Source organism: Pseudonocardia sp. Cha107L01 (genome assembly GCF_052566575.1).
Window position 1 is genome coordinate 2,720,776 of record NZ_CP199579.1, and the last position, 57,671, is coordinate 2,778,446.

General features: G+C 72.5%; 48 protein-coding genes (2 of these 48 only partly in view). 33 read left to right on the forward strand and 15 right to left on the reverse strand.

The window, feature by feature from the left end; genetic code table 11:
* Positions 1-585, forward strand: partial view of a response regulator gene (locus ACTXG6_RS12985; RefSeq protein ID WP_445188033.1) — the 3' portion only. It extends 117 nt beyond the left edge of the window; 585 of the gene's 702 nt are visible here — the last part of the coding sequence; its start codon lies beyond the left edge, outside the window; its stop codon occupies positions 583-585.
* Positions 586-1,253: 668 nt separating this feature from the next.
* Here the strand turns inward: ACTXG6_RS12985 and ACTXG6_RS12990 are convergent.
* The 5 genes from ACTXG6_RS12990 to ACTXG6_RS13010 all read right to left on the reverse strand — a co-directional run bounded on the left by ACTXG6_RS12990 (position 1,254) and on the right by ACTXG6_RS13010 (position 6,341).
* Positions 1,254-2,978 carry a serine/threonine-protein kinase gene (locus ACTXG6_RS12990; protein WP_445188034.1) on the reverse strand — a complete coding sequence of 575 codons (1,725 nt, stop codon included), beginning with the start codon at positions 2,976-2,978 and terminating at the stop codon, positions 1,254-1,256.
* Positions 2,979-3,011: 33 nt separating this feature from the next.
* On the reverse strand, positions 3,012-4,679 hold the full coding sequence (locus ACTXG6_RS12995) for a hypothetical protein (protein WP_445188035.1): 1,668 nt from the start codon (positions 4,677-4,679) through the stop codon (positions 3,012-3,014).
* Between the two features lie 149 nt (positions 4,680-4,828).
* Positions 4,829-5,566 carry a PIG-L deacetylase family protein gene (locus tag ACTXG6_RS13000; RefSeq protein WP_445188036.1) on the reverse strand — a complete coding sequence of 246 codons (738 nt, stop codon included), beginning with the start codon at positions 5,564-5,566 and terminating at the stop codon, positions 4,829-4,831.
* Between the two features lie 79 nt (positions 5,567-5,645).
* Complete coding sequence (locus tag ACTXG6_RS13005; RefSeq protein ID WP_445188037.1) at positions 5,646-5,963, reverse strand: hypothetical protein; 318 nt, start codon at positions 5,961-5,963, stop codon at positions 5,646-5,648.
* A gap of 51 nt (positions 5,964-6,014) precedes the next feature.
* Positions 6,015-6,341 carry a chorismate mutase gene (locus ACTXG6_RS13010; RefSeq protein WP_445188038.1) on the reverse strand — a complete coding sequence of 109 codons (327 nt, stop codon included), beginning with the start codon at positions 6,339-6,341 and terminating at the stop codon, positions 6,015-6,017.
* 255 nt (positions 6,342-6,596) lie between these two features.
* Between ACTXG6_RS13010 and pcrA the strand changes: the two genes are divergently transcribed.
* From pcrA to ACTXG6_RS13030, 4 genes are all read left to right on the forward strand, one after another.
* A complete protein-coding gene (pcrA, locus tag ACTXG6_RS13015; RefSeq protein WP_445188039.1) occupies positions 6,597-9,047 on the forward strand; it encodes a DNA helicase PcrA in 2,451 nt (816 codons plus the stop codon).
* A 206-nt stretch (positions 9,048-9,253) separates the two neighbouring features.
* Positions 9,254-9,922, forward strand: coding sequence for an oxidoreductase (locus ACTXG6_RS13020; RefSeq protein ID WP_445188040.1), 669 nt, complete (start codon positions 9,254-9,256; stop codon positions 9,920-9,922).
* Positions 9,923-9,930: 8 nt separating this feature from the next.
* Entirely contained in the window at positions 9,931-10,065 is a 135-nt protein-coding gene (locus tag ACTXG6_RS13025; protein WP_445188041.1) for a hypothetical protein, read from the forward strand.
* Between the two features lie 30 nt (positions 10,066-10,095).
* Positions 10,096-11,085: an AraC family transcriptional regulator ligand-binding domain-containing protein gene (locus ACTXG6_RS13030; RefSeq protein WP_445188042.1), complete on the forward strand. Its 990-nt coding sequence runs from the start codon at positions 10,096-10,098 to the stop codon at positions 11,083-11,085.
* A gap of 12 nt (positions 11,086-11,097) precedes the next feature.
* Here the strand turns inward: ACTXG6_RS13030 and ACTXG6_RS13035 are convergent, their stop codons facing one another.
* Both ACTXG6_RS13035 and ACTXG6_RS13040 read right to left on the reverse strand, forming a co-directional pair.
* Positions 11,098-11,817, reverse strand: a complete 720-nt coding sequence (locus ACTXG6_RS13035) for a M23 family metallopeptidase (protein ID WP_445188043.1) — start codon at positions 11,815-11,817, stop codon at positions 11,098-11,100.
* Between the two features lie 427 nt (positions 11,818-12,244).
* Entirely contained in the window at positions 12,245-13,291 is a 1,047-nt protein-coding gene (locus ACTXG6_RS13040; protein WP_445188044.1) for an esterase/lipase family protein, read from the reverse strand.
* A 293-nt stretch (positions 13,292-13,584) separates the two neighbouring features.
* On the opposite strand from ACTXG6_RS13040, the gene ACTXG6_RS13045 reads away from it, so the two are divergent.
* The 15 genes from ACTXG6_RS13045 to ACTXG6_RS13115 all read left to right on the forward strand — a co-directional run bounded on the left by ACTXG6_RS13045 (position 13,585) and on the right by ACTXG6_RS13115 (position 33,298).
* Positions 13,585-15,462 (forward strand): hypothetical protein, encoded by a 1,878-nt coding sequence (locus tag ACTXG6_RS13045; protein ID WP_445188045.1) that lies wholly within the window; start codon positions 13,585-13,587, stop codon positions 15,460-15,462.
* The gene (locus ACTXG6_RS13050; protein WP_445188046.1) at positions 15,459-15,872 is read left to right on the forward strand and encodes a cobalamin B12-binding domain-containing protein; all 414 of its coding nucleotides are present in this window, start codon (positions 15,459-15,461) and stop codon (positions 15,870-15,872) included. Before ACTXG6_RS13045 ends, ACTXG6_RS13050 begins: the two co-directional genes overlap by 4 nt.
* Before the next feature lie 168 nt (positions 15,873-16,040).
* The gene (locus tag ACTXG6_RS13055) at positions 16,041-16,829 is read left to right on the forward strand and encodes an SCO6745 family protein (protein ID WP_445188047.1); all 789 of its coding nucleotides are present in this window, start codon (positions 16,041-16,043) and stop codon (positions 16,827-16,829) included.
* A 140-nt stretch (positions 16,830-16,969) separates the two neighbouring features.
* The gene (gene sucC, locus ACTXG6_RS13060) at positions 16,970-18,139 is read left to right on the forward strand and encodes an ADP-forming succinate--CoA ligase subunit beta (protein ID WP_445188048.1); all 1,170 of its coding nucleotides are present in this window, start codon (positions 16,970-16,972) and stop codon (positions 18,137-18,139) included.
* Positions 18,140-18,141: 2 nt separating this feature from the next.
* Complete coding sequence (gene sucD, locus ACTXG6_RS13065) at positions 18,142-19,023, forward strand: succinate--CoA ligase subunit alpha (RefSeq protein WP_445188049.1); 882 nt, start codon at positions 18,142-18,144, stop codon at positions 19,021-19,023.
* Positions 19,024-19,247: 224 nt separating this feature from the next.
* Entirely contained in the window at positions 19,248-20,786 is a 1,539-nt protein-coding gene (locus ACTXG6_RS13070; protein WP_445188050.1) for a DUF5336 domain-containing protein, read from the forward strand.
* Between the two features lie 12 nt (positions 20,787-20,798).
* Positions 20,799-22,967 carry a cell division protein PerM gene (locus tag ACTXG6_RS13075; protein WP_445188051.1) on the forward strand — a complete coding sequence of 723 codons (2,169 nt, stop codon included), beginning with the start codon at positions 20,799-20,801 and terminating at the stop codon, positions 22,965-22,967.
* Between the two features lie 161 nt (positions 22,968-23,128).
* Complete coding sequence (gene purN / locus ACTXG6_RS13080; RefSeq protein ID WP_445189993.1) at positions 23,129-23,746, forward strand: phosphoribosylglycinamide formyltransferase; 618 nt, start codon at positions 23,129-23,131, stop codon at positions 23,744-23,746.
* The gene (gene purH, locus ACTXG6_RS13085; protein ID WP_445188052.1) at positions 23,743-25,359 is read left to right on the forward strand and encodes a bifunctional phosphoribosylaminoimidazolecarboxamide formyltransferase/IMP cyclohydrolase; all 1,617 of its coding nucleotides are present in this window, start codon (positions 23,743-23,745) and stop codon (positions 25,357-25,359) included. Before purN ends, purH begins: the two co-directional genes overlap by 4 nt.
* A 19-nt stretch (positions 25,360-25,378) precedes the next feature.
* Entirely contained in the window at positions 25,379-25,594 is a 216-nt protein-coding gene (locus ACTXG6_RS13090; protein WP_445188053.1) for a hypothetical protein, read from the forward strand.
* Positions 25,595-25,812: 218 nt separating this feature from the next.
* A complete protein-coding gene (locus ACTXG6_RS13095; RefSeq protein ID WP_445188054.1) occupies positions 25,813-26,601 on the forward strand; it encodes a hypothetical protein in 789 nt (262 codons plus the stop codon).
* A 28-nt stretch (positions 26,602-26,629) separates the two neighbouring features.
* Entirely contained in the window at positions 26,630-28,381 is a 1,752-nt protein-coding gene (locus ACTXG6_RS13100; RefSeq protein ID WP_445188055.1) for a Y-family DNA polymerase, read from the forward strand.
* 278 nt (positions 28,382-28,659) lie between these two features.
* A complete protein-coding gene (locus tag ACTXG6_RS13105; RefSeq protein ID WP_445188056.1) occupies positions 28,660-32,022 on the forward strand; it encodes an error-prone DNA polymerase in 3,363 nt (1,120 codons plus the stop codon).
* Positions 32,023-32,239: 217 nt separating this feature from the next.
* On the forward strand, positions 32,240-32,872 hold the full coding sequence (locus ACTXG6_RS13110) for a pentapeptide repeat-containing protein (RefSeq protein ID WP_445188057.1): 633 nt from the start codon (positions 32,240-32,242) through the stop codon (positions 32,870-32,872).
* Between the two features lie 123 nt (positions 32,873-32,995).
* Positions 32,996-33,298 carry a DUF3017 domain-containing protein gene (locus tag ACTXG6_RS13115; RefSeq protein WP_445188058.1) on the forward strand — a complete coding sequence of 101 codons (303 nt, stop codon included), beginning with the start codon at positions 32,996-32,998 and terminating at the stop codon, positions 33,296-33,298.
* A 70-nt stretch (positions 33,299-33,368) separates the two neighbouring features.
* On the opposite strand, the gene ACTXG6_RS13120 is transcribed toward ACTXG6_RS13115, so the two are convergent.
* Both ACTXG6_RS13120 and ACTXG6_RS13125 read right to left on the reverse strand, forming a co-directional pair.
* On the reverse strand, positions 33,369-34,472 hold the full coding sequence (locus ACTXG6_RS13120) for a DUF3500 domain-containing protein (protein ID WP_445188059.1): 1,104 nt from the start codon (positions 34,470-34,472) through the stop codon (positions 33,369-33,371).
* Between the two features lie 255 nt (positions 34,473-34,727).
* On the reverse strand, positions 34,728-36,944 hold the full coding sequence (locus tag ACTXG6_RS13125) for an NADP-dependent isocitrate dehydrogenase (RefSeq protein WP_445188060.1): 2,217 nt from the start codon (positions 36,942-36,944) through the stop codon (positions 34,728-34,730).
* 186 nt (positions 36,945-37,130) lie between these two features.
* Here ACTXG6_RS13125 and ACTXG6_RS13130 point away from each other — a divergent pair, with 186 nt between their 5' ends.
* Together ACTXG6_RS13130 and ACTXG6_RS13135 are read left to right on the forward strand one after the other, a co-directional pair.
* On the forward strand, positions 37,131-37,472 hold the full coding sequence (locus ACTXG6_RS13130) for an SH3 domain-containing protein (protein ID WP_445188061.1): 342 nt from the start codon (positions 37,131-37,133) through the stop codon (positions 37,470-37,472).
* Entirely contained in the window at positions 37,469-38,296 is an 828-nt protein-coding gene (locus tag ACTXG6_RS13135; RefSeq protein WP_445188062.1) for an exodeoxyribonuclease III, read from the forward strand. The genes ACTXG6_RS13130 and ACTXG6_RS13135 overlap by 4 nt, the downstream gene beginning before the upstream one ends.
* Positions 38,297-38,352: 56 nt before the next feature.
* Here ACTXG6_RS13135 and ACTXG6_RS13140 read toward each other — a convergent pair whose 3' ends face one another.
* A complete protein-coding gene (locus tag ACTXG6_RS13140) occupies positions 38,353-39,618 on the reverse strand; it encodes an NADH:flavin oxidoreductase/NADH oxidase family protein (protein ID WP_445188063.1) in 1,266 nt (421 codons plus the stop codon).
* 86 nt (positions 39,619-39,704) lie between these two features.
* On the opposite strand from ACTXG6_RS13140, the gene ACTXG6_RS13145 reads away from it, so the two are divergent.
* The 3 genes from ACTXG6_RS13145 (at position 39,705) to ACTXG6_RS13155 (ending at position 43,511) form a co-directional block, all read left to right on the forward strand.
* Entirely contained in the window at positions 39,705-40,388 is a 684-nt protein-coding gene (locus ACTXG6_RS13145) for a TetR/AcrR family transcriptional regulator C-terminal domain-containing protein (RefSeq protein WP_445188064.1), read from the forward strand.
* Positions 40,389-40,487: 99 nt separating this feature from the next.
* Complete coding sequence (locus tag ACTXG6_RS13150; RefSeq protein ID WP_445189994.1) at positions 40,488-43,124, forward strand: bifunctional FO biosynthesis protein CofGH; 2,637 nt, start codon at positions 40,488-40,490, stop codon at positions 43,122-43,124.
* Positions 43,125-43,322: 198 nt separating this feature from the next.
* Entirely contained in the window at positions 43,323-43,511 is a 189-nt protein-coding gene (locus tag ACTXG6_RS13155) for a hypothetical protein (protein WP_445188065.1), read from the forward strand.
* Between the two features lie 114 nt (positions 43,512-43,625).
* Here ACTXG6_RS13155 and ACTXG6_RS13160 read toward each other — a convergent pair whose 3' ends face one another.
* A complete protein-coding gene (locus ACTXG6_RS13160; protein ID WP_445188066.1) occupies positions 43,626-44,573 on the reverse strand; it encodes an amidohydrolase family protein in 948 nt (315 codons plus the stop codon).
* A 14-nt stretch (positions 44,574-44,587) separates the two neighbouring features.
* Positions 44,588-45,118, reverse strand: a complete 531-nt coding sequence (locus ACTXG6_RS13165; protein ID WP_445188067.1) for an Lrp/AsnC family transcriptional regulator — start codon at positions 45,116-45,118, stop codon at positions 44,588-44,590.
* Between the two features lie 132 nt (positions 45,119-45,250).
* Here ACTXG6_RS13165 and trpS point away from each other — a divergent pair, with 132 nt between their 5' ends.
* On the forward strand, positions 45,251-46,273 hold the full coding sequence (trpS, locus tag ACTXG6_RS13170) for a tryptophan--tRNA ligase (protein ID WP_445188068.1): 1,023 nt from the start codon (positions 45,251-45,253) through the stop codon (positions 46,271-46,273).
* Positions 46,274-46,318: 45 nt separating this feature from the next.
* Positions 46,319-47,350 carry an inner membrane protein YhjD gene (gene yhjD, locus ACTXG6_RS13175; RefSeq protein ID WP_445188069.1) on the forward strand — a complete coding sequence of 344 codons (1,032 nt, stop codon included), beginning with the start codon at positions 46,319-46,321 and terminating at the stop codon, positions 47,348-47,350.
* Positions 47,351-47,530: 180 nt separating this feature from the next.
* Here yhjD and ACTXG6_RS13180 read toward each other — a convergent pair whose 3' ends face one another.
* Together ACTXG6_RS13180 and ACTXG6_RS13185 are read right to left on the reverse strand one after the other, a co-directional pair.
* Positions 47,531-49,006 (reverse strand): D-alanyl-D-alanine carboxypeptidase family protein, encoded by a 1,476-nt coding sequence (locus ACTXG6_RS13180; protein WP_445188070.1) that lies wholly within the window; start codon positions 49,004-49,006, stop codon positions 47,531-47,533.
* 168 nt (positions 49,007-49,174) lie between these two features.
* Positions 49,175-49,636, reverse strand: coding sequence for an SRPBCC family protein (locus tag ACTXG6_RS13185; RefSeq protein WP_445188071.1), 462 nt, complete (start codon positions 49,634-49,636; stop codon positions 49,175-49,177).
* Between the two features lie 136 nt (positions 49,637-49,772).
* On the opposite strand from ACTXG6_RS13185, the gene ACTXG6_RS13190 reads away from it, so the two are divergent.
* From ACTXG6_RS13190 to ACTXG6_RS13215, 6 genes are all read left to right on the forward strand, one after another.
* Entirely contained in the window at positions 49,773-50,918 is a 1,146-nt protein-coding gene (locus tag ACTXG6_RS13190; RefSeq protein ID WP_445188072.1) for a BMP family lipoprotein, read from the forward strand.
* Positions 50,919-50,940: 22 nt separating this feature from the next.
* Complete coding sequence (locus ACTXG6_RS13195; protein WP_445188073.1) at positions 50,941-52,461, forward strand: ABC transporter ATP-binding protein; 1,521 nt, start codon at positions 50,941-50,943, stop codon at positions 52,459-52,461.
* The gene (locus tag ACTXG6_RS13200) at positions 52,458-53,651 is read left to right on the forward strand and encodes an ABC transporter permease (protein ID WP_445188074.1); all 1,194 of its coding nucleotides are present in this window, start codon (positions 52,458-52,460) and stop codon (positions 53,649-53,651) included. The genes ACTXG6_RS13195 and ACTXG6_RS13200 overlap by 4 nt, the downstream gene beginning before the upstream one ends.
* Positions 53,648-54,916, forward strand: coding sequence for an ABC transporter permease (locus ACTXG6_RS13205; RefSeq protein WP_445188075.1), 1,269 nt, complete (start codon positions 53,648-53,650; stop codon positions 54,914-54,916). Before ACTXG6_RS13200 ends, ACTXG6_RS13205 begins: the two co-directional genes overlap by 4 nt.
* Before the next feature lie 84 nt (positions 54,917-55,000).
* Positions 55,001-55,405: a cytidine deaminase gene (locus tag ACTXG6_RS13210; RefSeq protein ID WP_445188076.1), complete on the forward strand. Its 405-nt coding sequence runs from the start codon at positions 55,001-55,003 to the stop codon at positions 55,403-55,405.
* Positions 55,406-55,454: 49 nt separating this feature from the next.
* A complete protein-coding gene (locus tag ACTXG6_RS13215) occupies positions 55,455-56,765 on the forward strand; it encodes a thymidine phosphorylase (protein WP_445188077.1) in 1,311 nt (436 codons plus the stop codon).
* A 371-nt stretch (positions 56,766-57,136) separates the two neighbouring features.
* On the opposite strand, the gene ACTXG6_RS13220 is transcribed toward ACTXG6_RS13215, so the two are convergent.
* A protein-coding gene (locus ACTXG6_RS13220; RefSeq protein WP_445188078.1) for a PA containing protein crosses the window boundary here: on the reverse strand, positions 57,137-57,671 show its 3' portion. 524 nt of this gene lie beyond the right edge of the window; only the last 535 of its 1,059 coding nucleotides appear in the window; the start codon falls outside the window, past its right edge — the gene reads right to left on this strand; it ends in the stop codon at positions 57,137-57,139.

A 57,671-nucleotide genomic window follows, 5' to 3' on the forward strand; every position in this document is an offset into this window, starting at 1 on the left:
GACACGGTTGCCGACGACGTCGAGGTGGTCGGCGAGGCCGGCTCGGTCGCCGAGGCGGTGGCCGGCGCGCGGCACTACCGCCCGGACGTGGTGCTGCTGGACGTGCACATGCCGGACGGCGGCGGGGCCGAGGTGCTGCGCCAGGTCCGCAAGGAGCTGCCGGAGATGGTGTTCCTGGCGCTGAGCGTCTCGGATGCCGCGGACGACGTGATCGCGGTGATCCGGGCCGGTGCGCGGGGTTACGTGACCAAGACGATCTCCGGGCGGGAGCTGGCGGACGCGGTGCGCCGGGTGCGCGACGGGGACGCGGTGTTCTCGCCCCGGCTGGCCGGGTTCGTCCTCGACGCGTTCTCCGACCGGCCGGGTGCCGCGCCGCCGGTGGATCCCGAGCTGGATCTGCTGACCCCCCGGGAGCGGGACGTGCTGCGGCTGCTGGCCAGGGGCTACGCCTACAAGGAGATCGCCGCCGAGCTGTTTATCTCGATCAAGACGGTGGAGACGCACGTGTCCTCGGTGCTGCGCAAGACCCAGCTGTCCAACCGGCACGAGCTGTCCCGCTGGGCCTCCGACCGCCGTCTCGTCTGACCTCGGCTGGGCCGGCCAGCCCCGTTACCGAGCTGCACGACAGGCAGGTCGTGGTGCGCTGGAGCCTGCTTGTTGTGTAGTTCGGTGACGACAGGCAGGTTGTGGTGCGCTGGAGCCTGCTTGTTGTGTAGTTCGGTGACGACAGGCAGGTCGTGGAGTGCTGGAGCCTGCCTGTTGTGTAGTTCGGTGACGACAGGCAGGTTGTGGAGTGCTGGAGCCTGCTTGTTGTGTAGTTCGGTGACGACAGGCAGGTTGTGGAGTGCTGGAGCCTGCTTGTTGTGTAGTTCGGTGACGACCGGCAGGTCGTGGAGTGCTGGAGCCTGCTTGTTGTGTAGTTCGGTAACGACAGGCAGGTTGTGGAGTGCTGGAGCCTGCCTGTTGTGTAGTTCGGTAACGACAGGCAGGTCGCGGTGCGCTGGAGCCTGCCTGTTGTGTAGTTCGGTAACGACAGGCAGGTTGTGGTGCGTTGGAGCCTGCTTGTTGTGTAGTTCGGTAACGACAGGCAGGTCGTGGAGTGCTGGAGCCTGCCTGTTGTGTAGTTCGGTAACAACAGGCAGGTCGCGGAGCGCTGGAACCTGCCTCCTGTGTAGTTCGGTAACAACAGGCCGCTGCCGGCGGTCCGTGGGCACGCGCCGGGCCGGGCCGCTGGCCGGGATCGCCGGCCCGGCTCAGCCGCCGAAGTTGTCGATCAGCCAGCCGCCGTCCGGGCCGGGGACCAGCGCGATGCGCTGGGCCACCGTCCGGGACTCGCCGTCGGTGGCCTGCAGCCGCACCTGGGCGCGGACCGTCCGGGTCGGTGGCGACACCGCCGCGCTGATCAGCTGCACCCCGCTGAACCCCTGCCAGTAGCTGGTGAAGGCGGCCTGGCCGCCGAGCTGGTCGTGAGCCCGCTGGCTGAGCCGGTTCCACGCGGCCTTCGGGTCGCCCGGCAGCAGCGCGTAGTAGCTCCGCGCGGCGGCCTGCAGCTCGCCGTCGGAGGCGGGTTCGGCCGGAGAGCTGGCGGAGCTGCCGGTCGGGTCGATGCCGACCTCCGGCCGGTTGCCCAGGGCGATGGTCGCGGACAGGGTGGCGGTGAGGACGGCCGCGATCGCCAGCCCGGCGATGACGATCCGGCGGTGCGCGGCGGGCTGCGCCGTGCGTCGGTGCGGGCCCGGGCCCGGCAGCCGCGGCAGCACACCGGAGACTCGCGCGCCCGGCGTACCGGCGGTGCTGTGCAATGCGGCACGGCCGGTCCCCGCCCGGTGGGCGGCGCGCCCGGTGCCGGCGACCCCGGTGCCGGCGACCCCGGTGCCGGTGGCCGCGACACTCGAGGGCCCGCCATCCGGCAGCCCGGCACCCGGCAGCCCGGCACCCGGCAGCCCGGCACCCGGCAGCCCGGTGCCGGGGAGTCCGGGGCTGGCGAGCCCGGCGAGCGCGCCGCCGACCGGGTCGCTCTCGACCAGGGTGGGGCCCGGTCCTGAGGACGACGGTGTCGAGGTGCCGGACCGGTCGCCGCTGCGCGGCGGTGGCACCTGGCCCGGCTTGCCGGTGTTGTTCGCCGCGTCCAGGAGCAGGGCCCGAGCCTGGCTGGCGTCCGGGCGGCTGGCCGGGTCCGGATCCAGCAGCTGGACCAGCGCGGAGGTGAGCCGCCCGGCCTGCGCCGGCGGCCTGATCTGGCCGGAGGCGACCACGTGCAGTTGGGTGAGCGGGTTGTCGCCGACGCCGAACGGCGGCAGGCCCTCGACGCTGATGTAGAGAGTGGCGCCCAGGGAGAACACGTCGGCCTCCGGCGTGGGCGGTGCGCCCCGGGCCACCTCGGGCGCGAAGTAGTCCGGCGTGCCGGTGAGCACGCCGGTCTGGGTGACGGTGATGTCGCCGGACGCCCTGGCGATGCCGAAGTCGGCGAGCTTCACGGTGCCGTCCGCGGAGAGCAGCACGTTGCCCGGCTTCACGTCGCGGTGCACGATGCCGACCCGGTGCGCCGCGTGCAGCGCGTCGGCCAGCTGCGCGCCGATCCGAGCGGCCGCTCGGTCGGTGAGCAGACCGTCCATGCTGAGCACGGTGGCCAGACTGCGCGCCCGGAGGTACTCCATGACCAGCCAGGGCTCGCCGTCCTGCATGGTCACGTCGTAGATGGCCACCGCGTGCGGGTGCTGCAGCCGGGCCGCGATGCGACCCTCGCGCAGGATCCGCTGCCGAGCCTCCGACGCCTGCCGCAGGTCGAGGCCGGGCTCCAGGACGACCTGTTTGAGCGCGACCTGCCGGCTCAGTCGCAGGTCGGTGGCCAGCCAGACCGCGCCCATGGCGCCGACCCCGACCTGGGTGAGCAATCGGTACCGCTCGGCGACCAGCAGCCCCGGATGAGCTAGCGGAACGGTCGCCGCCGGCCAGCTGGGCCAGTCAACGTCTGCCACTTCTGTGGTCCCCTCGGATGGCGGCGGCCGCCGTCAGTGCCCGCCGAGCAGGCCGCCGAGCAGCCCACCGCCGTGGCTCGAGCCGTGATCCGAGCTGTGGCTCGAGCTGTCGGATTCGGAATCGGAGTCGCGCGAGGACGACTTCCTGTCGCTGGAGCGCGACGAGCTCCCCGAGTTGTTGTCATCGTCGTTCTTGCCGGACCGGTCGGCGGACTTGCTGGAGGACCTGCCGCTGTCCTGGTCCGAGGCGTGCTTGCCCGACCTGCCGGACTCCGACCTGTCAGCCGCCGACCTGTCAGCCGCCGACCTGCCGGACTCCGACCGGCTGGACGACGAGTCGCTCGACGCCCTGCCGGTGCTCGCGGCGTGTTTGCCCGTCCTGGCCGGCCCGCTGGCCTCACTGGGCCCGCCGCCGAGCAGCGAGCCGACAACCCCGGTCACCGAGCTCACCGCGTTGCCGAGCGAGTCGGCGGGCTCGATCGGCTTGGTCAGGCTGCTCAGCGCGTCGCCGGCGGAGGAGTTGCTGTCCTTGGCGCCGGTGGACCTCGCGCCGGTGGACCCGGCGCTCACGGACTTCTCGTTCACGGACTTCTCGCTCGATCGGTGGCTGCCGCCGCTGTGGGCGCCGGTCAGGCCGTCGGTGGCGCCACTCACGCCGCCGAGCAGACCGCCGAGCAGTCCGCCGACGCCGTGGTCGACGGTGCTGCCCAGTGCCTTCGTGGTGCCCGACACGGTGGACCCGAGGCCCTGCACGAGCGGCCCGACGACCGGGACCGGAAGTGCCGCGCCCACCGAGCTCACGGTGTCACCCAGGCCGCCACCGACGCCACTCACCGTGCCGCCGAGCGCCCTGGTGGTTGCCCGGCCGACCGTGCCGACCGCACCCACCGTGTTGTCGACCGCGCCGCCGAGTACCCGGGTGGTGTCGGTGACAACGCCTCCGACGCCGCTCAGCAGCGGGCTGACGACCGGCACGTTTAGCGCGTCGGCCACACCCGAGACGGTGCCAGCCAGGCCGCCGCCGACGCCGCTCACCACGTCGTCGACGACGCCACCCACGGCCCCGCCGGCAGGAGCACTGCTACTGCCGGTCGCGGGGGCCGCCGTGGCGGGCGCGGGTGTCACCGGGCCGACACCGGGCGCGATCGTGGTCGGCGCCGCCGGGGCCAGCGTGCCCTGGCCGGGCGACGGGAGCAGCCGTGTGGGGTTCACCGGCCCGGCCGGCGTGGGGAACGCCAACGGGGTGATGTTGGGGATCGACCCGCCCGCGAGGCCGCCGTTCAGTCCCGCGATGCCACCTCCGAACGGCGAGCCGGGGCCGCCGAAGATGCCGTTCTCCGGGTAGCCGCCGTCCAGCGCGCTCGAGCCGGCCGGGCCGGGCACCGTGTGCCCGAGCAGCGCGGCGGCGCCGGCGAGCGACCCCACCGCGAGCATGGCGCCGGCGGAGGTGGCCAGCTTGCGGCGGGGGGAGGAGGACAGGCCGACGAACGCCCGCTCCAGGCGGGGGTCGAGCGGGCGTTGCCGGCCGTCGGGTCCGGCAACCTCGCGGCGGATCAGTGCGCCGACGGAGACCGCCGTGCGGGCGCCGGGGGAGCGCCCGTCCTGGGTGCCAGCCGATCCGGGTCGTCGGCCGAGAAGATCAGCGACGGTAACGACGGACCGGATGGGCTGACCACCGCGCTGGGGAGCGAAGTCTGCCACGTTGGTGAGTCCTCCTGGGGGATGAAGCGACCCCTGATGTTTACCGGACAGTGACGGGGGCGGCCAAGTGCTACTCAACCGCTCACCGTCACTCACCTGAGTGGCCTAGACACCGCTTGCAGATGATTACCAACCGCTCATCTTGATGTTCAACTGAGGACGACAACCTGGAAGACTTCCGCCGCTCGGCCCAGGGGCAGGTCGTGACGCTCGGCGAGCTGTCGACCCCATCCCCTGATCCGGTCATCAAGATCATCCAGGTGGGCGGTCTGGGATCGGTGCGACCGCAACGCGGCGAGTTTGCTGTCGAGGGTGTCGGTGATGTCCACGATGTGGTTCTGCCGTTCGTCGGGCGCGGCCATCAGCCACAGCTCGGGCACCGTCCAGGCGTCCAGCCCCTCCTCGGCGAGCAGCTCGGGGTGGGCGAACGGGTTGCGCGCGTCCGGGTAGACGGCGGCCAGCGCGGCTTCGCCGACCGCCCGGTGGTCCGGGTGCGAGGCGCCGATCCGACGCCACCAGATCTCCGGTGACGCGGTGAGCACCCGCTGCGGGCGGAACCGGCGGATCTGCCGGGAGATGTCCCTGCGCAGTTCGATGCTGGGGGTGAGCCGGCCGTCCGGGTAGCCGAGAAAGGTCACGTCCCGGACCCCGAGCTCCGCCGCGGCCGCGCGCTGCTCGCGCTCCCGCAGCACGGCCATCTGGTCCCTGGGGGTGTCGTCGAACCCGCCGGCGTCACCGGAGGTGCACACGCAGTAGGCGACCTCGATACCGGCCTTGGTCCAGGACGCGACGGTGCCGCCGGCGCCGAAGTCCACATCGTCCGGGTGCGCCGTCACCACCAGGGCGCGTTCGATGTTCGATCGGGGGCGGACCGCATCGCTACTCATGGCGCTCACGAAACCGACATTACGTCGATGTCCGGCCGGTGCCCTGCTCAGCGACAGCGCGGGCGTGACCCCGGACCGGTCAGACGTCACCCCGGAAATGGTGCCGGGTGCTCTCCAACGCACGGTAGCCGGCCACGCCGCTGCCACCGCCGAGCACCAGCCCGATCAGGTCCGGGAACATCCCGCCGGAGGTGCACAGCAGGCCGATCAGGGCGATGACGGCGAGCACGGCGGCCGTGGTCCGTTGGCCGCGCACGTACTCCAGCGCGGCCCCGCCGGAGACCCCGCGCTTGGTCGCGGCCGAGGACAGCATGGCCAGGTAACCCGCGTTGCCGACGGTGACCACCAACCCGAGCAGTGCCACCAGGAAAGCGACGAATCCGAACACGGTACCCATGGGATTCACAGTGCCACAGATCCGGTCGGTGGCGGCGCGACGGGCCGGGGGTCAGGCGCGACCCAGCCGGCCCCGGCCGAGGCGCAGCAGCAGCATCCCCAGCTCGCGGCCTTCCGGGCCGAGGTCGCGGAACCGGGCCAGCACGGCCTGCTCCCGGCTGAGCACGATGCGCGGGCCGCCCTCGGCCCGGCGGATGGCGCCGATCTGCTGGGAGACCTCGCTGCGCCGCAGGATCATCCGGAGGATCTCGGCGTCCAGCCGGTCGATCTCCTCGCGCAGCTCGGTGATGTTGTCCGAAGGCGGCAGCGCCTCGGCCGAGGCGGTCGAGGCGGCCGACTCACGGCTGGCCGGTGTACCTGTGCTGGTGGGGCTGGTCACGGTTCCTCCTGTGGGGCGACTTGACGGCCCGGTGGGCTCGGACTCGTGACGTGCCATGTCCCGGCTGGCAGTGCTCTGGCAATGCGCACCGTGACAAAACGCCGCCCCGGGTCCGTGGACTCCGGGGCGACGTGGTCGTTGCTGAGTTGCTCAGGCGGCCACGGGCACCGAAGACCGGTACCCGTAGCTAAAGTTGCACACACGCGCTGGCACGTCGTTCATCATGCCACAGCGGCCGGTACCGTGGCGGCCACGATGAGTGCGCTGTTCGAACTGCCACATGCAGCAACACAGTCCGTTGCCCCGCCGGGCGCCGCCGGATCGTTCCACCGCCGGGACCCGGAGGAGCTGCTGCGCGGGCTGAACCCGCAGCAGCGCGAGGCGGTGGTGCACAGCGGCTCGCCGCTGCTCATCGTGGCCGGCGCCGGCTCGGGCAAGACCAGGGTGCTGACCCACCGGGTGGCCTACCTGCTGGCCGCGCGGGACGTGCAGCCCGGTCAGGTCATGGCCATCACCTTCACCAACAAGGCGGCGAAGGAGATGGCCGAGCGGGTGTCCTCGCTGGTCGGCCGCCGCTCCGCCGCGATGTGGGTGTCCACCTTCCACTCGGTGTGCGTGCGGATCCTGCGCCGCGAGGCGAAGACCCTCGACATGGGCTCCAGCTTCTCCATCTACGACGCCGACGACACCCGCCGGTTGATCACCCAGGTGGCCAGGGACCTGGATCTGGACGCCAAGCGGTACCCGGCCCGGGGGCTGGCCGCGCAGATCTCCAACCTGAAGAACGAGCTGCTGGACGCCGCCGACGCCGCCGCCCGCGCCGGCAACGACTACGAGCGCCGGGTGGCCGAGGTGTTCGCGACCTACCAGAACCGGCTGAAGCTGGCCAACGCGCTGGACTTCGACGACCTGATCATGACCACGGTCAGCATGCTGCAGGCGTTCCCCGCGGTGGCCGAGTACTACCGGCGGCGGTTCCGGCACATCCTGGTCGACGAGTACCAGGACACCAACCACGCCCAGTACATGCTGATCCGCGAGCTCGCCGGGCACTCCGACCAGGCCGGCGGCGCTGCTGGCGCTGCTGGTGACGGGGATGCACACGTGCTCGAGCCGGCCGAGCTGTGCGTGGTCGGCGACGCGGACCAGTCGATCTACGCCTTCCGCGGCGCCAACATCCGCAACATCGTGGAGTTCGAGCGGGACTACCCGAACGCGCGGACCATCCTGCTGGAGCAGAACTACCGCTCCACCCAGACCATCCTGTCGGCCGCGAACGCGGTGATCGCGCGCAACACCGACCGCCGCGACAAGCGGCTGTGGTCCGAGGCGGGCGACGGCGAGAAGATCGTCGGCTACGTGGCGGACAACGAGCACGACGAGGCCGCCTTCGTGGCCGCCGAGATCGACCGGCTGTCCGACGCCAAGCACGCGAAGAACAGCGACATCGCGGTGTTCTACCGGACGAACTCGCAGTCCCGGGTCTTCGAGGACGTGTTCCTGCGGGTCGGCCTGCCGTACAAGGTGGTCGGCGGCGTCCGGTTCTACGAGCGGCGCGAGGTGCGCGACGCGCTGGCCTACCTGCGGGTGCTGTCCAACCCGGAGGACACGGTCAGTCTGCGGCGGATCCTGAACGTGCCGCGCCGGGGCATCGGCGACCGTGCCGAGGAGGCCGTCTCGCTGGCCGCGGAGAAGCACCGGATCTCCTTCGCCGCCGCGCTGCGCCGGGCGGCCGCCGGCGAGGTGCCGACGCTGGCCACCCGCTCGCAGCGGGCCATCGCGACCTTCGTCGAGATGATGGACGAGCTGGCGCAGCGGGTGGTGGCCGGCGAGCCGGTGGCCGAGCTGCTGGAGTCGGTGCTGGCGCGCACCGGGTACACCGCCGAGCTCCAGGAGAGCGACGACCCGCAGGACGAGTCCCGGGTGGAGAACCTGGCCGAGCTGGTCACCGTGGCCCGGGAGTTCGCCGGCGACGCCGCCGCCGACCCGGAGGCCATCGAGGCGGCCCGGGAGCAGGGGCTGCCGGTACCCGGCTCGCTCGCGGCATTCCTGGAGCGCGTCGCGCTGGTCGCCGACGCGGACTCCATCCCGGACGGCGGTGACGGGGTGGTCACCCTGATGACGCTGCACACCGCGAAGGGCCTGGAGTTCCCCGTCGTGTTCAGCACCGGCTGGGAGGACGGCGTGTTCCCGCACATGCGGGCACTGGGCGACCCGAAGGAGCTGTCCGAGGAACGGCGGCTGGCCTACGTGGGCATCACCCGGGCTCGGGAGCGGCTGTACCTGTCCCGGGCCATCGTGCGCTCGGTGTTCGGTGCGCCGTCCACCAACCCGCCGTCCCGGTTCCTGGACGAGATCCCGACCGAGCTGCTCGACTGGCGGCGGTCCGCCCCGGAGCGCTCGGCCCCGGTCGGCATGGTCGGCTTCGGCCAACGGGGTCGGTTCGGCGGCGGCACCGGCGGCCCCGGCGGCGCGGGCCTGCGCGGCGGCTCGGACCGGGGTGCCTGGCGGCCCGGCGCGGCCCCGTCCATGGCCCCCACGCTGTCGCTGGCGGTGGGCGACCGGGTGAGCCATGACAAGTACGGGCTGGGCACGGTGGTGGCCACCGAGGGCGTCGGCCCGCGCGCCAACGCCACCATCGACTTCGGCAGCGCCGGCACCGTGCGACTGATGCTGATCGGTGGCGTCCCCCTCCAGAAGCTCTAGCCGCACACCCCGTCGACCGCCGTCCCGCACCCCACCATCCCCGCGAGTCGGGGATTTCAGCAGGGTGAGTCGCGGATTTCAGCACACCGCCGATGTTGGCGCCATCCGCAAGTCATCTGGCGCGTTCCGCTAGTGACGCTCGGCCGGGGTGCTCCTACCGTTCCCGGTGAGGCGATCACTCGGATCGCCGGCAGGGGGGACAGGTCGTGAAGACCGTTCTGGTCACCGGTGCATCGTCCGGTATCGGCAAGGAGACGGCGAAGACGCTGTTGGCCGACGGCTACGCGGTGTACGTCGCCGCTCGGCGGGTCGACAGGATGAGTGAGCTCGAGCAGCCAGGGGCGACCGCGCTCGCGATGGACATCACGAACGACGAGGACATCGTGGCCGCGGTCAAGCGGATCACCGCCGAGCGCGGCGGGATCGACGTGCTGATCAACAACGCCGGGTTCGGCATGTACGGGGCGATGGAGGACACCACCCTCGACGACGCCAGGTACCAGTTCGAGGTGAACCTGTTCGGGCTGGCCCGGCTGACCCAACTGGCGCTGCCGTACATGCGGGACCGGGGCGCCGGGAAGATCGTGAACATCTCCTCGGTCGGCGGCAAGATCTACACCCCGCTCGGAGCCTGGTACCACGCCACCAAGCACGCCCTGGAAGGCTGGTCCGACAGCCTGCGCCTGGAACTCAAGCCGCTCGGCATCGATGTGATCGTGATCGAGCCCGGCATAATCCGGACCGAGTTCGGTGACGTGATGGTCGGGCCGATGCTCGAGCGGTCCGGGCAGGGCCCGTACGCGGATCTTGCCAGCAAGCTCGCCAACGCGACCCGCGCGAGCTACGAGTCAAGGGTGGGTCGCCGGCGTCGCTGATCGCGCGGGTGGTGGCCAGGGCGGTCGGCGCGCGGCGGCCGAGGACGAGGTACGCGGCGGGTCAGTACGCGAAGCCGCTGATCGCCGTGCGCAAGTGGCTCGGCGACCGGGTGTTCGATCGGGTGGTGCTGAGCCGGTTCTGAGCGGGCGGGTCGGCCAGGGAGGAGGGCACGGTGAGCGCCGAGAAGTTCACGCTGGGGCCCACGGTGCGCGTGCTGCTCGCCGATCTGGGTATCGCGCTGCCCAACGTGCTGCGCCGGGCGTCGCTGCCGGAGTCCCTGCTCAGCGGCGGGCCGGTGGCGTTGACCGCGCCCGAGTTCTTCGGGTTCTGGCGGGCGCTTGACGAGGAGGCGGCCGACCCCAACCTGCCGCTGCGCATCGCGCGGGCCATCTCCGCCGAGGTGTTCGACCCGCCGCTGTTCGCCGCGCTGTGCAGTCCCAACCTCACCGTCGCGGCGCAGCGGATCGCCGTGCACAAGCGGCTCATCGGCCCGATGCGCATCTCGGTCACCTCCTCGGCCGCCGGCACCACGGTGGGGTGCCACTGGCCGGACGACCTGGAGCCGCCGGACGCGCTGGTGATCACCGAGCTCGTCTTCTGGGTGGTGCTGGCGCGGGTGGCGACCAGGTCCGAGGTCCACCCCCTGCGGGTTGGCACCCCGACGCCACCCGCCGACACCGAGGCCTACCGGGAGTTCCTCGGCGTGCGCATCGACAGCACCCCGGAGCAGTCGATCACCTTCTCGGCGGTCGACGCGGCCCGGCCGTTCCTGACCGCCAACGAGCAGATGTGGGAGTTCTTCGAGCCCGAGCTGCGCAGGCGGCTGTCTGAGCTGGCGGACGGCGCCTCGATGACCGAGCGGCTGCGCGCGGCCCTGCTCGAGATGCTGCCGGCCGGGACCGCGACGATGAACACGGTGGCCCGGGAGCTGGCCGTGAGCACCCGCACCCTGCAGCGGCGGCTGCGGGACGAGTCGACCTCGTTCCAGGCGGTGCTCAGCGAGACCCGGGAGGCGCTGGCGCGGCACTACCTGTCCAGCGCCGGGTTGACCGCGGCCGAGATCGCGTTCCTGCTCGGCTACGAGGACGCGAACTCCTTCTACCGGGCGTTCCACTCCTGGACGGGGCAGACCCCGGAACGGGTCCGCGCCGGCGCGACCTGAGCGTGATCGGGTTCAGTCGGCGGCAACGCCGGGGTTGCCGGTGACCCGGATGCCCCGGGCGGCGAGCCAGGGCAGCGGGTTGAGCTTCTTGCCGCTGGGGTCCCAGATCTCGAAGTGCAGGTGCGGGCCGGTCGACTGGCCCCGGTTGCCCATCTCGGCGATCTGCTGGCCGGCCTTGACCTTCTGCCCGAGGTGCACCAGCGACCGGTTGATGTGGCCGTACACGCTGATCCAGCCGCCCGGGTGCAGGATGCGGACCCACAGGCCGAAGCCGGACGCCGGGCCGGAGGAGATGATTGTGCCGTCGGTGACCGCGTAGATCGGGGTGCCGATCTTGTTGGCCAGGTCGATGCCGTAGTGCGTGACACCCCAGCGGCCGCCGAAGCCGGAGGTGAACACCCCGGTGGTCGGCTTGACGAACTCCTGCCCGTTGAAGATCGAGGCCTGCGGGGCGCCGCCGGCCAGCGCGGACCGGATGCGCAGCGCGTTCTTGGCGAGCTGCTCGCCCACCTTGACCGCCTTGGTCAGGCTCTCCACGTCCGCGACGTCGGTGTCGTCGTCCATCGCGGACAGCTCCGGCGTCTCGCGGGAGTAGCGGCCCACCACCGCCGAGTGGCCGGGCAGCTCGGGGGCCGAGGTGCTCTGGATCAGTGCGGCGGCGTTGGCCGCGCGGCTGATGTTCTGGTACTCGGCCTCGGGCTGCAGGTTGAGCAGGTTGGGGACGGCCGCCACTGTCGCCCCGGTGGCCACTGCCGCGAGTGCGACACGGCTCTGCCAGGGCGATGCGGGCGCGGGTCGCCGATGGTGACCCCGATGGGAGGGCGGGCTGTACCGCACGTTCTCATCGAGGGCCGGTTCAGCGCCGCGTGGGGAGCGGTCGAGCGCCAAGACCTGCCTTGTCTAGTAATCATGACCGGCGGGCGGCGTGGTCTGGGGAAACCACTCGAGTCAATTCGGGGGCGACTCGAGGCCGGGTAGGACGCCGTCGTGACCGGTCTGTGATACGGAACCTCAGGAACCTAGCGGCCCCGGTCGGGGAGTGCAAACTCGCTGGCGGCGTGTCCCCGGCGGGCTCGGTGCGGGCGTCCCGGGCGGGCCCGGACGGTGCTCGGTCCCGGTCTCGCCTCGGCCTCGGTCCGGCTCGGCCCGGCGCACCTGGTCAGGAAGCCGGCTCCGGCCCGCTGACGGAGTTGGCCGGTGGCCCCGGGTCGGGCCCGGTGTCGGGCCCGGCGGAATGCGGCGCGGTGGCCCACCTGGCCAGGCCGCCGTCTCCCCGGCTAGAGGAGCGCCAACCGGCGGCTCGGGTGCTGCGAGCGGGCGAGTTGTGCGCGGGCGAGTTGTGTCGGGCCAGTCCGACGGGGCGCGCCGGCACGTCGTCCAGCCGGGCCAGCGACGAGGCCACCCAGTGCACCGCGCGCGGGTGGATGGACAGCGACATATGACCCACGTCGCGCAGCTCGAGGGTGTCCACCGCCAGGTCGGGGTGGACCAGCCGGGCGTTGCGCTGCGGCACGATCAGCTGGTCCATCCGGCTCCACACCACCAGGAACCGGGTCCGGCAGTGCGGGGCCGGCTCGGCCAGCTCGGTCAGCAGGTCGGAGCCGGGCATCAGCTGGCGGGTCAGCGGGGTGGGCATCAGGTAAGCGGTCGCCGAGCCGCCGTGCGGGCTGCCCAGGGTGACCAGGGTGTGGACCGCTTCGTCGCCGCCGAGGCGCTGCACGTAGTACCGGGCGATCAGTCCGCCGAGCGAGTGCCCGACCACGTGGACCCGGTCCGAGCCGGTGCGCTCGCGCAGCCGCTCGACGTGGCGGCGCAGCTCGTGCGCGGCGATCCGGACGTCGCCGGTGAGCGCGGTGAGCACGCTGTAGTTCACCGCGTGCACCACGCCGAACCCGCGCCGGCGCAGCGCCCGGCGGAACACCGCGAAGACCGAGCGGTTGTCCATGAACCCGTGCACCAGCAGGATCGGCGTCCCGGCCGCACCCATGTCGGAGACGACCAGGCTGCGCTGTCCCGGGCTGAGCGAGTCGGTGCGGTAGTGCGCGTAGCCGACGTCCGGGGTGACGCTCTCGCGGACCAGGCCCCACGGGTAGCTGGCCAGGTGCGCGGTGCACCAGGCCGCCTCCACCGCCAGCCCGCGCAGGCCGGCAGGGCTCAGGAAGGTGCGCGCGGCGTACTCGGCGGCGCCGGCCACCGTCTGGAACACGGAGCGGGACGCGGTGTCGGTACCGGAGTCGGGTGATTCGGCCGGCCGAGGAGCCCGGGGACCGGGGGTGACGGAAGACCCGCCTGGCGCGCCGTGTCGCGATCGGTCGACTGGGCCGACCGGGTGGCCCACAATGCTGTCGACCACGCCGCCCTCGTCATCGGGGACTGACATGTTCTGACGGTACGTCAAACACGGATTAAAAACATCCGGTGCGCAAATTCGAGTGGCGCACACGCCCCGTTTGGTGACGCTGAACTGCACGTTCGGCGAGATTGGACTAGCTTCCGGCGATGCGATCGAGGTTACCGGTCGGTGCGTTGAGCCCGGTCGCGATCGGTGGGACCGCGCTCGGCGCGGTGCTGGTCGCCGCCGGCCCGAGATACCCGGTTGCCGTCGCCACCGACGGCGCCGCGGTGGGGCCCGCCTACGGGGTGTGGCCGCTGCTCGCGGTCCTCGCGGTGGTGCCGGCCGTGGTCTCGGTGATGCTGCTGCTGGTGCGGCAGCGGGCACCCGGGCTGGCGCTGATCGCCTCGGTCGGCGCGGTGTCGGTCGGCCAGCTGCTGCTGACCGTGCAGCTGCTGCTCGACCCGGTGCGGGCGGCCCGGGCCGAGCTGGTCGCACCGGCCGGTGTCGGCGAGCTACGCCCCGGACCGGGCGGTTGGCTGCTGCTGGCCGGTCAGCTGCTCACCGTGCTCGGCGGGCTGGCGGCGGCCCGGGAGGCCAGCGCGCTGCGCGGCGAGCGGAGCATGGACGAGCCAGCGATCGGGCCGCGCACACCGCCGGGCGCGCTGCTGCTCGGGGTCGGCTGCGCGGTGCTGGCCGATCTCGGCGTGCTGGCCGCGCCGTACGTCTCCACCAACCCGTGGCTGGTGCCGCGCTCGGTACTGGACGCCCCGGTCTGGGCGGCCGCGGGCGGCTTTGCGTTGGCCATCGGGATCGCACTGGCGGTCGTGCTGGCCTGTTCGACGCCGGATCCCCGGGTATCGGTGGGTGGCCTGGTGGGGGCGGCGCTCGGGGTGCTCGGCGTCGTCGCGCCCCGGGTCACGGTCGCGGCGCTGGCCGGGTCCGGCGGGCTGCGGGTCGCGCTGGGGCCGGTGCTGGGCGTCGCCGGCGTGCTCGGGCTCGCGCTGTTGGCCTGCTGGGTGGGTTACCGGGGTCGGCGGGCGGCCGGCCGGACCGCGCTCACCGGCGGGTACGCCCCGGTGGACGGGGTCGGCGGCCCGGGCGCACTGGCCAGGTTGGGCGGCGCGGCGGATCGGCTGGCCGGGGCACCGGCAACCGCGCTGGCGGTGCGCTGCCGGCTGGCCGGCGCCGGGCTGACCGTGCTGGCCGGCGGCTGCGCGGTCGCCGCCGCACTGACCGAGCCGCTGCGGCTGGCCGCCGACCTGCCGCACCCGCAGCTGGTGGCCCGCTGGATGCTGATCGCGGCCGGTGTCCTGCTGGTGCCGCTGGGGGTGCTCACCGCGACCCGGCGACTCGGGCCGACGGTCCGACCCGCGCTGGCCGTCGTGCTGGTGGTGGTGCCGCTGGCGGCCGGCGATCCGTTGGCCGCGCTGCTCGCCGTGCTCGGGCTGCCCGGGGTGAGCGCCGGCGTGGGGCTCGGGCTGATGCTGCTCAGCGTGGCGCTGGCCGGGGCCGCCGGGCTCGCCGTGGTACTCGCCGGCGGCTTCGAGCGGGACGAGGTCGAGGTGACCAGGACCCCGTACGAGGGACCGCTGCCGGCGGCGGCGGTCGCGGCGGCGGTGCTTGCGGTACCGGCGTTCTGGCTGCCGCTGCTGGACGGGGTGGGCTGGGGCACCACGGGGGTGTTGCAGCCGCCGTTCGGGCTGCCGTCGTGGGCGCTGCTGGCGGGGTTCGCGGTGACCGCCGGCGCGGCGCTGATCGGGCCGAGATGCCGGCCGGCGCGGGCCATCGCGCTGTTCGCCGGCGTGGTCGCGGTACTGCTGTTCCGGGTGCTGCGGCTCGCGGTGACGCCGGGTCTGGCGGTGGGCGACAGCGTCGGCGAGGGTGCCTGGGCGAGCGGGTTGTGCCTGGTACTCGTTCTGGTCGCGGGGGCTCTGGTACTGCGTGGGGTAATGCGTGGGGTACTGCGTGGCCGCCCGAAAGCCGTTCCCAGCTCCGCTCCGGCGGCTCTCGCCCTGCCTGAGCGCGAGGAGGTGCCGAGGTGACCGGGCGGATCCGGGTGGTGATCGCCGAGCCCGGCCTGGACGGGCCCGACCGGGGCGCCGAGGTGGTGGCCAGGGCGCTGCGGGATGCCGGCATGGAGGTCATCTACACCGGCCTGCACCAGACGCCGGAACAGATCGTGCAGACCGCGCTGCAGGAGGATGCCGACGCGGTGGGCCTTGCCATCCCGTCCGGGGCGCACCTGACGCTGATCCCGAAGGTGCTGGAGCTGTTCAAGGAGCGCGACGCACAGGACGTGCTGGTGTTCGGCGGCGGGACCGTCCCGGAGACCGACATCGCGGCGCTCACCGAGCTGGGGGTGGCCAAGGTGTTCGCCCCCGGCACGACCAGCCAGGAGATCGTCGACTGGGTCCGGGAGAGCGTGCCCGACTCCGAGGCCGCCGAATCCTGAGCGCACCGGACCGATCGGGTACCGGGTTCATGTCCCCCTAACGGCTCAGCGCCTCTCTCGTGCGGATCATCTCGCGTGTTCGCGGTCGGTGACCGGCTGACTACTGCGTTAGATTCGCGGCGGTTCGGTCGGCGACGGCGCCGCTGGAGACAACGAGGAGTCCAACCCTTGAGCGATACGAGCACGCTGGAGGCCGCGCGCGCGGCCGGTGGTCCGATCGAGGAGATCGGCGCCCTCTACATGCTGCACCCGGAGACGTTCGCCCGGAGCACCGAGAACGGCTACCCGCACCCGTTCGCCGGTTACTTCGCCGGGCGCGGCGGAGTGCTCGGCGACGCCGACGCGAGCACGGTGAACGCCGTGTTCGCGGTGTTCGAGCCGAACGTGGTGAAGATGTTCTGGGAGCAGGGGCTGGCCGTGCACGGCGCGGCCGGTGGCGCCGCCGTCTACAACGACCAGGTCGCGGAGTTCGCGCGCAGGCACCTGAGCGGCGCCGAGGGCCTGGACCGGATCGTCGAGCTGGGCCAGCGGGTCGTCGACAGCGCCCCGGTGCTCGGTATGCCGCTGTTCGCCGGCTGGAAGTCGATGCCGCTGGCCGAGGACGCCCCGGCCCGTGCGCTGCAGGTGATGTTCAAGCTGCGTGAGCTGCGCGGCTCGGTGCACACGGCGGCGCTGGCGATGTCCGGGCTGACCCCGATCGAGGCGCACATGCTGAACCGCGGCGCCGAGTACTGCGCGTTCTTCGGCTGGCCCGAGCCGTTCGCCACCGGCGAGGGCAAGGAGGCCAACCGCCAGGCCGCCGAGGATGCCACCAACCGGCGGATGGCCGAGATCATGGGCACCGCCCTCACCGTCGAGGAGATGCACGAGCTCGGCCGGCTCGCCTCGGCCGCGCTGAGCACCGCGGCGGCCTCCGCCGCTGGTGCGGGAGAGGAATCCGTTAACTCACCCCGGTAGACCCTCCGGGACGTGAGGGGGTTCACCGAGGCGGACCGCCGCGCGGACATCGAGCGCCGATAAGGTCGTCCTCGCAGCTCACAGTGTGGGAGCCCAGAGCCACGAGGCGGCCCACGACATCACGTGTGGCAGGAGAGACAGTGGACCTGTACGAGTACCAGGCGAAGGATCTTTTCGCCGCGCATGGCGTCCCGGTGTTGCCGGGCCGCACCGTGACCACGGCCGAAGAGGCAGCCGAGGTCGCGACCGAGATCGGCGCCGCCGTTGTCGTGAAGGCCCAGGTGAAGACCGGTGGCCGTGGTAAGGCAGGTGGCGTCAAGCTGGCCACCGACGCCGCGCAGGCCCAGGAGAAGGCGCAGGCCATCCTGGGAATGGACATCAAGGGCCACACGGTGCACCAGGTGCTGGTGACCGCGGCCAGCGACATCGCCGAGGAGTACTACTTCTCCTTCCTGCTGGATCGGTCGAACCGCACCTTCCTGGCGATGGCCAGCGCCGAGGGCGGCATGGAGATCGAGCAGCTGGCCGTGGAGCGCCCCGACGCGCTCGCCAAGATTCCGGTCGACTCGATCACCGGGGTGGACAAGGCCAAGGCCGCCGAGATCGTCGCGGCGGGCAAGATCCCGGCCGAGGTGGCCGAGAAGGCCGCCGACGTCATCGTGAAGCTCTGGGAGACCTTCGTGGCCGAGGACGCCACGCTGGTCGAGGTGAACCCGCTGGTCCGTGACCCGCAGGACAACGTCATCGCCCTGGACGGCAAGGTCACCCTCGACGAGAACGCCGACTTCCGCCACCCCGGGCACGCCGCCCTGGTGGACAAGCGCGCCGAGGACCCCCTGGAGGCCAAGGCCAAGGCGAAGAACCTCAACTACGTCAAGCTGGACGGCGAGGTCGGGATCATCGGCAACGGCGCCGGCCTGGTCATGTCCACGCTCGACGTCGTCGCCTACGCGGGCGAGCGGCACAACGGGGTCAAGCCGGCCAACTTCCTGGACATCGGCGGTGGTGCCTCCGCGGCGGTGATGGCGGCCGGGCTGGACGTGATCCTGGGCGACCCGGACGTGCGCAGCGTGTTCGTGAACGTCTTCGGCGGCATCACCGCCTGCGACGCGGTGGCCACCGGCATCGTCGAGGCACTGAAGATCCTCGGCGAGCAGGCGACCAAGCCACTGGTCGTGCGGCTCGACGGCAACAACGTCCTCGAGGGCCGGCGCATCCTGGACGAGGCGAACCACCCGCTCGTCACTCAGGTGGACACGATGGACAACGCGGCCGACAAGGCCGCCGAGCTTGCGGCAGCGGGGGCCTGACCATGTCGATCTTCCTGAACGAGAACAGCAAGGTCATCGTGCAGGGCATCACCGGCGGTGAGGGCACCAAGCACAGCGCCAAGATGCTCGCCGCCGGCACGAACATCGTCGGCGGGGTGAACGCGCGCAAGGCGGGGCAGACCGTCAACATCGGCGGCCAGGACCTCACCGTGTTCGGCACCGTCGAAGAGGCCATGAAGGAGACCGGCGCGGACGTGTCGGTGGTGTTCGTACCGCCGAAGTTCGCTAAGGACGCGGTGATCGAGGCCATCGATGCGGCGATCCCGCTGGCCGTGGTGATCACCGAGGGCATCCCGGTGCACGACTCGGCGTACTTCTGGGCGCACGCCTGCGCCAAGGGCAACCAGACCCGGATCATCGGGCCGAACTGTCCGGGCATCATCAGCCCCGGCAAGTCCAACGCCGGCATCATCCCCGCCGACATCGCCGGCCCGGGACGGATCGGACTGGTCTCCAAGTCCGGCACGCTGACCTACCAGATGATGTACGAACTGCGCGACATCGGCTTCTCCAGCGCCATCGGCATCGGCGGTGACCCGATCATCGGCACCACCCACATCGACGCGCTCGAGGCCTTCCAGGCCGACCCCGACACCGACGCGATCGTGATGATCGGCGAGATCGGCGGCGACGCCGAAGAACGCGCCGCCGACTTCATCAAGGCCAACGTCACCAAACCGGTCGTCGGCTACGTCGCCGGCTTCACCGCCCCCGAGGGCAAGACCATGGGCCACGCCGGCGCCATCGTCTCCGGCTCCGCCGGCACCGCGGCGGCCAAACAGGAAGCCCTCGAAGCCGCCGGGGTCAAGGTCGGCAAAACCCCCAGCGAGACCGCCGCGCTGATGAAGGAGATCATGAAGTAGGTGCACTGCCCGTGCCTCACAGGCAGTGCACCGGCCGGACGCTAGTGTCCTGAGTTCGATGTCCTTCGCCGGAGACGGCGGAGAGCATTTCGGACTCAGGACACTACTGTCGCGGCGGGAGTGGGATCACGTCCCGCCACGACATTGGCGGCCGGCGTGTCGAGGCGTACCTGCCCATGGTGAGCCGATCTGACTAGCCTGGCCGCGTCGAGCAGGAGGTCGCGATGAGCAACCCCACCGGTGAGCCCTCGGGTTCACCGACGTCGGAGCCCGCCGGCGCCGCCGGCCTCACCAGGACGCTGGCCCTGGCCGCCGCCGCGCTGGCCGTGCTCATCTACCTGCTCGGGTTCACCGCCGGAGTGTCCACGCTGGTCAGCGCGCTCCCCGGGGCCATGCTGGTGGGAGGCGGACTGCTCGCCGCCGTGTCCGTGCTGCCCAGCACCCGGTGGCTGCTCGCGCCCGCCGTGGTGGTCAGTGCGGTCGGCGCGCTGCAAGTGATCCAGAAGACCGCGACCACGTCGTCCTCGCTCAGCGCGACCGCGATCGTGGCGCTGGTGCTGTGCGTGCTCCTGCTGCTGGCCGCCATCGGTGCGCTGTTGGTCGACCAGGATCTGGTGAGCACCGGGGCGCGGCGCCCGGCCGGCTTCCGGTTCGGCTCCGGTTCTGGCCGCGGTGGTCGGGGCGACCGGGACGGTCGGGGGGCCGCGGGTCAGGGCGGGCAGTCGGGCCCGGGTCAGCCCGGTGGGCCGGGTCAGCCCGGTGGGCCGGGTCAGGCCGGTGGGTCGTACGGCGGTGGCCAGTACGCGCAGTTCCCCGCGGAGGGCTACCAGGCCAACCCGTACGCCGGTGGTCAGTACCCGGCCGGCCAGTTCGCCGGTGGTCAGTTCGGGGGCCAGCAGCCGGGTGGCCAGTACGGCGGCCAGCAGCCGGGTGCCCAACAGCCGGGTGGCGAGCAGCCGGGTGGCCAGTTCGGCGGCCAGCAGCCCGGGGGCCAGTACGGCGGTGCGCAGTACGGCGGCGGGCAGCCCGGTTACCAGGCGGCGCCCGGTTCACCGGCCAGCTATGCGCAGTCTCCCGGTGGTTACGGCGGGTATCCGCAGCAGCCTGCCGCTTATCAGCAGGGCGCTTATCAGCAGGGCGGTTATCAGCAGGGCGGTTATCAGCAGGGCGGTTATCAGCAGGGCGGTTACCAGCAGGGCGGTTACCCGGCGGGTTCTGGTGCCCCGGCGCAGGCGGGCGGGCCCGGCGGGTTCCCCGGCTACTCGCCGCAGCAACCCGGCGACGCAGGGCCGTACGGACCGCCCGCCCAGCCAGGGCAGGCGCCCCTGCCGTGGCAACCCGACCCGCAGTCCCCGTTGGGACAGCAGACCCCGCCGAGCTACCCCGCCTCGGGCCCGCCGGCCGCCACCCCGACCACACCCGACTCCGCTTCGCCCGCCGCCGCCCCGCTCCCGGCTTCCGGCTCACCCGTCGACGCCCCACCGGAGGGCGCCCAGGCGCCGCCCGGTGGCTCTGGCAACCAGCCGGCCACTGACCGGCCGAGCCCCACCCCGAAGGCGGGGGCCACCGCGGTGCTGCCCGGTTTTGCCGGCCAGCACGCGGCGGTCGCCGGGGTCACCGACGAGACACCCTCGACCGGCTCCGGCGATTCCGGTGCACCCGACCCGGGCCCGACGGGCTCGGAGCAGACGACCCAGTCACCGCCCCGCCCGCAGCCCTATCCGAGCTCGGACAAGGGCGCGGGCAACGGCGCCAACGGCTGATCGCACCGCGCTGTGTCCTCGTCCTCACGCTCCCCGTCCAGGGTCCGTGGCCGCGCCGCGCCCGTGGACCCGGCCGACATCGACCCGTCGGCCGCCGCCCCGGTAGCCGAGCCGCCGGCCGCCCCTGACCGCGCGCCGATCCAGAACTCCGGCGACCGGCTGCGCCTGCTGACCGGCGCCGCGGTGCTCAGCGTGCTGCTCAGCTACCTGGCGATGGCGTTGGTCGCGGCGCTGGCCGGGCTGACGGCGGGTGCCGGACCGGCGATCAGGGCACTGCTCGTGGCCGCCATCCCGCTCTGGCTCGCTGCCCATCAGGTCCCGCTGGTGGTGGCCGGTGCACCCCTGGGCGTGCTGCCGCTGGTGCCGACCGCCGCCGTGCTCGCCCTCGCCGCCGTACTGGCGACCAGGGCGACCCGCCGTCTCGGCGGCCGCCTGCGGGAGGACGCCTCCGCGGTGGTGGCCACGCTGGCCGGCGCGCACGCCTCGGTCGCGGTGCTCGCCACCGCGCTGCCGCAGAGCCCGGTGCAGGCCGCCCCGTGGGCCGCGCTGCTCGGTGGTGGCGTGGTCGCCGCGACGGGCGCCGGGCTGGGCGCGCTGCGGTGTACCGGCCTGCCGGCCTGGTGGTATGCCGCGCCGGGCTGGGCGCGCGGAGGGATTGCGGCGGCTCGGGTCGGCGCCGCGGCACTGGCGACCGAGGGCGCGTTGATGCTGCTCGCCGCCCTGCTCGTCGCCGTCGGCGAGGTGTCCGCACGGTTCCAGTCGACGGCGCCCGGACTCGGCGCCGGATTCGGCATCGCCCTGCTCTCGCTGTGCTACCTGCCGAACGCGCTGATCGCCTCGGTCAGCTGGCTCGCCGGGCCAGGCCTCTCGATCGGAGCGGCGGCCGCGTCGCCGCTGTTCACCGCGCCCGGGCCACTGCCGCCGGTCCCCCTGATGGCCGCGATGCCGGCGCTCGCGCCACCGGGTTGGGCGGTGGTGGTGTTCCTGCTGCCGGTGCTGGCCGGTGTGCTGGTCGGCCGACAGTGCCGCCGGGCGGATCCGGAGCCGGTGCGCCGGCTGTGCGCGGTGGCAGTGGCCGCGGTGACGCTCGCCGTCGGCTTCGGGCTGCTCGCCGCGATCGTCAGCGGCCGACTCGCCGCCGGGCCGTTCGACCCGGTCGACCTGCCCGCGTTGGCACTCGCCGGTTCGCTGCTGGGCTGGATCGCGGTGCCGGCGGTCGCGGTGGCGTTGCTGCCGGAGCGGGCGGGGCGGTCCCGGCTGCCCGGGCTGCGACGTTCGGCTCGACGTGCCGGACCCGGCGCGAGCACCGCCGGGGCGGTGGCCGGCGTTTCGGTGGCCGCCGGCGAGCGCAGGCTCGACGAGCCGGGAGGCGGGGACGCCGAGTACGGCGACGGTTACGACGGTTACGACGACGGTTACGACGAGGCCGGATCCGAAGAGCGTGAGTACGACGAGACCGGATACGACGAGGCTGAGGACGAGCCCGACGACGAGGCTGACTACGACGAGGCTGACTACGACGAGGCCGACTACGACGAGGCTGACTACGACGAGGCCGGGGACGAGGCCGACTACGACGAGCGTGCGCACGCCGACGAACGCGGGTTCGAGGACCAGGAGCTCACTGAGCGCGACGGCGCCGAGCTCGCCGGGTACGACGACACCGAGCTTGCTGAGCGGGACGCCAGCGAGCTCGCCGGGTACGACGACACCGAGCTCGCCGAGCGGGACGCCAGCGAGCTCGCCGAGCGGGACGACCGTCAGCTCGAAAACGCCGACGCCGGTGAACTCGACCACATCCGCCGGCGTGAACCCACACACGCAGGCCGCGATCAACAGGAGGGGTCGGAGACCGCTTACGACAAGTCGGAGTTCGTCGAGCCGGACTTCTTCGACGATGATCTGGATGCCGAGCTGGACAGCTACCTCGACACCGGCGAGGCCGATCTCCGCGAAGCCGGGACGGGCGGATTCGGCACCGGCCCGACGGTGGCCGAGTCCGCTGTGACCGGGCCTGATCAGGGCGGATCGAGCCGGACCGGGCCTGCTGGGCACGATCTGGAGGACACTGACGCGGATGTCGACCGGGACGCCCCGGCCGGCACCCGGGCATCCGCCGGCCGGCGGACACCGCGAGCGGATGGCCGGGCGGCAGGCCGATGGTGGCGCCGCCGGAGGTAGGACGGCCCGATCCGGGGCGGTCAGGAGCAGTGCCGCGTACCGTTTGCCCGTCGCACGAGTGCCGGTCGTCCCTGGGTCACTCCCGCTGGTTACCCTGGAGGCGCCGCCGATCAGGGGAAGTCGAGGAGTCAGAGCTGAGCACGTCGAGCACCCCCTACCGGCTGGAGCTGCCGGTACCCGCCCGAACGGTCGTACTGGTCTCCGGCTCGGGCACCTTGCTGCAGGCCCTACTCGATGCCGGCGCGTCCGGCGACTACCCGGCACAGGTTGTCGCGGTCGGCGCGGACCGTGCCGACATCGCCGGCCTGACCCGTGCCGAAGACGCCGGGCTGCCGTCCTTCAGCGTCGCGCTGCGCGATCACCCGGACCGGGACGCCTGGAACGACGCTCTCGTCAAAGCGGTCGCCGAGCACCAGCCGGACCTGGTGGTGAGCGCCGGCTTCATGAAGGTGCTGTCCCCGGCTTTCCTGGCCGGCGTCGGTGTCCCGGTGCTGAACACCCATCCGGCGCTGCTGCCGGCCTTCCCTGGGGTGCACGCGGTACGCGATGCGCTGGCCCACGGAGTGAAGATCACCGGCTGCACCCTGCACCTGGTCGACGCGGGAGTGGACACCGGACCGGTGCTCGCCCAGCGCGCGGTGCCGGTGCTGCCCGGTGACACCGAAGAGACCCTGCACGAGCGGATCAAGATCGAAGAACGGCGGTTGCTGGTGGTGACGGTGGCCGCGCTGGCCGCCCACGGTGCCACCGTGACCGGACGAGAGGTGAGCATCCCGTGAGTCCCAACCCGCAGAGCGACCGCCGGCCCGTCCGGCGCGCACTGATCAGCGTCTACGACAAGGCCGGCCTGCTGGACCTGGCCACCGGACTGCACGCGGCCGGCGTGGAGATCGTCTCCACCGGGTCGACCGCGCAGCGGATCGCCGACGCCGGAGTGCCGGTGACCAGGGTCGAGGAGGTCACCTCGTTCCCGGAGTGCCTGGACGGACGGGTCAAGACGCTGCACCCCCGGATCCACGCCGGTCTGCTCGCGGACACCCGCAAGCCCGAGCACCTCGCGCAGCTCGCCCAGCTCGAGGTCGCCCCGTTCGATCTGTTGGTCAGCAACCTCTACCCGTTCACCGACACCGTCGCGTCCGGCGCCGGCCCGGAGGACTGTGTCGAGCAGATCGACATCGGCGGCCCCGCCATGGTGCGGGCGGCGGCCAAGAACCACGCCAGCGTTGCGGTGCTGGTCGATCCGGCGCACTACCAGTGGGCGTTGGAACAGATCGGCGGCGGCGGGTTCAGCCTGGCCGACCGGCAGCGACTGGCCGCCGAGGCCTACCGGCACACCGCCGCGTACGACGTGGCGGTGGCGTCCTGGATGGGTGAGGTGCTCGCCCCGGAGAGCGAGCTGGACGGCGCCTCCCCGCTCCCGTCCTGGATGGGCGGTACCTGGACCCGGCGCGCCGGGCTGCGCTACGGGGAGAACCCGCACCAGGCCGCCGCGCTGTACGTCGTCGGCTCGGGCGGGGTGCCCGACGGGCTGGCCGGCGCCGAGCAGCTGCACGGCAAGGAGATGTCGTACAACAACTACATCGACGCGGACGCCGCCTGGCGCGCCGCGCACGATCACGACGACGCCTGTGTGGCGATCATCAAGCACGCCAACCCGTGCGGCATCGCGGTGGCCTCGCCGAGCCTCGCGGATGACCCGGGCGCGGCGATCGCGGAAGCGCACCGCAAGGCGCATGCCTGTGACCCGGTCAGCGCGTACGGCGGCGTCATCGCGGCCAACCGCGAGGTCAGCGTGGCGATGGCGGAACAGATCGCCGAGGTGTTCACCGAGGTGGTCGCGGCCCCGGGTTACGCCGAGGGGGCGCTGGAGGTACTGACCCGGAAGCGCAACGTCCGGGTGCTCAGGGTGACCGGCGCGCCCCGGGCCGGGATCGAGATGCGCGCGGTGAGTGGTGGCCTGCTGGTGCAGAGCCGAGACCTGATCGACGCACCCGGGGATGACCAGGCGAAGTGGGAGCTGGCCACCGGGGAGCCGGTGGACGCCGCGACCCTGGCCGACCTTGCGTTCGCCTGGCGGGCCTGCCGGGCAGTGAAGTCGAACGCGATCCTGCTGGCCCGCGACCTCGCCACGGTGGGCGTCGGCATGGGTCAGGTGAACCGGGTGGATGCGGCCGGGCTGGCGATCCAACGGGCGGGTGACCGCGTTTCCGGCTCGGTGGCCGCGTCCGACGCGTTCTTCCCGTTCCCGGACGGGCTGGAGCTGTTGCTGCGGGCCGGGGTGCGCGCCGTGGTGCAGCCGGGCGGGTCGATCCGCGACCCGGAGGTGACGGCCGCCGCGGCCGCTGCCGGCGTACCGCTGTACCTGACCGGTACCCGACACTTCGCGCACTGACCGACACCGTGGCGCGCGGGTGCCCCCCGAGTTGGGCGGGCACCCGGAGCCGCCGATCCCGGAGTTCGCCGCCCCCGGGTTGAGGGCCGCTGGCGGGCGTTCCTCGCACGGTGCGACCGCGATGTCCCCCCGCTCCTGGTCGCCGGCGAGCGGGCCGAGCGCCGACCCTCCGTCGCTGTCCGCGACCAACGTGCTGCTGCCGGTGGCCACCGCATTCCCCTTCCTGACCCCTTGACCGAGCGTGCCGTCATGCGCTTATTCTGTTCGAACAGATGTTCGATGTCAAATGAGCTGACGGTGCTGGCGATTCCTGGGTGGCCGGCTCCCGGCGCCGGATCAGCGCTGGCCTGTCGGTGATGGGTCGCGGTGGTCGGTTGTCAGCTGTTGAGGTGGAGGTGGGCCGTGAGGGTGGCTTCGGCGTCTTCGGTACCGGTCGGGTCGCGGGTGGCAGCCGTGTCGTCCGGGCCGGCTGTGTCCCTTTCGGAGCCGTTTTCGGAGCCGCTCCCGGACGAGCGGGCCGCGCGACTGCACGAGGCCAGGAGCTTGCTCGGCCGGGCCACCAAGGCATGGGGCGGGAAGCAGGCCATGGCGCCGCCGGTGGAGGGCGAGCGGATGCTGCCGGTCGCCGCGCCGCTGCGATCGGTGCTGCCGGGTGCCGGGCTCCGTCGAGGGAGCACCGTCGCGGTGCGGTCGTCGACCGGGTTGTTGCTGGCGCTGCTGGCGGAGGCGTCCGCCGAGGGTGCCTGGTGCGCGCTGGTGGGGCTGCCGGAGGTGGGGCTGGTCGCGGCGGCCGAGGCCGGTCTGGCGCTGCCTCGGGTGGCGCTGGTGCCCCGGCCGGGCACTGATCTGGTGGCGGTGACCGCCGCGTTGCTGGACGGGCTGGATCTGGTCGCGGTGGCCGGGGTTGAGCGGCTCCGTGCCGGTGACCGGCAGCGGCTGGCGGCCAGGGCACGCCACCGGGGTTCGGTGTTGCTGCCGGTCGGTCGCTGGCCGGGGGCGGATCTGGAGGTGGCGGCGGTGGCCGGGCGGTGGCAGGGGCTGGTCGGCGGTGGGGCGGGGCGGTTGCGGAGCCGGCGGGCCCGGGTTCGGGTCAGCGGCCGGGGAGTGGTGCATCGAGGGCGGCTCGCCTCGGTCCTGCTGCCTGGGCCGGAAGGTGCGGTTGCCGACATGAACTGGCCGGTCGGTGCTGGTCAACGAACTACTGGGCTGGCGGCGCCGGCGAGTGAGCGGGAGGCGGGATGAGCGTGTCCGGCTCGCCGGTCGGGGCGCGGTGAGCGAGCCGGCACCCCGGATTCTTGCGCTGTGGTGCCCGGACTGGCCGGTGGTGGCGGCGGTCGCCGCGGCCGGGGTGAGCCCGCACCGGCCGGCGGCGGTGGTGGCGGCCAACCGGGTGCTGGCCTGCTCGGCGGTGGCCAGGGCGCAGGGGGTGCGGCGAGGCCTGCGCCGACGGGAAGCGCAGGCCCGCTGTCCGGAGCTGGCCGTGCTGGATGCCGACCCGGAGCGCGATGCCCGACTGTTCGAGCAGGTCGCGCTCGCCGTGGAGGAGCTGGCACCGGGGGTGGAGGTGGTCCGCCCCGGCCTGATCGCGCTGCTCGCCCAGGGGCCGGTCGGCTACTTCGGGAGTACCCGGTCGACGGCCGAGCGGCTGATCGACCACGTCGCCGGGCGTACCGGCGCGGAATGCCAGATCGGCATCGCGGACGGGTTGTTCGCCGCGACCCTGGCCGCGCACCGGGGAGTGGTGGTGGAGCAGGGGCGGACCGAGGAGTTCCTCGGCCCCCTCCCGGTTGACGAACTCGACCGGGAGCCCGGGGTCGATCGGGCCGAGCTGATCGACCTGCTGCGTCGGCTGGGGTTGCGCAGCCTGGGCGCCTTCGGCCGGTTGCCGGCGGGCGATGTGGCATCCCGGTTCGGCGCCGACGCGGTGCTCGCGCACCGGCTGGCCAGGGGGTTGGATCCGCGTCCCCCGGCGCGCCGCCGCCCGGCGGAGGAGCTCGCCGTGGCCGTCGAGCTGGATCCGCCGGTCAACAGGGTGGACGCGGCGGCGTTCGCCTCCCGGGCGTTGGCCGAGCAGCTGCACGCGCTGCTCGCCGGGCATGGGCTGGCCTGCACCCGACTCGGTATCCAGGCGCGCACCCTGGACGGCACCGAGCTGTACCGGGTCTGGCGCTGCGCCGAGCCACTGACACCGGCCGGCACGGTGGACCGGGTGCGCTGGCAGTTGGAGGCCTGGCTCACCCGGGAGCTGATCCGCCGGGGCGCTCCGGTCGGTGAGGTGGGGGTGGAGTCCGGCGGCCTCAGGCTGCTGCGGCTGTCCGGTGAGGAGGTGGTCACCGCCGGCGCGCTGCAGCTGGGGCTGTGGGGCGACGTCGGAGCCGCCGGCGAGCGGGCCGGCCGGGCCCTGGTGCGGGTGCAGGCGATGCTGGGGCCGGAGGGGGTGTTCACCGCTGTGCTCGAGGGCGGGCGGGATCCGGCGGAACGGGTCCGGCTGGTGCCCTGGGGGGATGAGCGCCCGGCGTCGGACGGGGAGTCTCCCGCCGCTGGCCAGGGCGCCGGCCGGCGAGCCGGTTCGGGGGCGGGCCGGCGAGCCGGTTCGGGGCCGGAACCGTGGTCGGAGGTGCCGCCGTGGCCGGGCCGGCTGCCGGCCCCCTCACCGACCACGGTTCCGGCCAAGCCGCCGGCGGCTGAGGTGTGGGACGGGTCCGGGCGCCCGGTCCGGGTCACCGATCGGTACGTGTTGACCTCGGCCCCGGCGGCGGTGGCGGTGGACGGCGGCCGGCCGGTCCCGGTGCGCGGCTGGGCCGGGCCCTGGCCGGTGGATCAGCGCTGGTGGGACACCACGGCCGGGTGGCGGGGCAGTCGACTGCAGGTGGTGCTCGGCGGGTCGGCGGGTCTCGGCGGCGAGGAAGCGTTAGATGTGGGTGCCGCCCACGACGGGGCGGGCGCCGACGAGTCGGTGGAGCGGGCGCTGCTGCTGCTCTGTCGGGACGGTCGGTGGTCGGTCACCGGTGTGTACGACTGACCACAGGATGACTCGAACGGAGGCTGGCAGCACCGGCCACCGCGGCCTATAGTCGAACATATGTTCGATCTGATGGGTCAACGGTCTGAGGCCGCGGCCGCCCCCTGCCGGGTTTATCCACTGCTGGCTCGCCGCCCGGGGTGGACTGTCTCCGAGCATCCCAGTGGCATGGTCATCTGGCGCAGCCCGAGCGGCCGGCACTTCCTGCGGCGGCCTTCGCCTCGGGGGGTCGCCCCCGGTGGTTGCCGGGATGCACCGGCGCCGGCCTGAGGTCGGGTATGGGCTTCAACAATCCCGATGTCAGCTGGTCCGAGTTGGAACGGGCGCTGTCCGGCAAACCGAAGGACGGCGCCAGCCTGGTCGGAGCAACTCCGCCCGGTATGCCCGGCGACGGCGGGGACAGCCCGGCCTGGTCCCGCAAGCGATCGCCCTACCGCCCGCCCGAGGAGCCGCCGGCGGTGACCCACGCGGCCACCCGGGTGCCCTATGCCGAGTTGCACTGCCACTCCAACTTCAGCTTCCTGGACGGGGCCAGTCACCCCGAGGAGCTTGCCGAGCAGGCCTCCCGCCTGGGCCTTGAGGCGATCGCGCTCACCGACCACGACGGCATGTACGGGGTGGTGCGGTTCGCCGAGGCGGCGGCCGAGCTCGGGGTGCGCACGGTGTTCGGCGCCGAGCTGAGCCTCGGGCTCACCGCCCCGCAGAACGGCGTGCCCGATCCGGAGGGCACCCACCTGTTGCTGCTGGCCAGGGGACCGGAGGGGTACGGGGCGCTGTGCCACACGATCAGCGCCGCCCAGCTGCGGGGGCGGGAGAAGGGGCGGCCGGTCTACCAGCTGGAGGAGGTGGCGGCCGACACCGCCGGCAAGGTCATGGCGCTCACCGGTTGCCGCAAGGGCTCGGTCCGGCGGGCGCTCGCGCGGCACGGGTCGGCGGCGGCGGCCGCCGAGCTGGGCCGGCTGATCGAGTTGTTCGGCGCCGAGCACGTTGCCGTCGAGCTCACCGATCACGGGTTGCCCACCGACACCGAGCGCAACGACGTGCTCGCCGAGCTCGCCGGCCTGGCCGGGGTTCCCACGGTGGCCACCAACGCCGTGCACTACGCCACCCCGGCGCGATATCCGCTGGCCACCGCGCTGGCCGCGGTCCGGGCACGGCGGGGGCTCGACGACGCGGACGGCTGGCTGCCCGCCGCGCCGGCGGCCTACCTGCGCAGCGGCGCGGAGATGTCCGCCCGGTTCGACGCGCGCTACCCCGGGGCGGTGGCCAGGGCCGCCGCGCTGGGCCGGGAGCTGTCCTTCGAGTTGCGGCTACTCGCACCGGACCTGCCGCCGTTCCCGGTGCCCACCGGGCAGACGGAGGCCGACTGGCTGCGCAGGCTGACCTACCAGGGGGTGGCCGCCCGCTACGGCAGCCATGCCGAGAACCCGGCCGCGATCGAGACGATCGAGCACGAGCTGAAAGTGATCGAGGCGAAGAACTTCCCCGGTTACTTCCTGATCGTGCACGACATCGTGTCGTTCTGCCGCAAGAGCAACATCCTCTGTCAGGGCCGGGGCTCCGCGGCCAACTCGGCGGTCTGCTATGCGCTGGGTATCACCGCTGTGGACGCGGTCGAGCACGGCCTGCTCTTCGAGCGGTTCCTCTCCCCGGCCCGGGACGGCTACCCGGACATCGACCTGGACATCGAGTCCGGCCGGCGTGAGGAGGTCATCCAGTACGTCTACGAGACCTACGAGCGCACGCACACCGCCCAGGTGGCGAACGTGATCTCCTACCGACCCCGCTCGGCGGTCCGGGACATGGCCAAGGCACTGGGGTTCTCGCCCGGCCAGCAGGACGCCTGGAGCAAGCGGATCGAGCGCTGGGGCCCCACCGTGGGGGAGAGCACCGACAGCTCCCCGGTCGACCCGGACGGCATCCCGGAGAACGTCCGGGCGCTCGCCGACGAGCTCCTCGGTTTCCCGCGACACCTCGGTATCCACTCCGGCGGCATGGTGATCTGCGACCGGCCGGTGTCCGAGGTGGTGCCGGTGGAGTGGGCCCGGATGGAGAACCGCACCGTGGTGCAGTGGGACAAGGACGACTGCGCCGCCGCCGGTCTGGTCAAGTTCGACCTGCTCGGGCTGGGCATGCTCACCGCACTGCACAAGATGATCGACCTGGTGGCCGAGAACGACGGGCCGCGGATCGAGCTGCACCAGCTGCAGCCCACCGATCCGGGGGTCTACGACATGCTCTGCAGGGCCGACTCGGTCGGGGTGTTCCAGGTGGAGTCGCGGGCGCAGATCGCCACGCTGCCCCGGCTCCAGCCGCGCAAGTTCTACGACCTGGTGGTGGAGGTTGCGCTGATCCGCCCCGGCCCGATCCAGGGCGGCTCGGTGCACCCGTACATCCGGCGGCGCAAGGGGCAGGAGTCGCCCAGCTACGACCACCCGCTGCTGGAGAAGGCGCTGAGCAAGACGCTGGGGGTGCCGCTGTTCCAGGAGCAGCTGATGCAGATCGCGGTGGATGTGGCCGGTTTCTCCGCCGCCGATGCCGACGAGCTGCGCCGGGCGATGGGGTCCAAACGCTCCGAAACGAAGATGGAACGCCTGCGCGAGCGGTTCTACGCCGGGATGGCCGAGAACGGGATCACCGGTGAGGTCGCCACCACGATCTTCCAGAAGATGCTGGCGTTCGCCAACTTCGGCTTTCCGGAGAGCCATTCGATCAGCTTTGCCTCGCTGGTCTACTACAGCTCCTGGTTCAAGCTGTACCACCCGGCGGCGTTCTGCGCGGCGTTGCTGAACTCCCAGCCCATGGGCTTCTACTCGCCGCAGTCGCTGGTCGCCGATGCGCGGCGGCACGGTGTGCGGGTCCTGGGCCCGGACGTGAACCACTCCGGGGCGGACGCCGTGCTGGAGCCGGCGCGGGACAGCCTCGGCGGTTGGGCGGTCCGGCTCGGGCTGTCCAGCGTGCGGGCGGTCGGTCAGGACCTGGCGGAGTCGATCGAGGCGGAGCGGCGGGCGAACGGTCACTTCGCCGACCTGTCGGCGCTGGCCCGCCGGGTGCGGATGACGGTGCCGAAGGCGGAGGCGTTGGCCACCGCGGGTGCTTTCGGGTGCTTCGGGGTGGATCGGCGGGCCGCGCTGTGGGCGGCCGGGGTGGTGGCAGGGCAGCGGCCGACCCATCTGCCCGGTACCTCGGTGGGCGTCGCCGCCCCGCCGCTGCCCGGGATGACCGACGCGGAGCTGACCATCGCCGATGTCTGGGCCACCGGGGTCAGCCCGGACAGCCATCCCCTCGAGCACCTGAGAGACCGGTTGACCGCCGACAACGCGCTCTCGATCGCCGAGCTGAGATCGGTCACCGACGGCACCCGGGTGAAGGTCGGCGGCCTGGTGACGCACCGACAGCGCCCGGCCACCGCGGGCGGGGTCACCTTCCTCAACCTGGAGGACGAGACCGGCATGCTCAACGTGGTCTGCTCGCCGGGCCTCTGGGCGCGGTACCGGGCTGTGGCGATGGGCGGCTCGGCGCTGCTGGTGCGGGGGCGGCTGGAGCGCACCGACGACACCCCGAGTGTGTTGAACCTGCTTGCCGACCGGCTGGACCGATTGGTACTGCAGGTGGCGGTTCGGTCCCGGGACTTCCGATGAGACGGCCGGCCCACGAGGTGGTGATCAGCGCGCCGGCCAGCGGCGTGCTGACCGGGGGGAGCAAGACTGGCCGAACGAGGTAGGACATGATCCGCGGCAGTCCTGCTTACCGGTCCTGGCGATGACCACGGTCCGGCCGACGGGCACCATCACTAGTGCGGCGGCCACTAGTGCGGATCGGCCGGAAGTGGATCGGGTAGACATGGAGCAGGCGGACGTGGACCAGGCGACTGCACAGGATTCGGACGAGCTCACCGTCGGAGAGGACTTCACCGACCAGGTGTTCGCCGGTGAACGGTGGTCCGGGCGGAAGTTCGTCGACTGCCGCTTCACCGACGCCGACCTGCGCGGGCTGGTCACCGAGCGGTGCGAGTTCACCGAGTGCGACTTCAGCGGAGCCGACCTCGGCGACTCCCGGCACCATGGCACCGCCCTGCGGACGTGCGTGTTCAGTCGCGCCACACTCGCCGGCAGCACCCTGTCGTCCTGCACCCTGATGGGCTCGCAGTTCACCGACTGCCGACTGCGGCCGCTCACGATCACCGACACCGACCTCAGCCTCGTCTCCCTGGGTGGTGCCGACCTGCGGAACACCAGCCTGGCCGGTCTGCGGCTGCGGGAGGCGAACCTGGTGTCGGCCGACCTGCGCGGCGCGTCGCTGCGCGGCACCAATCTCGCCGGCGCACGGTTGAACGGTGCCCGGTTCGAGGGCGCGGACCTGCGGGAAGCGATGCTCGACGCGTCGGCGCTGGTGGCAGCCCGGGTGACCGGGGCCAAGGTGGACATGTCGCTCGCCATCGGGTTCGCCAGGGCGCATGGGCTGCTGGTGGACCTGGGCGACGAAGACTGACTACGAAGACTGAGGCCGCCGGCACCGATCCGGCGCGGCCCGGTCGGGCGCGCTCTGTCAGGATGGGCGGCGACGCGGTTGGACGGTCAGCCGGGACGCCGTGACCGAACGGAGAGCGGACACATGATGGACCTGCGCCACCGACTCGCCGACCGGATCCCGACCCACGGCGCGGTCAGCATGGTGTGGGTGATCGCCGCCGCCGGGTTCATCCGGGTGCTGGCCGAACACTGGCGCGAAGGCACCGGACTGATCGGCGGCGCGCTGCTGGTCGGCGCGGTGGCCCGGGTCCTGCTGCCGGACGACAGGGCGGGGTTGCTCGCGATCCGCAGTCAGGCGATCGACGTGCTCTGCTACCTCGGGTTCGGGCTGGTGATGGTGATCCTCGCGGCCACTATCCCGCGCACCCCGTTCATCCAGGGCTGATCCGACCCGCACCCGACCCGCACCGCCCGCACCGACCCCGAGCTGCCCACCGGGGGAGATCGGGCTGGTCTCAGGCGTGGTGGGCGGTGTGGTGCGCGGCCAGTACGTCCGTGCCGAAGTCGCCCTCGGGGTCCCGCCACACGGAGTGCGCGTGGTTGGCCATCCGCTGGGTGTTGTCGTACTCGACCAACAGCCGAGGCCCCTGCAGCCGGTAGTAACAGGCGTCGCCCGGCGCGAGGCCGCCCGCCCAGGCGAAGTGCACCTCGTCCAGCAGCGGCCCGGCGTACCGCGCCGCCTCGCGGGCGATCAGCTCCTCGGGAACCCGGCCGGTGTAGCAGTTCAGCACGGCGAGCAGCAGCTCGCGCTGTTCGGCGCCCAGCGACGAGGCCGGCACGCCCCGGGGGGCGGCGGTCAGTTCGACGGCGTCGTGGTCGGCGGGGGTGATCCCGTAGTACGACTCGTTGGCCTCGTGCGCCGCATCCATCGCGTGTGCCAGGCCCGGGTCGGCGAACCGACCGCGGAACAGGTCGCCCAGCGGGACCACCCGGTCACCGGAGGAAATCCGGGACCGGTTCGCGCCGACCACGTCGACCGGGGCGCGCGGCGTCAGCACGGCCAGCGAGCGCTGCGCGTCGTCCAGCGACCGGACCAGCGAGCGGCCAAGGTCCTCCACGGCGCCGAGCGGGCGCAGCGATGTCGCGCCGAGCAGCGGAGCGGTGGCCGGGTCGGCGCCGAGGAAGCACGGTGTCGACGAGACCAGCGCACCGTCCACCACCAGGTTGTTCAGCGAGACGTGGTGCCCGCCGAAGCGCCAGCCCCACACCGCCTCGCCGGGCGTGCCGAAGATGCGCAGGTAGTACATGCCGGGGTCGCGCCCCCGGTCGCGCGCGAACGTCGACGCGAAGCCCTCGGTCCGGTCCAGCGCGTTCTCCAGACCCATGATCGTGGCCACCGTGACGTAGCCGGCCTCGGACAGCCCGGTGGCCACCAACACCATCGTGCGCTGGTACTGCCCGGGTGTCATGGCGTTGACGGTCAGTCCGCCGTGGTCGGTCGGCGTGTAGAACCAGCGCCGCCGCTCGGTCTGTGACTCCGCGTCCGACCACGCCCAGCCGGCCCGCGCGCGTTGGTCGCGCTCGAGGCTGGCCAGCACGGCCTTGGCAGCCTCGGTCATTCGGTCGCCGACCTGTCGTGCGGCGGCGGCATTACTGGCGGACGTATCGGCACTGACAGCCACCCGCCCAGGCTAGGACCTGTCCGGCGGACCGACCAGTTGGCGTTCCGGCCGATCCCTGACGAACGCCGACCGCGACGAATCCAGCTCGCCGACCCCGCTCACAGCTACGGACCAGGCCCCGCCAACGACGCCCCAGCCCCAGCCCCAGCCCGGTCAGGGGCTGGGGCGTCGTGGGCCGGCCGGTACGCGCGGTCAGAACTCCGAGATCGCGGCGTTCAGAGTCGGGCTCGGGCGCATGATCTCGTCGGTCTTCGCCTTGTCGACGTAGTAGTAACCGCCCAGCTCGACCGGGTGGCCCTGCACACCGCTCAGCTCGCCGACGATCTTGTCCTCGTCGGCGGCCAGCCGCTCGGCCAGCGGGGCGAAGACCTTCGCCAGGTCTGCGTTCTCGGTCTGCGCGGCCAGCGCCTGGGCCCAGTAGAGCGCCAGGTAGAAGTGGCTGCCCCGGTTGTCCAGCTCGCCGACCCTGCGCGAGGGGGACTGGCCGTTCTCCAGCAGCGTGCCGGTTGCGTCGTCGAGTGCCTTGCCGAGCACCGCGGCACCGGGGTTGTCGTCCTTGTCGGCCAGGAACTCCAGGGAGACCGCCAGCGCGAGGAACTCACCGAGGGAGTCCCAGCGCAGGTGGTTCTCCTTGACCAACTGCTGGACGTGCTTCGGCGCCGAGCCGCCGGCGCCGGTCTCGAACAGGCCGCCGCCGTTCATCAGCGGCACGATCGAGAGCATCTTGGCGCTGGTACCCAGCTCCATGATCGGGAACAGGTCGGTGAGGTAGTCCCGCAGCACGTTGCCGGTGACCGAGATGGTGTCCTCGCCGGCCTTAGCGCGGGCCAGGGTGTAGCGGGTGGCCTCGCCGACCGGCAGGATCTCGATGGTCAGCCCGTCGGTGTCCTGTTCGGCGAGGTACTCGCGGACCTTCTTGAGCACCTCGGCGTCGTGGCCGCGGGTCTCGTCGAGCCAGAACACGGCCGGCGAACCGGTGGCCCGGGCCCGCGAGACGGCCAGCTCCACCCAGTTGCGGATCGGCGCGTCCTTCGTCTGGCAGGCGCGCCAGATGTCGCCGGCCTCGACGTCGTGCTCCAGCAGCGTGGAGCCGTCGGCGGTATTCACCACCCGGACGGTGCCCGCCGCGGCGATCTCGAACGTCTTGTCGTGGCTGCCGTACTCCTCGGCCTTCTGCGCCATCAGGCCGACGTTGGGCGTGGTGCCCATGGTCGTCGGGTCGAACGCGCCGTGCTCCCGGCAGAAGTCGACGGTCTCGGCGTAGAGCGCCGCGTAGGACGAGTCCGGGATGACGAACTTGGCGTCCTGCTGCTGGTTGCCGGCGTTCCACATCTGGCCGGAGGAACGGATCGCGGCGGGCATCGAAGCATCGATGATCACGTCGCTCGGCACGTGCAGGTTCGTGATGCCGCGGTCGGAGTCGACCATGGCCAGCGAGGGCCCACTCTGGTAGGCGGAGTTGATCGCCGCCTCGATCGCCGAGCGCTTCTCGGCGGGCAGCTTCTCCAGCGCGGTGAGCACACTGGCCAGGCCGTCGGCCGCGTCGGCGCCCACCGAGGCGAGGTCGTCGCCGTACTCGGCGAACACGTCGGAGAAGTACGCCTTCACCGCGTGCCCGAAGATGATCGGGTCGGAGACCTTCATCATCGTGGCCTTGAGGTGTACCGAGAACAGCACGCCCTTGGCCTTGGCGTCGGCGATCTGCTCGGCCAGGAACGCGTCCAGCGCGTTCTTGCTCAGCACCGCGGCGTCCACGATCTCACCGGCCAGCACCGGCAGCGACGGCTTGAGCACGGTCACCGTGCCGTCGGCGGCGGTGTGCTCGATGCGCAGTTCGGCGGCGTCGGCGAGAGTGACCGAGGTCTCCGAGTGGCGGAAGTCACCGTCGTCCATCGTGGTCACGTGCGAGGCGGACTCCGGCGACCACTTGCCCATGGAGTGCGGGTGGGCCCGGGCGAACTTCTTCACCGAGGCCGGCGCGCGGCGGTCGGAGTTGCCCTCGCGCAGGACCGGGTTGACGGCGCTGCCCTTGACCGAGTCGTAGGCGGCGCGGGCGGCGCGCTCGTCGTCGGTCTGGGGGTTCTCCGGGTAGTCCGGGATGGCGTAGCCGGCGGACTGCAGCTCCTTGATCGCGGCCTTCAGCTGCGGGATCGAGGCGCTGATGTTGGGCAGCTTGATGATGTTGGCTTCGGGCGTCTTGGCCAGCTCACCGAGCTCGGCCAGCGAGTCCGGCACGCGCTGCTGTTCGGTCAGCTGGTCCGGGAACTGCGCCAGGATGCGGGCCGCCAGCGAGATGTCGCGGGTCTCGACGTCAACACCGGTCTTGCCGGCGAACGCCTCGATGACCGGGAGGAACGAGTGCGTTGCGAGCGCCGGCGCCTCGTCGGTGTAGGTGTAGATGACCTTCATCGTTGCTGTGGCCTGCCTGTGACTCGGGGGTCGGATGTGGACGGTGGAGCGTGGTGACTGCCGGCTAGTACGCTAGCCCTTTCCCACGCTATCCCCTGGCCGGCGTCGTGGCGCGTCCGGAGGATGTGGCCGGGGCGCGGTAACGTCAAGTGGTCGCGAGCCGGGTCCGGGCGGAGTGTCCACCAGATGAAGATCATGCAGATCAAGGTCAAGAAGCCGAACGGCAGGAGCTGGTTCTTCGCCGCAGGCTGCGCTGTCGTGCTCGGTGTGCTGGTACTGCTCGACGGCGGGTCGCTGAGCACCAACTCCGGGCTGAGCTCGCCGTGCCGGGTGGAGGTCACCGCCGACGTGCTCAACGTGCGCACCAGCCCCGACCCCGGCGGCACCACGACCAGCGTGCTCCACCGCGGTGACCTGCGCGGCGCGGAGACCACCGTGCAGAACGGCTACCGCCAGATGGTCGACGGAGGCTGGGCCCTCGACGACTTCCTGCGGCCGCTGCCCGGCAGCAAGTGCGCGGCCCAGTGACCGCTCTGACGGTCAGCACGGTCAACGTCAACGGCATCCGGGCAGCGGCGCGCAAGGGGCTGCTGGACTGGCTGGGGGTTACCGACGCCGACGTGGTGTGCGTGCAGGAGTGCCGCGCGCTGCCCGAGGAGTTCCCCGAGCTGCCGGCCGGGTGGCAGTCCTACTACGCGCCAAGCGGAGGTCCGAAGGGACGCAACGGGGTCGGTGTCCTGGTCCGGGCGGCGGCCGGCTCGAGCACCGGGCCGGCGGCGGTGCGGGTGGGCTTCGGCTCGACCGAGTTCGACGGCTCCGGGCGTTACCTGGAGATCGACCTGCCCGGCCTTGGCGGTTCCGGCGGCGTGACGATTGCGTCGCTGTACCTGCCCAACGGCACGGTCGGTACCCCGAAGCAGGACGAGAAGGACCGCTTCCTCGCCGAGTTCGCGCCGTACCTGGCGGAGCGGCGGGAGAAGGCCGCCGCCGAGGACCGCGAGGTGCTGGTCTGCGGCGACTGGAACATCGCACACACCAGGGCGGACATCCGCAACTGGCGGGGCAACGTCAAGAACTCCGGGTTCCTGCCGCACGAGCGGGAGTGGATCGGCGCGGTGTTCGACGCCGGGTACGCCGACGTGGTGCGCGCGCTGCACCCCGAGGTGGACGGGCCGTACTCGTGGTGGTCCTACCGAGGCCGGGCGTTCGACAACGACACCGGCTGGCGCATCGACTACCAGGTGGCCACTGCTGGCCTGGCGCGGCGCGCGGTGGCGGCCCGGGTCGAACGGGCCGCCGAGCACGCGCTGCGCTGGTCCGACCACGCCCCGGTCACCGTCCGCTACCAGTAACCCGCGAGTCGCTGGACTCCGCCGGGTGAGTCGCTGGATTCTTCCGGCGCGGGTCGCTACACCGGCAGCCGGTGCAGCAGGGCGTCCCGAGCGCCGGTGAGCAGCACGACGGCCAGCGCGACGGCCGCCGAGCGCTCCGGGCGCAGCGGTCTGCCCCGACCCAGCCGGGCCATCTGCTGCTGGTGCCACAGACCGTCGATCAGGTCGTCGACCACCCGGTGGCCGACGGCGTGCCGCCTGACCAGGCTGGTGTCGGCGGTGCCGGCGAGCAGCCGTTGGGCCAGGTCGGGCTCGTGCGCCAGTGGCCGGGCCAGGCCGATCAGGTCGACGGCACCGCCGCGCAGCGCCTCGATCATGCCCTGGCGGGTGCGGAATCCGCCGCTCAGCATGATCGGCACGGTGAGCTCGCGGGCGAACCGCTCGGCGAACTCGAGGAAGTAGGCCTCGCGTGCCGCGGTGGATGCCCGCTTCGGTGTCCCGCTGATCATCGCGGCGTTCTCGTAGGTACCGCCGGACACCTCGATCAGCGCCACCCCCTCGGCCTGCAGCGCCTTGGCCACGGTGAGGGCGTCCTCGGCGTCGAACCCGCCGCGCTGGAAGTCCGCCGAGTTCAGCTTCACCGCGAGCAGGAACGACTCCGGCGTGGCCGCCCGCACCGCGCGCACGGTGTCCAGCAGCAGCCGCATGCGGTTCTCCAACGAGCCGCCCCACCGGTCCTGGCGTTGGTTGACCAGTGGCGAGAGGAACTGGCTGAACAGGTAGCCGTGCGCGGCGTGCAGCTCCACCCCGTCGAACCCGGCGCTCGCGGCGACCCGGGCGGCGGTGCGGAAGCGGTCGATCAGGGCGAGGATCTCCGCCTCGGTGAGCGCCCTCGGTGGGGTGAACATCCGCCTGCTGGCTCCGCTGATCGCCAGCGGTACGGCCGAGGCCGACACCACGTCCTGGCGCCGGCCGGCCACCGAAAGGCCGCGCATGGTCTGCCGCCCGGGGTGGGACAGCTGGAGGATGAACTTGGTGTCGGTGCCGGCGGTGGCGGCGGCCCAGTCGCGCAGTGCGGGCAGGAAGCGCTCGTCCTCGATCACGACGTTGCGGTGCGCTTCCAGCGCCGACCCGTCCACCATGACGTTCCCGCTGATCAGCAGGCCGGCGCCGGTGCTGGCGAGCTGGCGGTAGACCTCGGTCAGCTGCCGGGTGGGCGCTCCGTGCCGGGTGGCCAGGTGCTCGCTGGTGGCGGCCTTGGCGATCCGGTTGGGCAGCGTGACGCCGTTGCCCAGGCACAGCTCGCTGGTCAGTGCGGGCCGTGCGTCGATGTGTTCGGTCATGGTGCCGGTTCCTCCTGTACGAGGTACATGTACTAAGTACATGAAAGCTTTACTCTGTATAGTTGGCAACCGTGGCGAGGGCAGATGTGACCGGCGGCACGAAGCCGGACCGGGGCCGACTGGACCGGGACACGGTGGTGGCGCGCGCGCTGGCACTGGTCGACGCGGAGGGGTTGGAGGCACTCACCATCCGGCGCCTCGCCGTCGACCTCGGCGTCACCCCGATGGCGCTGTACTGGCATTTCCGCAACAAGGACGAGCTGCTCGACGCCCTGGTCGAGCACCTGCTCGGCACCGTGACACTGCCGGAGCTGCCCGCGGTGCCGGCGGTCCACGGGCGGGACTGGGCGGAACAGCTGCACGCCGCGCTCACCGCGTTCGCCGCCGCGCTGCGCCCGCACCCGGCGATCGCCCCACTCATCCAGGCGCGGGTGCTGTTCAGCGCGCCGGGGCTGGCGCTGGCCGAACGTGCGCTGGGCCTGCTGCGCGAGGGTGGGTTCAGCGCCGAGCAGGCGGCGCAGATCGGTGGCTACCTGGTGGGTGCGGTGGTAACCCTGGTCGTCGCCGAGCCCGGCGTGTCCGCCGAACCGGACCTGGAGCTGCGGGACTGCCATACCCGGGCCCGGCAGGCGGCGCTGCGGTCGCTGTCCCCGTCGGACTACCCGAACGTGATCGCCTGCGCCGAGCCGTTGACCTTCTGTGCGAACGGCGACGCGTACTTCGCCCAGGGGATCGATCTGCTGGTCGCCGGCGTCCGCGGGGTCAGCTAGCCGGGTACTGGGGCCAGCCCGGCGATCCTAGGTCTAAAAAAAATACCCAGCTCGGTCGCCGGGGCGGCGAAATCGACTTAGTGTGCAGGGGTGGCTGATCTGTTGAATCACCCGGAGCCCCGGCCGTCCGAGCCCGTACCGGCCGCGCCCGAGTCGCCCGAACCCGCCCCGCCCGAGCCCCCGCCGTCGGCGTCCGCGCTGCGCCGCGCGCTGCGCAGGGCCCGCGACGGGGTCACCCTGAACGTCGACGAGGCGGCCGTGCTGCTGGCCGCCCGGGGCGAGTCCCTCGACGACCTGCTCGCCATCGCCGGGCGGGTGCGCGACGCCGGCCTGGTCGATGCCGGCCGACCCGGGGTGGTGACCTACAGCCGCAACGTGTTCATTCCGCTGACCCGGCTGTGTCGGGACCGCTGCCACTACTGCACGTTCGCCACCGTGCCGCACCGGCTGCCGGCGGCGTTCCTGGAGCGCGACGAGGTGCTGGAGATCGCTCGCGCGGGCGCGGCGGCGGGCTGCAAGGAAGCGCTGTTCACCCTGGGCGACCGCCCGGAGGACCGCTGGCCGGCGGCGCGGGAGTGGCTGGACGCGCGGGGCTACGACTCGACGCTGGACTACGTGCGGGCCTGCGCGATCGCGGTGCTCGAGGAGACCGGGCTGCTGCCGCACCTCAACCCCGGGGTGCTGTCCTGGAGTGAGATCACCCGGCTCAAGCCGGTCGCCGCGAGCATGGGCATGATGCTGGAGACCACGGCCACCCGGCTGTGGTCGGAGAAGGGCGGCGCGCACTACGGCAGTCCGGACAAGGAGCCGGCGGTCCGGCTGCGCACGCTGACCGACGCCGGCCGGGTCGGCGTGCCGTTCACCACCGGCATCCTGATCGGCATCGGGGAGAACCGCGCCGAGCGGGCCGACTCGCTGTACGCGATCCGCTCCGCCGCCCGCGCGCACGGTCACATCCAGGAAGTGATCGTGCAGAACTTCCGCGCCAAGCCGGACACCGCCATGGCAGGAGACCCGGACGCCGACCTCGAGGACCTGGCCGCCACCATCGCGGTGGCCCGGCTGGTGCTCGGGCCCAAGATGCGGCTGCAGGCCCCGCCGAACCTGGTCGGGGAGGAGTACGCCCTGATGCTGCGCGCCGGCATCGACGACTGGGGTGGCGTCTCCCCGGTGACGATCGACCACGTGAGCCCTGAGCAGCCGTGGCCGGCGGTCGACGAGCTCACCGCGCGTTCCGCCGAGGCCGGGTTCGCGATGCGCGAGCGGCTGACCGCCTACCCGCGCTACGTGCTGGCCGGCTCGCCGTGGATCGACACCCGGTTGCACGCGCACGTCAACGCGCTGGCCGACCCGGAGACGGGCCTGGCGCGGGAGGGCGCCGAGGTGCGGGGCCGCCCGTGGCAGGAGCCCGACGGCGGGTTCGCCTCGTCCGGGCGCATCGACCTGAACAGCTCGATCGACACCACCGGGCGCACCGAGGACCGCCGCGGTGACTTCGACTCGGTGTACGGCGACTGGGACGAGCTGAAGATCGAGCTGGCCGCCCAGCAGCGCTCGGCGCCGGAGCGCCTGGATGCCGACGTGCGCGCCGGGCTCGACCTGGCCGCCGCCGACCCGGCCGCGCTGCTGGACCCGGCGCACGAGACGGCGGCGATGGCGGTACTCACCGCGGACGGCCCGGCGCTGGAGGAGCTGACCCGGATCGCCGATGCGGTGCGCGCCGACGTGATCGGCGACGAGGTCACCTTCGTGATCAACCGCAACATCAACTTCTCCAACGTGTGCTACGTGGGCTGCCGGTTCTGCGCGTTCGCCCAGCGTGAGCGCGACGCCGACGCGTTCCGGCTGTCCCTGGACGAGATCGCGGCGCGCGCGGTGGAAGCGGCGGCCGACGGGGCCACCGAGGTCTGCATGCAGGGCGGTATCGACCCGCAGCTGCCGGTGACGTTCTACGCCGACCTGGTGCGCGCGGTGCGCGCGGCGGTACCCGGCATGCACGTGCACGCGTTCTCGCCGATGGAGATCGTGTCCGCGTCGGCCAAGGCCGGGGTGTCGATCAAGGAGTGGCTGACCGAGCTGAAGGCGGCCGGCCTCGGCTCGATCCCGGGCACCGCGGCGGAGATCCTGGACGACGAGGTCCGCTGGGTGCTGACCAAGGGCAAGCTGCCCAGTGCGCAGTGGATCGAGGTGGTGTCCACCGCGCACGAGCTGGGCATCCCGTCCTCCTCGACGATGATGTACGGGCACGTCGACGAACCTCGGCACTGGCTCGGGCACCTGCGCACCCTGGCGTCGGTCCAGGACCGGACCGGGGGTTTCACCGAGTTCGTGCCGCTGCCGTTCGTGCACCACAACGCGCCGATCTACCTGGCCGGCCTGGCCCGCCCGGGGCCCACCGAGCAGGACAACCGGGCGGTGCACGCGTTCGCCCGACTCGCCCTGCACGGTCGGATCGACCACATCCAGTGCTCCTGGGTGAAGCTGGGCGACAAGGTCGCGGCGGACATCCTGCGCGGCGGCGCCGACGACATGGGCGGCACCCTGATGGAGGAGACGATCAGCCGGATGGCCGGCTCGGAGAACGGCTCGGCGCGCACCGTCGCCGAGCTGACCTCGATCGCCGCCCTCGCCGAGCGCCCGGTCCGCCAGCGCACCACCACCTACGTCGGTTCGCCGCACCGGCTCACCCCCGCACCCGCCGCCGCCCCCCGGCTGCTCCCGCTCACGCCCGCGTAGGGCGAGCGGGGGCGCCCAGCCGCGGGACCGGGCCTCCCGACTCGCCGACGGCACAAGCACGGCCCGTCGCCGGCGAGTCGGGACGCACCCCGGCCCCGCGAGTCGGGGATTCTGTCCGGGCGAGTCGGGGATTTTGTCCGGGTGAGTCGGGGTTTCCGTCGGGCCGGCTGCCGCCGGGTCTACCGTGGGTGCATGGGCATGCTGGGCGAGTTGTTCCCCGGAAAGAAGCTGGGCGACGAGGGCGGCGAGGACAGCGACGGCAAGCTGCACCGCCCCCGCTTCGACATCGACCTGGACAGCGGCGTGGTGCGGATGCCCACCCTGGCCGCCCGCAAGCCGGCCGCGGAGCCGGCGGAGGACGCCGAGGAGCACCCCGACCAGGACTGACCGTCACACGCGGGTCACACAGACCTGGTGCACGCCGCACAGACCGTGCAAGGCCTGTGCGACGTGCAAACGATCTGTGCGGCCGCCGTGTGTGGCGCCGGCCCGGGCGGCCGGTCAGAGGTTGAACAGGCGCTCGGCGTTGAGGTGGCCGATCTTCTCGCGGTCGGCGGGGCTGATCGGGGCCTCGGCGAGGAACCGGGTGTGCACCGCCGCGTCGCCGAACGGATAGTCGACGGAGAACAGGATGCGGTCGGCGCCGAACACGGCCAGCGCGCACAGCAGTGGCGGCACCGTCGGATAGCCGCAGATCGTGATGTGCACGTGCTCGCGCACGATCTCCGCGACGGACCGCTCACCGGGCCGCGCGCCGCCGAGCACGGCGTCGGCCCGCATCAGCGAGAACGGCAGGTTCTCGCCCATGTGCCCGACCACCACCTGAAGACCGGGGTGCCGGTCGAACACCCCGCTGGCCGCGAGTCGCAGCACGTGCAGCCCGGTCTCGGCGTGCCAACCCCACGCCGCTGTGGACAGCGCCTGGCGCACCGGCGGCTCGAGCCCGCCGAAGTAGATCTCGGCGACCTCGGGCGGCGGGTACGTCGGATGCAGGTACAGCGGCACGCCGAGCTCCTCGATCGTGCCCAGCACCGCGTCGTACTCCGGCGCGTCCAGGAACCGCCCACCGGTGTGCCCGCTGATCATCACGCCACAGAAACCCAGCTCGGACACCGCGCGCCTGGCCTCCACGGCGGCAGCCGCCGGGTCCGGCGTGGGCAGGTTGGCCAGCGCCTGGAACCGGTCGGGGTGTGCGGCCACCGTCTCGGCGATGTGATCGTTCAGCGCGCGGGCCAGCGTCACCGACTGCGCGGCCGGCACCTCCTGCGCGCCCGGCGGGGCAATCGAGAGCACCTGCATGTCGATCCCGGTGTCGTCCATCACCCGCAACCGCTGTTCGCCGACGTCCAGCAGCGCCGCGTGCAGGGCGGTCCCGGACGGGAGGGCCGGCCACACCTGGTCGATCAGGTCGGCGGGGATCAGGTGCTCCTCGAGAGCGATCAGCGTCACCCGGTCATCCTGGCTCACTGATCCTGAGGATGCCCGGAACGGAAGGCGGGTGCGCGGCTGGCCGGGCGCTGCCGCGGCTGGCTGAGCAGCGGCATCACCCGGCGGGGCACCACGGTGCTCAGACAGATCACGCTGGTGGACCGGTCGATCGCGGTCGAGTGGTTGAGCAGCAGCAGGGTGGCCTGCAGGTCCTCGTGCGAGATCGCGGCGATCCGGCACAGCACGTCCCCGGTACCGGTGGTGGCGTACGCCTCGACCACGCCGGGGATGGCCTCCAGCTCCTGGGCGATCTGCTCCAGCGCGCCCTGGGCGATCTCCAGCGTGACGAATGCCTGCACCGGGTAGCCGGCCGCCGCCAGGTCCACGTCCGGGCCGTAGCCGGTGATCACCCCGGCGCCCTCCAGCCGGCGCAGCCGGGCCGACACGGTCGCCCTGGCCACCCGGAGCAGTCGGGACAGCTCCAGCGCGCCGGCCCTCGGTTGTTCGCGCAGTGTGGTGAGCAGGGCGAGGTCGAGCTCGTCGAGGGATACGGGTTGCTCGGCCATGGTCACTCCGGCTTGTCAATCTGGCTAGTTCGCGCGCCTGAACTGCGCTGTCGCCGGAAATGTAGCGACTCTGTAGCGACTCATGGTGGGACGGTTGCGAACGTGGTCGACGGCGCTGGGAGAATCAGCGGTATGACAGATTCGTCCCACCGGCCCCGGGTGCTGTCCGGGATCCAGCCGACCGCCGACTCGTTCCATCTGGGCAACTACCTCGGCGCGCTCCGGCAGTGGATTGCGCTGCAGGACGATCACGACGCGTTCTACTTCATCCCGGACCTGCACGCGATCACCGTTGCGCACGACCCGGCGGCGCTGCGCGAGCGCACGCTGCGCGGGGTGGCCCAGCTGCTCGCGCTCGGGCTGGACCCGGACCGTTGCACCCTGTTCGTGCAGTCCCAGGTGCCCGAGCACGCCGAGCTGACCTGGGTGCTCAGCTGCATCACCGGGTTCGGCGAGGCCAGCCGGATGACCCAGTTCAAGGACAAGTCGGCCAAGCAGGGCACCGACCGCGCGAGCGTCGGGCTGTTCACCTACCCGGTGCTGATGGCGTCCGACATCCTGCTCTACCAGGCGGACCGGGTCCCGGTCGGCGAGGACCAGCGCCAGCACCTGGAGCTGACCCGGGACCTGGCCCAGCGGTTCAACACCCGCTTCGGCGGCAAGACGTTCACCGTGCCGGAGCCGTTCATCCCGGAGGGCATCGGCAAGGTCTACGACCTGCAGGACCCGACGGCCAAGATGAGCAAGTCGGCGTCCACCCCGGCCGGCATCGTCGAGCTGCTGGACGACCCGAAGGTGTCGGCGAAGAAGATCCGGTCCGCGGTGACCGATGCCGAGCGGGAGATCCGCTTCGACGTCGAGCACAAGCCCGGCGTCTCCAACCTGCTCACCATCTACTCGGCGCTGGCCAACCGGAAGATCGCCGAGCTGGAGGCCGACTACGCCGGTAAGGGTTACGGCGATCTGAAGAAGGACCTGGCGGAGGTGGTCGGCGAGTTCGTGTCCCCGCTGCAGGCGAAGGTAAGCGCTTACCTGGCCGACCGCGGCGAGCTGGACCGGATCCTGGCCGAGGGCGCCACCCGGGCGAGGGACATCGCCGGCGCGACACTGGGCACCGTGTACGACAGGATCGGGTTCCTCCCGCCGGCGCGCTGATCGAAGGCTGATCGGCCCGGCGTCGCCCGCTCGAAGGAGAACGCCGTGGCCGATGAGCCGGAGAAGCCGTCCAAGCTCGCTGAGCTGCGTAAACGATACGAGTGGCTGGACCACCTGCTCCGGGCCGGGGCCAGCTACACGGAGAACCACGGTGACCACTACGCGGCCGCCATCACCTACTTCAGCGTGCTCGCGCTCTTCCCGTTGCTGATGGTGGCGTTCGCGGCCGCCGCGCTGTTCCTGCGGCACAACCAGGACCTGCTCGTCCAGATCGAGGGCAGCATCACCAAGGCGGTGCCGGGCGACCTCAGCAAGACGCTCACCGGGGTGATCGACTCGGCGATCAAGTCGGCCGGCACGGTCGGGGTGATCGGTCTGCTGGTCGCGCTGTACTCCGGGCTGGGCTGGATGAGCAACCTGCGCGAGGCGCTCTCCTCCCAGTGGGGCCAGCGAACGGATCCGCCCCCGCTGCTGCGCAAGCTCGCCGTCGATCTGCTCGCGCTGATCGGGCTCGGCCTGGCACTGGTCGCGTCCTTCGCGGTGATCGCGGTCGGCGGGCTCGCGCCGCAGATCGTCAAGTTGCTCGGGCTCGACGGCCTGCACTGGCTGAGCCCGCTGATCCGGCTGGTCGTGATCGTGGTCAGCCTGCTGGCCAACGCGCTGGTGTTCCTCTGGGTGATCGCCCGGTTGCCCCGCGAGCCGGTCACCTGGCGCAGCGCCGCCAAGGCGGCACTGGCCGCGGCGGTCGGCTTCCAGGTGATCAACCAGATCATGGTGTTCTACCTGGCGAAGATCACCAACTCGCCGACCGGCGCCCTGTTCGGCCCGGTACTGGGTTTGATGATCTTCATCTTCACCGTGTCCCGGTTCCTGCTGTTCCTGACCGCGTGGGCGGCGACCGCGAAGGAGAACATGGTGGAGGCGCCCATCGCGGCGCCCGGGCCGTCGGTGGTCCGGACCGAGGTCACGCTGTGCAACCGCCCGAGCAGTGGCGTGACTGCCGGTCTGGTCGGGGCCGGAGCGGTGGCCGGGGTACTGCTCGGGGCGTTCACCGGCTTCACCCGCAGGCGCCGCTGACGGGGAACGTGGCTCGCGTTTTCCGCGGCGGCACAGACCTGGTGCGTGCGGCACAGACCCTGCACGGTCTGTGCGGCCCGCGGCAGGTCTGTGCGCGCGGTGAATGTGGTGCGGCCGTGAATGTGGTGCGGCGTGACGGTGGTGCGGCCGTGAGTGTGGTGCGGCCGGGCGGCGGCGGCGCTAGTCGGGCAGGTCGGAGCGGGTGGCGGCCGTGCTGTGTCGGCCGGGTGGGCGGCGGCGGGCGACCAGCACCGACAGCAGCGCGCCGAGCAGTGCCCCGCCGCCGATGACCGCGAGGGCGGCGCGCGGGTTCTCGGCCGGCTGGCCGGTCGGCGTCGAGCCGGCCGCGAGGGTGGCCGCGCTGTCCTCGCCGGCCGCTCCGTCCGTTCCCGGGGCGAGCGGCGCCTCGGTGACCAGTTGGCCGACGGGGGGCGTGTCCGCCGGCAGCGCGAAGCCGTAGTCGAGCAGCCGGGCGGCCTGGGTGTCCATCGGGACCGGGTGCGTCTCGCCGCGCATCTGCACCACGACCAGGCGGCGCCCGTGTCGCTCGGCGGCGGTGATCCGGGTGTGCCGGGCGTCGTCGGTGAACCCGGTCTTGCCGCCGAACGTGCCGGGGTACTCGGTCAGCATGTGGTTGTCGTTGCTGATCTGGAAGCCGGGCAGGTCGCCGCGCCCCGGCCAGTCGAACAGGCGGGTCCTGCTGATCTCCGCGAAGACCGGCTGCTTGATCGCCTGCCGGTAGAACAGCGCGAGGTCGTAGGCCGAGGTGGACATCCCCGGGGCGTCCAGGCCGGACGGGCTGGTCGGCCGGGTGTCCAGCGCACCCATCGCCACGGCGGTCTGCGACATGTCCCGCAGCGTCGCCGGCACGCCGCCGAGCTGGCGGGCCAGCGCGTTGGCCGCGTCGTTGCCGGAGTTGAGGATCAGTCCGGTGAACAGCTGGTGCACCGTGTACGTGCCGCCGGGGCCGACGCCGACCCGGCTGCCCGGGGCGTCCGCGTCCGCCTCGGTGCCTTGGACCTGGGTGTTCATGTCCAGCTTGTTCATGATCACGAGTGAGGTGAGGATCTTGAGGCAGGACGCGGGGCGCTCGCGGGCGTGCGGGCTGCGCGCGGCAAGCACCGCGCCGCTGTCCAGGTCGGCGATGATCCAGGACACCGAGTCCTCGACACTGGGCGCCGGCGGCCCGCCGGGGGGCAGCACGTTCCCGCACTCGCCCATCCTCGGCCCGCCGACCGGTTGCGCCGGGACCGGCAGCGGCGGTGGCGCGAGCGTCCCGGCGTGGGGAGTCTCGGAGGCGTCGATCGCCGGCGGCGGGGCCGCCGCGACGGTGCAGTTCGCATCGGAGACGCTGGGTGCGTTGTGCGCGGGGGATGGTTTGTGCGCGGCGGGCGCCTTGGCCGCGGGGCGGGCCGGGTGCCCGCTGGCCCCGGGGCGAGCGGCGTGCCCGGTGGGCACGCGGCGGTTGGCGGCCGCGGCGGGCGAACTGGGTGTGGTGTCCGTGCCGGGCGTGGTGTCCGAACGGGATACGGGGGGCGGGCCGGTGTCCGAATTGGGCGAGGTCGGCGGCGGTTCGGGGCTGTCGGTCTCCGCGAACGCCGGGCCGGCGGTGCCCAGCACGAGGAACAGCGCGGCGCCCAGTCCCGCGAGTGCCACGGAGATACGTCGGCCAGTCACGTCCGCAGAGGTTAGTCGAGCCGCCCGGACTGTTCCGGATGCGTCCGGATGCAGTCGCCCGAGCGTGTTGTTACCGAGCTGCACCCCAGGCATGTCGGGTGCGACAAAAACCTGCCTGGTGTGCAGCTCGGTAACAAGGGGGACCGGTCAGCTGGCGGCGGTGGCGCGCTCCGCCTCGGCCTTGACGGCGGCGAGCGTGCGGCCCATGCCGTCGCACATCTCCTCGTCCAGCTTGCCCCGGAACAGCAGTTTGGCGAACATCCGGATCGGTGCGATCGGCTCGCCGACCCGGTGCCGCCACTGGGTGAGCAGGGTGCCGCCGTCCTCAGTGGGCTCGAGCCGCCAGCCCCACTGCATCTTGTTCTCGAGCACCTGGAATGCGAACTTGCTGGACTGCTCGCACTCGATCACCTTGCAGTTGGTGGGCCAGCGGGCCATGCCGCGCTTGTTGAACCCGATGAACCGGGCGCCCACCGCCGGCCCCGACGCGCCCAGGATCCACTTGCCCCCGGTGTTGCCCGGGCTGAACCTGCCGTACTTGGTCACATCGCTGACCAACGGCCACACCTGCTCGGGGGCCGCCTCGATGGTCACACTGGCCTCGTCCATAACGCCTCCCTTGTCGATCGCAATGATTCTGGTCTGTGAACGACTCGGGCAAGTCCTGGTCACGCGCCGGTACCGGCTAGTAGCGTGCCCGCGGGGCGAGCGGGGTTGCCGTCCGTGTGCAAAACGGAGGTGGGGAATGCGTCGAGCGACGGTGCTGACCGCGGTGCTGTTGGCCGCGGCGGTCGCTCTGGTGGGTTGTGCGAAGGACTCCGGCTCGACCGGCTCGGCGGCCAGCGGCGCATCCACCGACTGCAAGCGCAACCCGGCACCCACCGGCGCTCCCGCGCCCGCCGCGCCGCCCGTCGCCGCCCCCGGAACGAACGCCGGCGCGCTCAAGGTCGGGATGTCCTTCGACGTGGGCGGGCGCGGTGACGCGTCCTTCAACGACGCCGCCGCCGCCGGGCTGGACCGGGCCAAGGCGCAGCTCGGGGTCGCCGACAGCAAGGAGCTGACCGCCGCGGTCGGCGAGAGTGAGGACGCCACCAGCGGCAGGCTGCGCCAGCTGGTCTCCGGTGGCTTCAACCCGGTCATCGCGGTGGGCTTCAAGTACGAGCCGGCGGTCGAGGCGGTCGCGCCGACCGCGCCGAACGTCAAGTTCGCGCTGATCGACAGCACCGCCGACGGCGTCCCCAACGTGACCCCGCTGCTGTTCGCCGAGCAGGAGGGCTCGTTCCTGGTCGGCGCCGCGGCCGCGCTGAAGACGAAGACCTGTCACATCGGTTTCGTCGGTGGCGTGCAGACCCCGCTGATCCAGAAGTTCGAGGCCGGCTTCAAGCAGGGCGCCAAGGCGGTCGCCCCGGACATCAAGATCGAGACCAGCTACCTCTCCCAAGCAGGTGACCTGAGCGGCTTCAACGACCCGGCGAAGGGCCAGGAGGCGACGAAGGGCGAGATGGACGCCGGCGCGGACATCATCTACGCGGCGGCCGGCGCGTCCGGGTCCGGCGCGTTCCGCGCGATCAAGGCGGCCAGCACCGCGCAGAACCCGAAGTGGGGCATCGGCGTCGACTCCGACCAGTACAACGACAAGACGCTGGCCGACGTCAAGGACGTCATCATGACCTCGATGGTCAAGCGGGTCGACGTGGCCGTGTACGACTACATCTCGGCGGTGGCCAGCAACAACGTGGCCAGCATCCCGAAGGTCTTCGACCTGAAGGTGGACGGCGTCGGCTATGCCACCTCGGGCGGCTTCGTGAACGACATCAAGGGTGACCTGGACGCCTACAAGGCTCAGATCATCAACGGTGCGATCAAGGTGTCCACCACCCCGGCGCAGTGACGAACGGCGCCGAGCGATCACTGTGAACGCGAACCTGGCCGTCCAACTGGCCGGCATCAGCAAGAGCTTCCCCGGCGTGGTCGCGAACAGCAACGTCGACCTGCGGGTCAAGGCCGGCGAGGTGCACGCGCTGTGCGGGGAGAACGGGGCCGGCAAGTCGACCCTGATGAAGATCCTCTACGGCATGCTGCAGCCGGACTCCGGAACCATCGAGGTGGACGGCAAGCCGGTGCGGTTCCGCTCGCCGTCGGACGCGATCAAGGCCGGCATCGGCATGGTGCACCAGCACTTCATGCTGGCCGACAACCTCACCGTGGCGGAGAACGTGCTGCTCGGCGCCGAGGCCCAGCACGGCATCGGTGCCAAGGCGCGGCGGCGGATCGCCGAGCTGGCCACCACCACCGGCCTGCGCGTCGACCCGAACGTGGAGCTGGCCAGACTCGGGGTCGCCGACCGGCAGCGGGTGGAGATCCTCAAGGTGCTCTACCGCGGCGCCCGGGTGGTGATCCTGGACGAGCCGACGGCGGTGCTGGTGCCGCAGGAGGTCGACGAGCTGTTCGGCACCGTGCGGGAGATGCGCGGGCAGGGCTACACGTTCCTGTTCATCTCGCACAAGCTGGACGAGGTGCGGTCCATCGCGGACACCATCACGGTGATCCGCCGGGGGCGCTGCGTCGGCACGGTGGACCCGAACGCGGTGACCAGCCGCCGGCTCGCGGAGATGATGGTGGGCACCGAGCTGCCCGACCCCGGCACCCGGCAGTCCACCGTCACCGACCGCGAGATACTGCGCGTCGACGGCCTCACGCTGCTCGCCGAGAGCGGTGACCGGCGGGTGCTGGACGAGGTCAGCCTGGTGGTGCACGCCGGCGAGGTGCTCGGCATCGCCGGCGTCGAGGGCAACGGGCAGACCGAGCTGGTGGAGACCATCATGGCGATGCGCCGGGCGGCGTCCGGGCAGGTTCTGCTCGGCGACGGGGCCGAGCGCGTCGACCTGACCCCGCTGGCCACCCTGGGCCGGCGGGAGGCGGGCATCGGCTACGTCCCGGAGGACCGCACCCGGCACGGCCTGCTGCCCAGCCAACCGCTGTGGGCCAACCGGGTGCTCGGTTACCAGAGCCGCCGCCCGATCGCCCGGGGGGTGCTGCTGGACGTCGCCGCGGCCAGGGCGGACACCGAGCGGATCGTCACCGAGTTCGACGTGCGCACCCCGGGGGTCGAGGTGCCGGCGGCCGCGCTCTCCGGCGGCAACCAGCAGAAGCTGGTGATGGGCCGGGAGCTGTCCGGCGAGCCGGTGCTGCTGATCGCCTCGCACCCGACCCGGGGGGTGGACGTCGGTGCCCAGGCGATGATCTGGGACGCGATCCGGGCCGCCCAGCGCGGCGGGCTCGCGGTGCTGCTGGTGTCGGCCGACCTGGACGAGCTGATCGGGCTCTCGGACACGATCAAGGTGATGCTGCGCGGGCGGCTGGTGGCCGATGCCGACCCGGCGACGGTCACCCCGGAGCAGCTCGGCGCCGCGATGACCGGAGCCGAGGCGTGAGCGGCTGGCTGCGTGGGCGGCTGCTCGCGCCGGTGTTGGCGGTGCTGTTCTCCGCGCTGCTCTGCGGGGCGGCGCTGCTGGTCAGCGGGGACGCGCCGGGGACCGCGCTGCGGGTGATGTTCAGCCAGGTCGGGCAGGGCAGCACGGCGGTCGACATCGTGAACAGCGCCGCCGTGTACTACCTGTCCGGGCTGGCGGTGGCGCTGGGCTTCCAGATGAAGCTGTTCAACATCGGGGTGGAGGGCCAGTTCCGCCTCGCCGCCTGCGTGGCCGCGATCGTCGGCGGGGCATGGGTGCTGCCACCGGTCCTGCACACCGTGGTGATCATGCTGGTCGCCGTGCTGGTCGGCGCCGGCTGGGCCGGGGTCGCCGCGCTGCTCAAGGCCTACCGGGGCGTCAGCGAGGTCATCTCCACGATCATGCTGAACGCGATCTCGACCGGGGTGATCGCCTACCTGATCCGGCCGGACACGTTCGGTGTGCTCGAGGGCAACAACATCTCCACCAAGCCGATCGAGCCCAGTGGCCAGTTCCCCGGCATTTCGCTCGGTGACCGGGGCACCGTGTTCGGCATGGTGTTCGTGGCCGCCGCGCTCGGCTTCGGCTACTGGTTCATGCTCGGCCGCACCCGGTTCGGGTTCGAGCTCAAGGCCTCCGGCGAGTCGCCGACCGCGGCCGCCGCCGGTGGGGTGAACGCGCGCCGGATGACCGTGCTGGCGCTGCTGCTCTCCGGTGCGGTGGCGGGTCTGGTCGGGCTGCCCGAACTGCTCGGCCGCGACTACGCCTACACGCTGAACTCCCCGCAGGGCTACGGCTTCACCGGCATCGCGATCGCCCTGCTCGGCCGCAACAACCCGGTGGGGATCGCGGCCGGCTCGCTGCTCTGGGCCTTCCTGGACAAGGCCGCGCTGGCACTGGACAACGTCGGCGTGCCCCGGGAGATCGCCGTGATCATGCAGGGGGTGACGGTCATCTCGGTGGTGATCGCGTACGAGATCGTGCGCCGCTACGAGCTGGCCGCGCAGCGCCGCAGGGTGGCTTCCGAGGCGAGCCTGACGCTCACCCCGGCCGGGCCGCCCGGGACCGCCGGGCCGCCCGGGACCGGTGAGCCGGGGGCCGCCGGGCCGTCCGGGACCGCCGGGTCGGGGGCCGCCGCGGCGTCGTCCGAGACCGCTGGGGAGGCTCGGTGACCACGCTGAACCCGGCCGGCGCGCCGATCACCGTGCCGGCCGGACCGCCCCCGAAACGCCGGGTGCCGGGCTGGGCGCGGGGTGCCGGCGCCGCCGCGGCGGCGGTCGTGGTGCTGGTGGTGACCTCGGCGCTGACCGGCCAGCACGAGCTGACCTCGTCCGGCACCGCGCAGGCGGCGCTGCGGCTGCTGCTGCCGATCCTGCTCGCCGGGCTGGGCGGTCTCTGGGCCGAACGCGCCGGCGTGATCAACCTCGGGCTCGAGGGCATGCTGATCCTCGGCACCTGGGGCGGCGCGTTCGCCGGGCTGGCCTGGGGACCATGGGCGGCGGTGCTCGGCGGCGTGGTGTTCGGCGCGCTGGGCGGGCTGCTGCACGCGCTGGCCACCGTCACCTTCGGCGTCAACCACATCGTCTCCGGTGTGGCCATCACGCTGCTCGCCGCCGGGCTGACCAAGTACCTGTCCACCCTGATCTTCCAGCCGACCTCGCACAACCCGCGCCAGTCCGCGCCGCTGACCGGGTTCGACACGTACTCGGTGCAGCCGCTGGGCAACTGGCTGGGCACCGTGGAGGACCGGCACACCCCGGTGCTGTCCGACCTGGCCGGGCTGCTGCGCGGGCTGGTCACCGGGTTCACCCCGCTGGTGCTGCTCGGGCTGGCGCTGGTGCCGATCAGCTACTGGGTGCTCTGGCGGACCCGGTTCGGGCTGCGGCTGCGCTCCTGCGGTGAGAACCCGTACGCCGCGGAGTCGCTCGGGGTGAACGTCTACCGGTACAAGTACGCGGCCATGGTGGCCTCCGGCGGGCTGGCCGGGCTCGGTGGCGTGGCGCTGGTGCTCAACCCCGGTCAGCTCGGTTACCTGGAGGGTCAGACCGGTGGGCGCGGCTACATCGGCCTGGCCGCGATGATCTTCGGCAACTGGCGGCCGGGCGGGTTGCTGGCCGGCTCGGCGCTGTTCGGCTACGTGGACGGGCTGCAGCTGCGGGCCGGTGGCCAGGCGGTGCACGACCTGCTCTACGGCGCGTCGCTGCTGGCCATCGTGGTCGCCATCGCCTGGGCACTGCGGCGGCGCTGGCTGGCCTCGGTGTTGGCGGCGGCCGCCGCGATCGCCGCGTACGCGGTGTACTTCCTCACCGACACGGTCCCGAGGGAGTTCGCCACCTACGCGCCGCAACTGGTCACCCTGGTGGTGCTGGCGGTGGCGGCGCAGCGGCTGCGTCCACCGGCCGCCGACGGCCTGGAGTACCGCCGCGGCTCGGAGTAATCGCAGCTCAGTGCCCGTGAGTGGCGAGTGGTCTCAGGGGACCACTCGCCACTCACGAGGGCTGAGCAGGGGAAATGGGGGGCGGTGAACGCAGTGGGCGCGGTCGCGGTGGACTGGGCGGCGTTGCGGGCGGCGGCGGTGGCGGCGGCGGGCAACGCCTACTGCCCGTACTCCGGGCTGCGGGTGGGCGCGGCGGCGATCTGCGACGACGGGCGCGTCGTGCTCGGCTGCAACGTGGAGAACGCCTCGTACGGGCTCGGACTGTGCGCGGAGACCACGATGGCCGGGCAGCTCCGGTTGACCGGCGGCGGCCGGTTCGTCGCGGTGGCCTGCCGGTCCGGCGACGGTGTGGCGCTGACCCCGTGCGGACGGTGCCGGCAGGTGCTCTACGAGCTGGGTGGCCCGGACTGCCTGGTGGACACCCCGGGCGGCCCCAGGGCGATGCGCGAGCTGCTGCCCGACGCATTCGGCCCGGCCGACCTGCCCTGACCTCGTGACCTCTGAGTGACCTCCGAGTGACCTCTGACCTGGGGAGCGCATGACGCCGAACGCGGTTGACGTGATCAAGGCCAAGCGGGACGGCGGCCGGCTGACCGACGAGCAGATCGACTGGGTGGTCGCCGGCTACACCGCCGGCGCGGTGGCCGAGGAGCAGATGGCCGCGCTGGCGATGGCGATCCTGCTGCGCGGGATGGACGCCGCCGAGACCGCCCGGTGGACCCAGGCGATGATCGACTCCGGCGACCGGCTGGTGCTCTCCACCGGGGGCCGGCCGTTGGTCGACAAGCACTCCACCGGGGGCGTCGGCGACAAGATCACCTTGCCGCTCGCCCCGCTGGTCGCGGCCTGCGGGGCCGCCGTGCCGCAGCTGTCCGGGCGGGGGCTGGGACACACCGGCGGCACCCTGGACAAGTTGGAGGCGATCCCGGGCTGGCGCGCCGAGCTGACCGACGAGCAGATCCGCGCCCAGCTCGCCGAGGTCGGTGCCGTGGTCTGCGCGACCACGCCGAGGCTGGCGCCGGCGGACCGCAAGCTCTACGCACTGCGCGACGTAACGGCCACCGTGGAGTCCTTGCCGCTGATCGCCAGCTCGATCATGAGCAAGAAGATCGCCGAGGGCGCCGACGCACTGGTGCTGGACGTGAAGGTCGGCTCCGGGGCATTCATGAAGACACCGGAGCAGGCCCGGGAACTTGCCACCGCGATGCTCGACATCGCGGCCGCGCACGGACTGCGCTGCGCCGCGCTGATCACCGACATGTCGGTCCCGCTCGGTCGGGCGGTCGGCAACGCGCTGGAGGTCGCCGAGGCGGTCGAGGTGCTGCGCGGCGGCGGTCCGCCGGACGTGGTGGAGCTGACCGTGCGGCTGGCGCGGGAGATGCTCGCGCTGGTCGGGCTCGGGCCGCCGCACGGACCGGACCCCGCCGAAGTACTGGCCAGCGGCGCCGCCGAGCCGGTGTGGCGGGCCATGATCGCCGCCCAGGGCGGTGACCCGGACGCGGCCCTGCCCGAGGCCCGGACCGTCGAGCCGCTGCTCGCCGAGCGGGACGGGGTGCTCGCCGGCTGGGACGCGTACCCGGTGGGCGTGGCGGCCTGGCTGCTCGGTGCCGGGCGGGCGCGCAAGGAGGACGCGGTGGACGCGGCGGCCGGGATCCGGCTGCTGGTCGGGATCGGTGAGCCGGTGGTCGCCGGCCAGCCGTTGCTCGAGCTGCACACCGACCGGCCCCACTCGCTGCCGGCCGCCCGGGCCGCGCTGGCCGGAGGGCCGCGGCTGGCTCCCGAGGGCGCGCCCACCCCGGGCCGGCCGCCGCTCGTGCTTGCCGCGCTCGGCAGTGCGACCCAGCCGTAACCGGTCCCGCGGCCGCCGCTCGCGCGGCCGCCCCCGGGATCGCGCGGCCGCCGCTCGCGCGGCCGCCCCGGGGCCGCGACCGGTCATAGCCGGTCAGCACCAGGAAGCCGTCGTACAGGCCGCTGAGCGGGCCGCTGGGGCGTCACCGGGTCCAACCTGGTCGTCGAGCCCCGCCCGGCGGTAGCGAGCCCCTGAGCGGCCCGGGGACCGGCACCGCCCCGGGGACCGGCACCGCCCCGGGGACCGACACCGCCCCGGGTGGACCGACACTGCCCGGGAGACCACACCGCCCTGGAGACCACACCGCCGGACCAGCGGCGTGGCTGGTCCGGCGATGGAGGCGTAGCGGGCCGCGATCGGCGGCCGGTGGATCAGTCGTCGACGAGCAGGTCGTCCACCGGCTCGTCGGGCGTGGTGCCGTTGCGTCCCTTGATCGCGGCCTTCGCCCGGCCGCGGCGCTGGGCCGGTCGGGGGGCCGGCATCGGCATCTGGGCGGCGTGCGCGCCCGGGCCACGGCCCAGGATGATCTCGGCGAAGGTGGCCATCGCCTCGTCCAGCTGACCGGCGTTGCGGCGCTCGGACTCCTGGTTCGCGTGGTGCACCAGTGCGGTCAGCGACTCCTTGTCCGGGCGGGCGCCGACCGTGCTGTCCACCGCGTCGAGCCGCTTGGTGACGTCCTCGAGCTTGTTGCCCAGGTTGTCCAGCCGGGCGGCCAGCGCGTTGAAGTGGTCGGTCGGGTCGACCGCGGGGCGCTGGCCCAGCTCGGTCAGCTTGCCGTGCAGCCCGGTGCCGGTCTCGCCGATGAGCTGGCGCAGGCCGTCGCCGGTCTGCTCGGAGGCCCGGCGGTACTCCTCGCGGTTGCCCTCGAGCTGGTGGCGCACGGCATCGTCGATCTCGTCGAGGCGG

Bases quoted from the DNA above. Each gene is read 5' to 3' on its own strand.
- ACTXG6_RS13000 (WP_445188036.1), bottom strand. From the start codon at position 5,566: ATGAGTAGCGATGCGGTCCGCCCCCGATCGAACATCGAACGCGCCCTG.
- ACTXG6_RS13005 (WP_445188037.1), bottom strand. From the start codon at position 5,963: ATGGGTACCGTGTTCGGATTCGTCGCTTTCCTGGTGGCACTGCTCGGG.
- pcrA (WP_445188039.1), top strand. From the start codon at position 6,597: ATGAGTGCGCTGTTCGAACTGCCACATGCAGCAACACAGTCCGTTGCC.
- ACTXG6_RS13045 (WP_445188045.1), top strand. From the start codon at position 13,585: ATGCGATCGAGGTTACCGGTCGGTGCGTTGAGCCCGGTCGCGATCGGT.
- sucD (WP_445188049.1), top strand. From the start codon at position 18,142: ATGTCGATCTTCCTGAACGAGAACAGCAAGGTCATCGTGCAGGGCATC.
- ACTXG6_RS13070 (WP_445188050.1), top strand. From the start codon at position 19,248: ATGAGCAACCCCACCGGTGAGCCCTCGGGTTCACCGACGTCGGAGCCC.
- ACTXG6_RS13105 (WP_445188056.1), top strand. From the start codon at position 28,660: ATGGGCTTCAACAATCCCGATGTCAGCTGGTCCGAGTTGGAACGGGCG.
- ACTXG6_RS13115 (WP_445188058.1), top strand. From the start codon at position 32,996: ATGATGGACCTGCGCCACCGACTCGCCGACCGGATCCCGACCCACGGC.
- ACTXG6_RS13120 (WP_445188059.1), bottom strand. From the start codon at position 34,472: ATGACCGAGGCTGCCAAGGCCGTGCTGGCCAGCCTCGAGCGCGACCAA.
- ACTXG6_RS13125 (WP_445188060.1), bottom strand. From the start codon at position 36,944: ATGAAGGTCATCTACACCTACACCGACGAGGCGCCGGCGCTCGCAACG.
- ACTXG6_RS13130 (WP_445188061.1), top strand. From the start codon at position 37,131: ATGAAGATCATGCAGATCAAGGTCAAGAAGCCGAACGGCAGGAGCTGG.
- ACTXG6_RS13140 (WP_445188063.1), bottom strand. From the start codon at position 39,618: ATGACCGAACACATCGACGCACGGCCCGCACTGACCAGCGAGCTGTGC.
- ACTXG6_RS13155 (WP_445188065.1), top strand. From the start codon at position 43,323: ATGCTGGGCGAGTTGTTCCCCGGAAAGAAGCTGGGCGACGAGGGCGGC.
- ACTXG6_RS13165 (WP_445188067.1), bottom strand. From the start codon at position 45,118: ATGGCCGAGCAACCCGTATCCCTCGACGAGCTCGACCTCGCCCTGCTC.
- trpS (WP_445188068.1), top strand. From the start codon at position 45,251: ATGACAGATTCGTCCCACCGGCCCCGGGTGCTGTCCGGGATCCAGCCG.
- ACTXG6_RS13185 (WP_445188071.1), bottom strand. From the start codon at position 49,636: ATGGACGAGGCCAGTGTGACCATCGAGGCGGCCCCCGAGCAGGTGTGG.
- ACTXG6_RS13190 (WP_445188072.1), top strand. From the start codon at position 49,773: ATGCGTCGAGCGACGGTGCTGACCGCGGTGCTGTTGGCCGCGGCGGTC.
- ACTXG6_RS13215 (WP_445188077.1), top strand. From the start codon at position 55,455: ATGACGCCGAACGCGGTTGACGTGATCAAGGCCAAGCGGGACGGCGGC.